The 56,886-nt window shown below is 61.0% G+C and carries 53 protein-coding genes and 4 tRNA genes (2 of these 57 running past the window's edge); 25 read left to right on the plus strand and 32 right to left on the minus strand.

Features of this window, described 5'->3' with window-relative positions:
* The 7 genes from minC to M1D68_RS18465 all read left to right on the plus strand — a co-directional run.
* A protein-coding gene (minC, locus tag M1D68_RS18435) for a septum site-determining protein MinC (protein ID WP_420766980.1) crosses the window boundary here: on the plus strand, positions 1-198 show its 3' end. The gene continues 537 nt to the left of window position 1, outside the view; 198 of the gene's 735 nt are visible here — the last part of the coding sequence; the start codon falls outside the window, past its left edge; the stop codon is at positions 196-198.
* Positions 199-398: 200 nt separating this feature from the next.
* A complete protein-coding gene (gene minD, locus M1D68_RS18440) occupies positions 399-1,211 on the plus strand; it encodes a septum site-determining protein MinD (protein ID WP_025214989.1) in 813 nt (270 codons plus the stop codon).
* Positions 1,211-1,465 carry a cell division topological specificity factor MinE gene (gene minE / locus M1D68_RS18445; RefSeq protein ID WP_039594520.1) on the plus strand — a complete coding sequence of 85 codons (255 nt, stop codon included), beginning with the start codon at positions 1,211-1,213 and terminating at the stop codon, positions 1,463-1,465. The genes minD and minE overlap by 1 nt, the downstream gene beginning before the upstream one ends.
* Positions 1,466-1,565: 100 nt before the next feature.
* The gene (locus M1D68_RS18450) at positions 1,566-2,201 is read left to right on the plus strand and encodes an RluA family pseudouridine synthase (protein ID WP_420766981.1); all 636 of its coding nucleotides are present in this window, start codon (positions 1,566-1,568) and stop codon (positions 2,199-2,201) included.
* Positions 2,202-2,337: 136 nt separating this feature from the next.
* Positions 2,338-3,180, plus strand: coding sequence for a lipopolysaccharide kinase InaA family protein (locus tag M1D68_RS18455; protein WP_434607221.1), 843 nt, complete (start codon positions 2,338-2,340; stop codon positions 3,178-3,180).
* Positions 3,181-3,260: 80 nt separating this feature from the next.
* On the plus strand, positions 3,261-4,550 hold the full coding sequence (locus M1D68_RS18460; protein ID WP_420766983.1) for a M18 family aminopeptidase: 1,290 nt from the start codon (positions 3,261-3,263) through the stop codon (positions 4,548-4,550).
* 205 nt (positions 4,551-4,755) lie between these two features.
* A complete protein-coding gene (locus tag M1D68_RS18465; protein ID WP_420766984.1) occupies positions 4,756-4,938 on the plus strand; it encodes a hypothetical protein in 183 nt (60 codons plus the stop codon).
* A gap of 7 nt (positions 4,939-4,945) precedes the next feature.
* Here M1D68_RS18465 and M1D68_RS18470 read toward each other — a convergent pair whose 3' ends face one another.
* On the minus strand, positions 4,946-5,671 hold the full coding sequence (locus M1D68_RS18470; RefSeq protein ID WP_420766985.1) for a UTRA domain-containing protein: 726 nt from the start codon (positions 5,669-5,671) through the stop codon (positions 4,946-4,948).
* Between the two features lie 349 nt (positions 5,672-6,020).
* Between M1D68_RS18470 and M1D68_RS18475 the strand changes: the two genes are divergently transcribed.
* From M1D68_RS18475 to M1D68_RS18500, 6 genes are all read left to right on the plus strand, one after another.
* Entirely contained in the window at positions 6,021-7,088 is a 1,068-nt protein-coding gene (locus M1D68_RS18475; protein WP_420766986.1) for an ABC transporter substrate-binding protein, read from the plus strand.
* 180 nt (positions 7,089-7,268) lie between these two features.
* A complete protein-coding gene (locus M1D68_RS18480) occupies positions 7,269-8,075 on the plus strand; it encodes an alkaline phosphatase family protein (RefSeq protein ID WP_434648630.1) in 807 nt (268 codons plus the stop codon).
* Positions 8,076-8,080: 5 nt separating this feature from the next.
* Positions 8,081-8,917 (plus strand): ABC transporter permease, encoded by an 837-nt coding sequence (locus M1D68_RS18485; protein WP_420766999.1) that lies wholly within the window; start codon positions 8,081-8,083, stop codon positions 8,915-8,917.
* Positions 8,904-9,704, plus strand: a complete 801-nt coding sequence (locus tag M1D68_RS18490; protein WP_420766988.1) for an ABC transporter permease — start codon at positions 8,904-8,906, stop codon at positions 9,702-9,704. Before M1D68_RS18485 ends, M1D68_RS18490 begins: the two co-directional genes overlap by 14 nt.
* Entirely contained in the window at positions 9,701-10,690 is a 990-nt protein-coding gene (locus M1D68_RS18495) for an ABC transporter ATP-binding protein (RefSeq protein ID WP_457968002.1), read from the plus strand. The genes M1D68_RS18490 and M1D68_RS18495 overlap by 4 nt, the downstream gene beginning before the upstream one ends.
* Before the next feature lie 47 nt (positions 10,691-10,737).
* Positions 10,738-11,391 carry an HAD family hydrolase gene (locus M1D68_RS18500; RefSeq protein ID WP_457968003.1) on the plus strand — a complete coding sequence of 218 codons (654 nt, stop codon included), beginning with the start codon at positions 10,738-10,740 and terminating at the stop codon, positions 11,389-11,391.
* Between the two features lie 104 nt (positions 11,392-11,495).
* Here M1D68_RS18500 and M1D68_RS18505 read toward each other — a convergent pair whose 3' ends face one another.
* The 3 genes from M1D68_RS18505 to M1D68_RS18515 form a co-directional block, all read right to left on the minus strand.
* Positions 11,496-12,290, minus strand: a complete 795-nt coding sequence (locus M1D68_RS18505) for a DUF2182 domain-containing protein (RefSeq protein ID WP_457968004.1) — start codon at positions 12,288-12,290, stop codon at positions 11,496-11,498.
* A 2-nt stretch (positions 12,291-12,292) separates the two neighbouring features.
* Positions 12,293-12,928 carry a DUF1326 domain-containing protein gene (locus tag M1D68_RS18510; RefSeq protein ID WP_457968005.1) on the minus strand — a complete coding sequence of 212 codons (636 nt, stop codon included), beginning with the start codon at positions 12,926-12,928 and terminating at the stop codon, positions 12,293-12,295.
* 279 nt (positions 12,929-13,207) lie between these two features.
* Positions 13,208-14,170: a zinc-binding dehydrogenase gene (locus M1D68_RS18515; RefSeq protein ID WP_457968006.1), complete on the minus strand. Its 963-nt coding sequence runs from the start codon at positions 14,168-14,170 to the stop codon at positions 13,208-13,210.
* A gap of 139 nt (positions 14,171-14,309) precedes the next feature.
* Between M1D68_RS18515 and M1D68_RS18520 the strand changes: the two genes are divergently transcribed.
* Positions 14,310-16,388, plus strand: a complete 2,079-nt coding sequence (locus M1D68_RS18520; RefSeq protein WP_434564134.1) for a carboxy terminal-processing peptidase — start codon at positions 14,310-14,312, stop codon at positions 16,386-16,388.
* Between the two features lie 130 nt (positions 16,389-16,518).
* Positions 16,519-18,306, plus strand: coding sequence for a bifunctional diguanylate cyclase/phosphodiesterase (locus M1D68_RS18525; protein WP_434648632.1), 1,788 nt, complete (start codon positions 16,519-16,521; stop codon positions 18,304-18,306).
* Between the two features lie 207 nt (positions 18,307-18,513).
* Here the strand turns inward: M1D68_RS18525 and M1D68_RS18530 are convergent, their stop codons facing one another.
* The 7 genes from M1D68_RS18530 to M1D68_RS18560 form a co-directional block, all read right to left on the minus strand.
* Positions 18,514-18,819, minus strand: coding sequence for a hypothetical protein (locus tag M1D68_RS18530; RefSeq protein ID WP_457968007.1), 306 nt, complete (start codon positions 18,817-18,819; stop codon positions 18,514-18,516).
* Between the two features lie 3 nt (positions 18,820-18,822).
* Entirely contained in the window at positions 18,823-23,469 is a 4,647-nt protein-coding gene (locus M1D68_RS18535) for an RHS repeat-associated core domain-containing protein (protein WP_457968008.1), read from the minus strand.
* A gap of 199 nt (positions 23,470-23,668) precedes the next feature.
* Positions 23,669-24,070 carry an SEL1-like repeat protein gene (locus tag M1D68_RS18540; RefSeq protein ID WP_434560141.1) on the minus strand — a complete coding sequence of 134 codons (402 nt, stop codon included), beginning with the start codon at positions 24,068-24,070 and terminating at the stop codon, positions 23,669-23,671.
* Positions 24,070-24,441 (minus strand): hypothetical protein, encoded by a 372-nt coding sequence (locus M1D68_RS18545; RefSeq protein ID WP_003179080.1) that lies wholly within the window; start codon positions 24,439-24,441, stop codon positions 24,070-24,072. Before M1D68_RS18545 ends, M1D68_RS18540 begins: the two co-directional genes overlap by 1 nt.
* On the minus strand, positions 24,438-24,779 hold the full coding sequence (locus M1D68_RS18550) for a helix-turn-helix domain-containing protein (RefSeq protein WP_434560143.1): 342 nt from the start codon (positions 24,777-24,779) through the stop codon (positions 24,438-24,440). Before M1D68_RS18550 ends, M1D68_RS18545 begins: the two co-directional genes overlap by 4 nt.
* Positions 24,780-24,893: 114 nt before the next feature.
* Positions 24,894-25,349: a YkvA family protein gene (locus tag M1D68_RS18555; RefSeq protein ID WP_420767871.1), complete on the minus strand. Its 456-nt coding sequence runs from the start codon at positions 25,347-25,349 to the stop codon at positions 24,894-24,896.
* 294 nt (positions 25,350-25,643) lie between these two features.
* Complete coding sequence (locus M1D68_RS18560) at positions 25,644-26,357, minus strand: FKBP-type peptidyl-prolyl cis-trans isomerase (RefSeq protein WP_030142016.1); 714 nt, start codon at positions 26,355-26,357, stop codon at positions 25,644-25,646.
* Between the two features lie 270 nt (positions 26,358-26,627).
* On the opposite strand from M1D68_RS18560, the gene M1D68_RS18565 reads away from it, so the two are divergent.
* A complete protein-coding gene (locus M1D68_RS18565; protein WP_457968009.1) occupies positions 26,628-28,433 on the plus strand; it encodes a di-heme-cytochrome C peroxidase in 1,806 nt (601 codons plus the stop codon).
* Positions 28,434-28,464: 31 nt separating this feature from the next.
* Positions 28,465-29,601, plus strand: a complete 1,137-nt coding sequence (locus M1D68_RS18570; RefSeq protein ID WP_457968010.1) for a catalase family protein — start codon at positions 28,465-28,467, stop codon at positions 29,599-29,601.
* A 90-nt stretch (positions 29,602-29,691) separates the two neighbouring features.
* Here the strand turns inward: M1D68_RS18570 and M1D68_RS18575 are convergent.
* The 4 genes from M1D68_RS18575 to M1D68_RS18590 all read right to left on the minus strand — a co-directional run bounded on the left by M1D68_RS18575 (position 29,692) and on the right by M1D68_RS18590 (position 30,210).
* Positions 29,692-29,768, minus strand: a tRNA-Asp gene (locus M1D68_RS18575).
* Positions 29,769-29,785: 17 nt separating this feature from the next.
* Positions 29,786-29,861, minus strand: a tRNA-Val gene (locus tag M1D68_RS18580).
* A gap of 177 nt (positions 29,862-30,038) precedes the next feature.
* Positions 30,039-30,115: transfer RNA gene (locus tag M1D68_RS18585), tRNA-Asp, on the minus strand.
* Positions 30,116-30,134: 19 nt separating this feature from the next.
* Positions 30,135-30,210 (minus strand) — tRNA-Val (locus M1D68_RS18590).
* 160 nt (positions 30,211-30,370) lie between these two features.
* On the opposite strand from M1D68_RS18590, the gene rdgC reads away from it, so the two are divergent.
* The 3 genes from rdgC to sugE all read left to right on the plus strand — a co-directional run bounded on the left by rdgC (position 30,371) and on the right by sugE (position 32,829).
* The gene (gene rdgC / locus M1D68_RS18595; protein ID WP_434560149.1) at positions 30,371-31,291 is read left to right on the plus strand and encodes a recombination-associated protein RdgC; all 921 of its coding nucleotides are present in this window, start codon (positions 30,371-30,373) and stop codon (positions 31,289-31,291) included.
* Positions 31,292-31,432: 141 nt separating this feature from the next.
* Complete coding sequence (locus tag M1D68_RS18600; RefSeq protein ID WP_420767875.1) at positions 31,433-32,398, plus strand: bile acid:sodium symporter family protein; 966 nt, start codon at positions 31,433-31,435, stop codon at positions 32,396-32,398.
* Positions 32,399-32,514: 116 nt separating this feature from the next.
* Positions 32,515-32,829 carry a quaternary ammonium compound efflux SMR transporter SugE gene (gene sugE, locus M1D68_RS18605; RefSeq protein ID WP_420767876.1) on the plus strand — a complete coding sequence of 105 codons (315 nt, stop codon included), beginning with the start codon at positions 32,515-32,517 and terminating at the stop codon, positions 32,827-32,829.
* A gap of 106 nt (positions 32,830-32,935) precedes the next feature.
* On the opposite strand, the gene M1D68_RS18610 is transcribed toward sugE, so the two are convergent.
* The 3 genes from M1D68_RS18610 to M1D68_RS18620 all read right to left on the minus strand — a co-directional run bounded on the left by M1D68_RS18610 (position 32,936) and on the right by M1D68_RS18620 (position 37,493).
* Positions 32,936-34,810: an MFS transporter gene (locus tag M1D68_RS18610; RefSeq protein WP_457968011.1), complete on the minus strand. Its 1,875-nt coding sequence runs from the start codon at positions 34,808-34,810 to the stop codon at positions 32,936-32,938.
* 225 nt (positions 34,811-35,035) lie between these two features.
* A complete protein-coding gene (locus tag M1D68_RS18615; RefSeq protein ID WP_434560155.1) occupies positions 35,036-36,196 on the minus strand; it encodes a TDT family transporter in 1,161 nt (386 codons plus the stop codon).
* 103 nt (positions 36,197-36,299) lie between these two features.
* Positions 36,300-37,493 carry an MFS transporter gene (locus tag M1D68_RS18620; protein ID WP_457968012.1) on the minus strand — a complete coding sequence of 398 codons (1,194 nt, stop codon included), beginning with the start codon at positions 37,491-37,493 and terminating at the stop codon, positions 36,300-36,302.
* A gap of 103 nt (positions 37,494-37,596) precedes the next feature.
* Here M1D68_RS18620 and M1D68_RS18625 point away from each other — a divergent pair, with 103 nt between their 5' ends.
* Both M1D68_RS18625 and M1D68_RS18630 read left to right on the plus strand, forming a co-directional pair.
* Positions 37,597-38,136, plus strand: a complete 540-nt coding sequence (locus M1D68_RS18625; RefSeq protein WP_457968013.1) for a TetR/AcrR family transcriptional regulator — start codon at positions 37,597-37,599, stop codon at positions 38,134-38,136.
* A 244-nt stretch (positions 38,137-38,380) separates the two neighbouring features.
* Positions 38,381-41,851, plus strand: a complete 3,471-nt coding sequence (locus M1D68_RS18630) for a hybrid sensor histidine kinase/response regulator (protein WP_420767881.1) — start codon at positions 38,381-38,383, stop codon at positions 41,849-41,851.
* Positions 41,852-41,925: 74 nt separating this feature from the next.
* Here M1D68_RS18630 and rmuC read toward each other — a convergent pair whose 3' ends face one another.
* Both rmuC and M1D68_RS18640 read right to left on the minus strand, forming a co-directional pair.
* Positions 41,926-43,308 (minus strand): DNA recombination protein RmuC, encoded by a 1,383-nt coding sequence (gene rmuC / locus M1D68_RS18635; protein WP_445572173.1) that lies wholly within the window; start codon positions 43,306-43,308, stop codon positions 41,926-41,928.
* Between the two features lie 175 nt (positions 43,309-43,483).
* Positions 43,484-43,807, minus strand: a complete 324-nt coding sequence (locus M1D68_RS18640) for an SEL1-like repeat protein (RefSeq protein WP_080942569.1) — start codon at positions 43,805-43,807, stop codon at positions 43,484-43,486.
* A gap of 901 nt (positions 43,808-44,708) precedes the next feature.
* Between M1D68_RS18640 and M1D68_RS18645 the strand changes: the two genes are divergently transcribed.
* From M1D68_RS18645 to M1D68_RS18655, 3 genes are all read left to right on the plus strand, one after another.
* Complete coding sequence (locus M1D68_RS18645) at positions 44,709-44,933, plus strand: hypothetical protein (RefSeq protein ID WP_249875763.1); 225 nt, start codon at positions 44,709-44,711, stop codon at positions 44,931-44,933.
* Between the two features lie 274 nt (positions 44,934-45,207).
* Positions 45,208-45,690: a hypothetical protein gene (locus M1D68_RS18650; RefSeq protein ID WP_457968014.1), complete on the plus strand. Its 483-nt coding sequence runs from the start codon at positions 45,208-45,210 to the stop codon at positions 45,688-45,690.
* A gap of 144 nt (positions 45,691-45,834) precedes the next feature.
* Positions 45,835-47,112, plus strand: a complete 1,278-nt coding sequence (locus tag M1D68_RS18655) for an OmpP1/FadL family transporter (protein ID WP_434607261.1) — start codon at positions 45,835-45,837, stop codon at positions 47,110-47,112.
* Positions 47,113-47,210: 98 nt separating this feature from the next.
* Here M1D68_RS18655 and M1D68_RS18660 read toward each other — a convergent pair whose 3' ends face one another.
* From M1D68_RS18660 to M1D68_RS18715, 12 genes are all read right to left on the minus strand, one after another.
* Positions 47,211-47,759: a glutathione peroxidase gene (locus M1D68_RS18660; RefSeq protein WP_420767432.1), complete on the minus strand. Its 549-nt coding sequence runs from the start codon at positions 47,757-47,759 to the stop codon at positions 47,211-47,213.
* Between the two features lie 182 nt (positions 47,760-47,941).
* On the minus strand, positions 47,942-49,150 hold the full coding sequence (locus tag M1D68_RS18665; RefSeq protein WP_457968015.1) for an MFS transporter: 1,209 nt from the start codon (positions 49,148-49,150) through the stop codon (positions 47,942-47,944).
* A 52-nt stretch (positions 49,151-49,202) separates the two neighbouring features.
* Positions 49,203-49,607: a MarR family winged helix-turn-helix transcriptional regulator gene (locus tag M1D68_RS18670; RefSeq protein ID WP_030142382.1), complete on the minus strand. Its 405-nt coding sequence runs from the start codon at positions 49,605-49,607 to the stop codon at positions 49,203-49,205.
* A gap of 71 nt (positions 49,608-49,678) precedes the next feature.
* A complete protein-coding gene (locus M1D68_RS18675; RefSeq protein ID WP_457968016.1) occupies positions 49,679-50,410 on the minus strand; it encodes an adenosylcobinamide-GDP ribazoletransferase in 732 nt (243 codons plus the stop codon).
* Positions 50,411-50,412: 2 nt separating this feature from the next.
* Positions 50,413-50,988, minus strand: coding sequence for an alpha-ribazole phosphatase family protein (cobC, locus tag M1D68_RS18680; protein ID WP_434676001.1), 576 nt, complete (start codon positions 50,986-50,988; stop codon positions 50,413-50,415).
* Positions 50,985-52,040, minus strand: coding sequence for a nicotinate-nucleotide--dimethylbenzimidazole phosphoribosyltransferase (gene cobT / locus M1D68_RS18685; protein WP_457968017.1), 1,056 nt, complete (start codon positions 52,038-52,040; stop codon positions 50,985-50,987). Before cobT ends, cobC begins: the two co-directional genes overlap by 4 nt.
* Positions 52,037-52,558 carry a bifunctional adenosylcobinamide kinase/adenosylcobinamide-phosphate guanylyltransferase gene (cobU, locus tag M1D68_RS18690; protein WP_457970763.1) on the minus strand — a complete coding sequence of 174 codons (522 nt, stop codon included), beginning with the start codon at positions 52,556-52,558 and terminating at the stop codon, positions 52,037-52,039. Before cobU ends, cobT begins: the two co-directional genes overlap by 4 nt.
* Before the next feature lie 132 nt (positions 52,559-52,690).
* Positions 52,691-54,142 (minus strand): cobyric acid synthase, encoded by a 1,452-nt coding sequence (locus M1D68_RS18695; RefSeq protein ID WP_434560177.1) that lies wholly within the window; start codon positions 54,140-54,142, stop codon positions 52,691-52,693.
* Entirely contained in the window at positions 54,139-55,131 is a 993-nt protein-coding gene (gene cobD, locus M1D68_RS18700) for a threonine-phosphate decarboxylase CobD (RefSeq protein WP_434607273.1), read from the minus strand. The genes M1D68_RS18695 and cobD overlap by 4 nt, the downstream gene beginning before the upstream one ends.
* On the minus strand, positions 55,124-56,032 hold the full coding sequence (gene cbiB / locus M1D68_RS18705) for an adenosylcobinamide-phosphate synthase CbiB (RefSeq protein WP_434675999.1): 909 nt from the start codon (positions 56,030-56,032) through the stop codon (positions 55,124-55,126). The genes cobD and cbiB overlap by 8 nt, the downstream gene beginning before the upstream one ends.
* Positions 56,029-56,679, minus strand: coding sequence for a 5,6-dimethylbenzimidazole synthase (gene bluB / locus M1D68_RS18710; protein WP_434675998.1), 651 nt, complete (start codon positions 56,677-56,679; stop codon positions 56,029-56,031). Before bluB ends, cbiB begins: the two co-directional genes overlap by 4 nt.
* On the minus strand, positions 56,676-56,886 hold the final stretch of the coding sequence (locus M1D68_RS18715; RefSeq protein ID WP_457968018.1) for a cobyrinate a,c-diamide synthase. Its footprint extends 1,202 nt past the window's final position; only the last 211 of its 1,413 coding nucleotides appear in the window; the start codon falls outside the window, past its right edge; it ends in the stop codon at positions 56,676-56,678. The genes bluB and M1D68_RS18715 overlap by 4 nt, the downstream gene beginning before the upstream one ends.

Consider the following 56,886-nt stretch of genomic DNA (forward strand, 5'->3'; position numbering starts at 1 on the left):
GGCCCGATGCGCGGCCGTGCGCTGGCCGGTGTCAAGGGCGACACCAAGGCAAGGATCTTCTGTCAGCAGTTGAGCGCCGAACTGGTCTCCATCGCCGGGCATTACAAGGTTTCCGAGGATTTGCGTCGCGACCCGTTGTGGGGGGCTGGCGTCCAGGTCAGCCTGTCGGGCGACGTGTTGAACATCATTCGGCTTTAACGGATACTGCCGCATTTTCCAAGCATCTCTAAAACGTAGCGAAAACAGCTTAACGACGTAGGAAAAAGGATCAGGCAGTGTTTACCAGAAGTAGACCCGGCCCAATGTCCTATTCCAGCCAAGCCTGTGCAGTTGCAGCAGTTTTCCAGAGATGTTTTTCAGGGGCTGACAAAGTCCTTTTTCCTTAGGGGTGAAACACCTTGGCCAAGATTCTCGTGGTTACATCCGGCAAGGGTGGTGTGGGTAAGACCACCACCAGCGCCGCTATCGGTACCGGCCTCGCCTTGCGCGGCCACAAAACAGTCATCGTCGACTTCGACGTCGGCCTGCGTAACCTCGACCTGATCATGGGTTGCGAGCGTCGCGTGGTCTATGACTTCGTCAACGTGGTCAATGGCGAAGCGAACCTGCAACAAGCCCTGATCAAGGACAAGCGCCTTGAGAACCTGTACGTGCTGGCCGCGAGCCAGACCCGCGACAAAGACGCGCTGACCCAGGAAGGCGTGGAAAAGGTGCTGATGCAGCTCAAGGAAGACTTCGAATTCGTGGTCTGCGACTCCCCGGCCGGTATCGAAAAAGGTGCCCACCTGGCCATGTACTTCGCTGACGAAGCGATCGTCGTGACCAACCCGGAAGTGTCGTCGGTGCGTGACTCCGACCGCATGCTGGGCCTTCTGGCGAGCAAGTCCCGTCGCGCCGAGCAGGGCGAAGAGCCGATCAAGGAACACTTGCTTCTGACCCGCTACAACCCTCAGCGCGTCAGCGACGGCGAAATGCTCGGCGTCGAGGACGTCAAGGAAATCCTGGCGGTCACCCTGCTGGGCGTGATTCCAGAATCCCAAGCGGTACTCAAGGCCTCGAACTCCGGCGTGCCGGTCATTCTTGACGACCAGAGCGACGCTGGCCAGGCGTACAGCGATGCAGTCGATCGTCTACTGGGCAAAACCGTCGAACATCGATTCCTCGACGTCACGAAGAAAGGTTTCTTCGAGCGCCTGTTTGGAGGTAGGTAATGAACCTTTTTGACTTCTTTCGTGCCAACAAAAAGCCAAGTACCGCCTCGGTCGCGAAAGAGCGTCTACAGATCATCGTGGCGCACGAACGCGGCCAACGCAGCACCCCTGACTACCTGCCGGCCTTGCAGAAGGAACTGGTGGAAGTGATCCGCAAATACGTCAACATCGGCAACGATGACGTGCATGTGGCGCTCGAAAGCCAGGGCAGCTGCTCGATTCTGGAACTCAATATCACCCTGCCGGATCGCTGATCGACCCTGCGGGGAGCCACGGCGGCTCGGGCCCTCTCCTCTCCCCCTGGGACTGGAGAAGGGCCCGAGCCGCCGTTGCCGTTTGTTACGAGACTGTTTAATGCCCCTGTCCAACATCCGCATCCTCCACCAGGACGCCGCCGTACTTGTGGTCGACAAGCCGACCCTGCTCCTGTCCGTGCCTGGCCGGGCGGACGACAATAAAGATTGCCTGATCACTCGCCTGCAGGAAAACGGCTATCCGGAAGCGCGAATCGTGCACCGGCTCGACTGGGAAACCTCCGGCATCATCCTGCTGGCCCGCGATCCGGATACCCATCGCGAACTGTCCCGCCAGTTTCATGACCGCGAAACCGAAAAAGCCTACACCGCGTTGTGCTGGGGCCAGCCCGAGCTGGACAGTGGCAGCATCGATCTGCCCTTGCGCTACGACCCACCGACCAAGCCCCGTCACGTCGTGGACCATGAGCACGGCAAGCATGCCCTGACGTTCTGGCGTGTACTCGAACGTTGCGGCGACTGGTGTCGGGTCGAACTGACGCCTATCACCGGACGCTCACATCAGTTGCGCGTGCACATGCTGTCCATCGGTCATCCGTTGCTGGGCGACGGACTCTATGCCCATCCGCAGGCATTGGCGGCCTGGCCGCGCCTGTGCCTGCACGCCAGCATGCTCAGCTTTACCCATCCGCAAAGCGGCGAGCGCTTGCGCTTCGAGTGCCCGGCACCGTTCTGAACAAGGGATCAAACGAAGTCAAGCCTTCTGGCGATACGCGCCAGAGGCCTCGACCGGGACACCGTGTGTAGGAAAAGTCTTCACATTCAATGGAATATGCCTAAGATGGTGGCATTTAGCCAAGGCCAGGACGCCCGTGCCAGATTCTCCACCGCTTCAGCAAGACTACCGTTATACCTTCCGCTTCTTGAATACGGATTTACATCTACGGGACGAACCTTGTCATCGCACCGAGCAAGCGCTGCGCCAGCTCATCATCAATCGCCGCAAGCGCGCGGTGACCAGGGCGACGGCAATCATTGCGGGCAGCAAACAGGCTTTGTTTGCCAAGGTCCAGCGCCTGGGCAGTTGGCGAAGCAAAGTACGCGTCACATTGGGCACCCCCCAGCGCAACGGGCGCTTTGACTGGCCACTGGAAGAGCTGCAGAACACGCTGCTGGCCCAGCATCGCGGCGTCCGGATGCCGACGCTCCAGGGGTTTGGCTACACCAGGAGTGGATTAGGCCTGGCCCAGGACTACTTCCTGATCACCGAGTTGCTGGAGGATTACACCGACGGCGCAAAATGGCTGGCGGAACATCCCGGACAGATCGAAACATTCACCCACAAAGCCTTCGAACTGCTGGATTCCCTGACAAGCAGGAACATAAGCCACATGGATTTCTGGGCTGGCAATCTCATGCACCCGGCTGATCCACAACGTCCGCTGATGGCGATCGATTTCGAGAACTGTTTTTCCCGGCCGACGCCGTTTCACAGCGAAACACTCGGCTTCCAGCTCGGGTTCCTGTACCACCGTGAAATCTACCGGTACATCACCGAAGCACGGTACGACAGCCTGGTCGAGGAATACCTCGATCGCAAGCCAACGGTCTCGATGGAAAACTTCAACAAGGTGTATCAGGTCAGCAAGCACTGCCACCTGGGCCGCAAGGAGCGCCGAGAAGTGTTCCTGCAAGGCCGGCTCCTGCTTGACTGAGCCATTCGGGGTGCGGCATTGGCCCTGCTATGTCGCTGCCCGATGGGGTAAACTCGCGCCATTGCTGTCTGGAGTTATTTATGCGCGCAGAGTTGAACCAGGGCCTGATCGACTTCCTCAAGGCCTCCCCTACCCCGTTCCATGCTACCGCCAGCCTTGCCCAGCGCCTGGAGGCGGCGGGTTACCAGCGTCTCGATGAGCGCGAAACCTGGGCCACCGAGGCCAACGGTCGCTATTACGTCACGCGCAACGATTCCTCGATCATCGCTTTCAAACTGGGCCGCAACTCTGCGCTACACGACGGCATCCGCCTGGTCGGCGCCCACACCGACAGCCCTTGCCTGCGGGTCAAGCCCCAGCCGGAACTGCAACGTCAGGGGTTCTGGCAACTGGGCGTGGAAGTGTACGGCGGCGCACTGCTGGCGCCGTGGTTCGACCGCGACTTGTCGCTGGCCGGCCGCGTGACCTTCCGCCGTGACGGCAAGGTCGAGAGTCAGCTGATCGATTTCAAGGCGCCGATCGCCACGATTCCAAACCTGGCCATTCATCTCAACCGTGAAGCCAACCAAGGCTGGGCGATCAATCCGCAGAACGAGCTGCCGCCGATCCTCGCCCAGTTTGCTGGCGACGAACGCGTCGACTTCCGCGCCGTGCTCACTGACCAGTTGGCCCGGGAACACGGCTTGAACGCCGACGTGGTGCTCGATTACGAGCTGAGCTTCTATGACACCCAAAGCGCAGCGGTCATCGGTTTGCATGGTGATTTCATCACCGGCGCGCGACTGGACAACCTGCTCTCCTGCTATGCCGGCCTGCAAGCCTTGCTGACCGCCGACACCGAAGAAACCTGCGTGCTGGTGTGCAACGACCACGAAGAGGTCGGTTCTACTTCGGCGTGTGGCGCGGACGGCCCGATGCTCGAACAGACCCTGCGCCGTCTGCTGCCCGACGGTGAAGATTTCGTACGCACCATTCAGAAATCCCTGCTGGTCTCCGCAGACAACGCCCACGGCGTACACCCCAACTATGCCGACAAGCACGACGCCAATCATGGCCCCAAGCTAAACGCCGGCCCGGTGATCAAGGTCAACACCAACCAGCGCTACGCCACCAACAGCGAAACCGCCGGCTTCTTCCGCCACCTGTGCATGGCCGAAGAAGTACCGGTGCAGAGTTTCGTGGTGCGCAGCGACATGGGTTGCGGCTCGACCATCGGCCCGATCACCGCCAGTCAACTGGGTGTGCGCACCGTGGACATTGGCCTGCCGACCTTTGCCATGCATTCGATCCGCGAACTGTGCGGTAGCCAAGACCTGGCGCACCTGGTGAAAGTGCTGAGCGCGTTCTACGCTTCTCGCGAGTTGCCATAAAACCTTCGTGGCGAGGGAGCTTGCTCCCGCTGGGTGGCGCAGCCACCCCAAACCGGTTTTGCCAGTGCTGCGCACTGGAGCGGGAGCAAGCTCCCTCGCCACAAGGGTATCCAGCGAAAGGTCTGGATAACTCATGACACACCTCACCACACCCCAAGCAAACCCGAACTAGACTGACCTTATCCCTCCCGACAAGGCCGTCGCAATGATCTCCATGTCCTCGTTCAACGCCATGCTCGTGCCCATCATCGCCGGCATGATCCTGCTGGCCATTGGCTTCAACTTCCGAGACAAAAATGTCGGGGTGTTCGCCATGTGGATCGGCATGTTGCTGATCCTTATCACAGTGCTGTTCAGGATTATGGCGAAGCTCAACGAGTCCTCCTGAATACGCCTTAGGCGGGTTGTTCCGGCACGTCCACGCCAACGTGGATCGCGTCGTGCCGCCAGAACTCCAAGTCACAATCGATCAGCCGTTGGTGCTGGTCATAATTGACCCGGGCAATCCGCAGCCCGGGGCTGCCGACCGACACTTTCAGCGCCGCCGCGGCCTCGGGTTGCAGCGAGGTAGGCACGATGTCGAATTTCACCCGGCCGTAATGCAAGTCGTAATGGCGGGCGTACAGCTCGGTCATGGACTGGTTGAGATCGAACGCGAGAATGTCCGGAAAGTACGACGGGTTCAGATAATGCTCCACATAAAGCACCAGTCTTTCATCGATACGCCGGGTGCGACAGATCTGGATGACGCTGGACAGCGCCGGCAGTTGAAGCCAGGCGCAGATTGCCGCCGAGGCGGGTTGCAAGCGGGCCGATATGACTTCGGTGCGCGGCACCCGGCCTTGAGCGGCAACCATCGCGTGGAAATGGCTGCGCTGCATCAGGTTGTAGGCCAGCCGCGGTGGCGAAACGAACCAGCCCCGACGTTCCTCGCGGTAAATCTGCCCTTGGGCTTCCAACTGCAACAATGCCTCGCGCACGGTAATCCGAGTGGTGCCGAACAATTCGCTGAGTTTGCGCTCGGCTGGCAATTTGTTGCCGGCCGCCAGCAAGCCGTGGTCGATCTGCTCTTGCAGAACTTGTCCGATGGATGTCACCGCTTTGGTTGCCTCAACGCGCATCAACGTTACCTATCTGGACTAGACCAGCACTGTTTCGGGGCGGGATCTTTGCCGCTTCGATCCGTATCGCATGCCTGCAAGCCTAGGCGCTGAGCATGACTGAGAGATGACACAACCGCTGAACGGTCTATTTGCTGGCTTGCAATTAAACGGCCAAGTCCTTGCAGATCAGTTGTTTACTCATGGTCTACGCTTATGACGCAGCGACCCTCCGTGAGCCCGACGATTGCTGGCGCGCTTGCAGTCGACATCAAAATGTCATGGGAGACACCTACATTGGCTCAGGTATTGCTGACCTAGACCAACACAACCGCAATCGCAGCGTTGAAAACGCCCATAGGAGCTTCGGATGAAACAGCTTTTCCTGGCATCACTGTTAGGCTCGACCATTGCCATGTGCACCGCCGCCATGGCCGCTGATACCGATCTGAAAACACTGGAAGCCGCTGCGAAAGCGGAAGGCGCCGTAAACAGCGTCGGCATGCCCGATGACTGGGCGAACTGGAAAGGCACCTGGGACGACCTGGCCAAGCTCTATGGCTTGAAGCACATCGACACCGACATGAGCTCCGCCCAGGAAATCGCCAAATTCGCGGCCGAGAAAGACAACGCCAGCGCCGACATCGGCGACGTCGGTGCCGCTTTCGGCCCGATTGCGGTCAAGCAGGGCGTGGTCCAGCCCTACAAGCCAAGCACCTGGGAGCAAGTGCCGGACTGGGCCAAGGATAAGGACGGCAACTGGGCCCTGGCCTACACCGGCACCATTGCCTTCATCGTCAACAAGAAGCTGCTGCATGGCTCCGACGTCCCGACCAAATGGGCCGACCTGAAAACCGGTAAATACAAAGTCTCGATTGGTGACGTGAGCACCGCCGCCCAGGCGGCGAACGGTGTGCTGGCCGCGGCCCTGGCAAACGGTGGCGACGAGAAAAACATCAAGCCCGCGCTGTTGATGTTCGCCGAGATTGCCAAGCAAGGGCGCCTGTCCATGGCCAACCCGACCATTGCCACTATGGAAAAAGGTGAGGTCGAAGTCGGCGTGGTCTGGGATTTCAACGGCCTGAGCTACAAGGCCAAGATGGCCAACCCGGATGACTACGTCGTGTTGATCCCGTCCGACGGCTCGGTGATCTCCGGCTACACCACCATCATCAACAAATACGCCAAGCACCCGAACGCCGCCAAGCTGACCCGCGAATACATCTTCAGCGACGCCGGCCAGATCAACCTCGCCAAGGGCAACGCCCGCCCGATTCGCGCCGAGCACCTGAAACTGCCGGAAGAGGTCCAGGCCAAGCTGCTGCCGAACGAGCAGTACAAAGGCGTGACCCCGATCAAGGATGCGGATGCGTGGGAGAAGACCTCCAAGGCACTGCCGCAGCAGTGGAACGAAGAAGTCATCGTCGAGATGAAGTGAGGCGCTAGCTTCCACTCCCGGATCACCGCTGATCCATTGTGGGAGCGAGCTTGCTCGCGATGAGGGAGTGTCAGTCGACATGAATATTGGCTGACACACCGCAATCGCGAGCAGGCTCGCTCCCACATTGGACGCTTGGTGAACCCGGTTTTTTGGTTCTTGCCCGGAGTCCCGGTCCCCATGAAGCACAACGTCATCCTGGTGGTGCTCGACGGTCTCAACTACGAGGTCGCCCGGCATGCCATGGGACATTTGCAGGCGTATGTCGGCGCAGGACGCGCGGCGCTCTACAAACTGGAATGTGAATTGCCCGCACTGTCCCGCCCGCTCTATGAATGCATACTCACCGGCGTCGTGCCTATCGACAGCGGGATCGTGCACAACAACGTCTCGCGCCTGTCGAACCAGCGCAGCATTTTCCATTACGCCACCGAGGCCGGCCTGAGCACGGCGGCCGCTGCCTACCATTGGGTCAGCGAGCTCTATAACGTTTCGCCCTTCGTTGCCGGTCGCGACCGCCATACACATAACCCCGACCTGCCGATCCAATACGGCCATTTCTACTGGAACGACCACTACCCCGATTCCCACCTGTTCGCTGATGCCGAACACCTGCGGCAGCGCTACTTGCCGAATTTTCTGTTGGTGCATCCGATGAACATCGACGATGCCGGCCACAAGCACGGCCTCGACACTGCGCAATACCGCAACAGTGCCCGCTCGGCCGACATCAACATGGCCGTCTACCTGCAAGCCTGGCTCGACGCCGGTTACCAAGTGCTGGTGACGTCCGACCATGGCATGAACAACGATCGCTCCCACAACGGGCTGCTGGCGGAAGAACGGGAAGTGCCGCTGTTTGTCCTCGGGGATGGTTTCAGCCTGAACGCCGACGCGGCTCCCCTGCAAACCGAACTGTGCGGCACGATTTGCCAATTGCTTGGCATCGCCCACGACAAACCCTTTTGCCAGGAGTTGCTCAAGTGAACGCCATGACGCGCGGCAAATGGCTGGCAGCGTTGTGCCTGGTGCCCTTCGCGATATTCTTCATCGTCTTCCAGATCGCCCCGCTGCTCTGGGTGCTGGTCAACAGCCTGGAATCGGAAGAGTTCGGCTGGGGCCTGGCCAACTTCAGCAAGATCTTCAGTTCGAAGTTTTATCGGCAAGCGATCCAGCACAGCCTGGAAATCAGCTTCTGGTCCAGCGTGTTCGGCATCGTTATCGCCGTGCTCGGCAGCTACTCCCTGCGTCGGGTGGATTCGCGGCTGCGCAACTTCGTCAACGCATTCGCCAACATGACCAGCAACTTCGCCGGCGTGCCCCTGGCATTCGCCTTCATCATCTTGCTGGGGTTCAACGGCAGTATCACGATCATGCTCAAGCAGGCGGGCATCATCGAGGATTTCAACCTGTACTCGAAAACCGGGTTGATCATTCTCTATACCTATTTCCAGATTCCCCTGGGCGTACTGCTGCTTTACCCGGCGTTCGACGCGCTGCGTGAAGACTGGCGTGAGTCCGCCGCCCTGTTGGGCGCCAGCGGCTGGCAGTTCTGGCGGCACATCGGCTTGCCGGTGCTGACCCCGGCGCTGCTGGGCACGTTCGTGATCCTGCTGGCGAACGCTCTCGGCGCCTACGCGACGGTCTATGCATTGACCACCGGCAACTTCAACGTCCTGCCGATTCGCATCGCCGCCATGGTCTCCGGCGACATTTCCCTCGACCCGAACATGGCCAGTGCATTGGCCGTGGTGCTGGTGGCGCTGATGACTCTGGTAACCATCGTCCATCAATTGCTGCTCAAGAGGAGCTACCATGTCTCGCGCTGAATCGGGCTCCGTCGGGCTCTATCATCGAGCGGTGGTGTACCTGCTGTTCGCCATTCTGTTGCTGCCCCTGGTCGGGACACTGGTCTACTCCATCGCTAGCAGCTGGTCGGCCACCGTGTTACCCAGCGGCTTTACCTTCAAATGGTACGTGCAGTTGTGGAGCGATCCGCGCTTTCTCCATGCTTTCGGCCAATCGCTGGTCGTCTGTGTGGGGGCGCTGGTGCTCTCGGTGGTGCTGATCCTGCCGCTGCTGTTCGTGGTGCATTACCACTTTCCCAAGCTCGATGCGCTGATGAACATCCTCATCCTGCTCCCCTTCGCGGTGCCGCCGGTGGTGTCGTCGGTGGGGCTGTTGCAACTCTATGGTTCCGGGCCTCTGGCGATGGTTGGCACGCCGTGGATCCTGATCGGTTGCTATTTCACCGTCGCCCTGCCGTTCATGTACCGAGCAATCACCAACAACCTGCAAGCCATCAACCTGCGTGACCTGATGGACGCTGCCCAACTGCTCGGCGCCAGTACTTTCCAGGCCGCCCTGCTGGTGGTGCTGCCGAACCTGCGCAAGGGCCTGATGGTGGCGCTGTTGCTGTCCTTCTCGTTCCTGTTCGGCGAGTTCGTGTTCGCCAACATCCTCGTCGGCACCCGCTATGAAACCCTGCAGGTGTACCTGAACAACATGCGCAACAGCAGCGGCCACTTCACCAGTGCGCTGGTGATTTCCTACTTTTTCTTCGTACTGGTCCTGACCTGGGCGGCCAACATCTTGAACAAGGACAAAAGCCAATGAGCTACGTCAGCGTCCAACACTTGCAGAAAAGCTACGCCGGCACGTCGGTGTTCAGCGACATCAATTGCGAAATCCAGAAGGGCGAATTCGTCACCCTTCTCGGCCCCTCGGGCTGCGGCAAGTCCACATTGTTGCGCTGCATTGCCGGCCTGACGGCGGTGGATGACGGCAAGATCCTGCTGGACGGCCAGGACATCGTCCCGTTGAGCCCGCAGAAGCGTGGGATCGGCATGGTCTTCCAGAGCTACGCCTTGTTCCCGAACATGACCGTGGAACAGAACGTCGCCTTCGGCCTGCGCATGCAAAAGGTTGATGCCTCGGACAGCCGTCAGCGTGTACTGGAGATCCTGCGTCTGGTGGAGTTGCATGATTTTGCAGCGCGCTATCCCCACCAGCTTTCAGGAGGCCAATGCCAGCGTGTCGCCCTTGCCCGCTCCCTGGTGACCCGGCCGCGCCTGTTGCTGCTGGACGAACCCCTCTCGGCCCTCGACGCACGGATTCGCAAACACCTGCGTGAACAGATCCGACAGATCCAGCGCGAACTGGGCTTGACCACGATCTTCGTCACACACGATCAGGAAGAAGCCCTGACCATGTCTGACCGGATTTTCCTAATGAACCAGGGAAAGATCGTACAGAGCGGCGATGCCGAGACCCTTTACACTGCGCCAGTCGACGTCTTTGCCGCCGGCTTCATCGGCAACTACAACCTGCTGGACGCCGACAGCGCCACGAAGCTGCTGCAACGCCCAGTGAACGGTCGCATCGCCATTCGCCCGGAAGCCATCGAACTGAGTCGCAATGGAGAGCCCGATGCACTGATCCGCAACCACAGCCTGCTGGGCAATGTCATCCGCTACCGGGTCGAGGCCCGTGGCGTGGAGCTGGTGGTCGATGTGCTCAACCGTTCGGCCGCCGACCTGCATCCTGACGGTGCGCGGTTGGCACTTTCCATCGATCCGTCGGCGCTGTGTGAGGTAGCCTGACGGCCTTGTTGATTTTTGAAGCTGATCTTGAGAAGGAAAACGCGCTGATGGCCCTGGCAATTTTTGATCTGGACGAAACCCTGATCCACGGCGACTGCGCCACCCTCTGGAGCGAACAGATGGGGCGCCTGGGTTGGGTCGATCCCGAGTCGTTCATGCGTCGCAACAACGAGCTGATGGATGCCTACAGCCACGGCAAATTGCGCATGGAAGAGTACATGGACTTCAGCCTGGAACCGATGATCGGCCGCACGCCCGAAGAGATCGAGCACCTGGTGACACCGTGGGTGGAAGATTTCATCGAGCCGATCATCTTCAGCGACGCCACCAAGGCCATCGCCGAACACCGCAAGGCCGGCGACCGGATCCTGGTGATCTCGGCTTCGGGCACGCACCTGGTCAAGCCGATTGCCGACCGCCTTGGCATCGATGAGATCCTGGCGATCGACCTCGAAGTGGCCCATGGGGTGTACAGCGGCAAGACCGTGGGCACCCTGTCCTACCGTGAGGGCAAGATTTCCCGCTTGCTGGATTGGCTGGATGCCGAGGAAGAGAACCTCGAAGGCGCCAGTTTTTACTCCGATTCGCGCAATGACCTGCCGTTGCTGTTGCGGGTGGATTACCCGCATGTGGTGAATCCGGACCCGGTATTGAAAGCTCACGCTGAGTTGGCTGGTTGGCCAATCCATACCTGGAAGTAACCCCTCTTACTTGTGGGGGCGAGCTTGCTCGCGAAGATGGCGGCACAGCCAGCATCTGTACCAGCTGACACACCGCCATCGCGAGCAAGATCGCTCCCACGGGTTCAGCCCTGGCCCAGCAGCAGCCACAGGCCCCAGCCGAGCAACAACAGACCGCAGATGCGACTGAGCCAGAGTCCTTGGGGCAGGTTTTTCTCCAGCAGGATGAAGGCACCCATCATTGCCATCCAGAACAGGTTCATCACGCCAACGACGAACAGCAGGCCCATCAGCGCCCAGCAGCAGCCCAGGCAGTACGCCCCGTGGGCCAGGCCCATGCGCCAGCCGCCGAGCACGTTGGGGCGCCAGTAGCTGAGAAGAAAATGCAACGGCCCGCGACAATGCTCAAGGCAGGCCGCCTTGCCGGGCAGCCACTGGTAGACGCCCGCGACCAGCAGCAGGCCAGCCGCCAGCGAGGTGCTGCTGCTGCGCATCGCAGGACTGAGCAAGGCCAATTGTTCGAGCGCCCACTGCAACGCCGTGGCGCCCAGGGCGAAACCGACCCAGACCAGAACATACGCGCTACAGAACAGCAGCAGGGCGAAGTGTCGTTGCGGCGACGGCATGCGCTTGCGCAGCATCTGCTGGTAGATCAGCAGCATGGGCAACGCGCTGGGCAGCATCATGCCGAGCATCATCACCACCCACATCGTGAACATCACCAGAGCATCGGCCAGGCTCCAGGGCATGACCATGCCTGCCATGGCCACATCCGCCATCGCGCCCGGCGCGCCCATGTCGCGGGACATGCGCAGCAGCATCAGCCAGGCCAGGGCGATCAGCACAAGCAGGCAGAACAGGAACAGCAGCTGCTCGCCGGACAGTCGCTTACCGGGCGTTACGGCTTGGGGTTCTGCCATCGCTACGGCTCTATGCCGTGGCCGGTGAAATGCACATGGGCGAGGTGGCTATGGCTGCCTCGGGATTGCAGCTTGAGGGCTGTATGCGTCTGGTAGCTGCCGCTGGCGACTTCAGCTTCATGGAACTCGAAGCCGTCGGGCAGGGACAGGCGGACGCGATGGGGGGAGCCGTCGATCGGGCTGCGGATCGGCTCGCCGCTGGCCTGGAGCACGCCTGGAATGTCCAGGTGCGCCAAGCGCTGATCGACATCGATGGACAGGGTGATGGGCACGAACTGCGGTTCGAACGCTTCAGTCATGGTGCTGCTGAACACTTGGAACACGTTGGCCCCGGGGTCACTCTCCAGGCCAGAGAGGATGGTCAACAGGGCCTGGCGTTGCGCCTCATCGGCGCGTTCATCGATGAACACCTGGCAACTACCGTTGCCCTCATGGATAGCGCCTGGCCAAGCGAAGGTGGCGGCCCAGCACAAGCCGTCCAGCGTGACTTGATTGAAATCCCCGCGCTCCACTCGCATCGATGCCACTGCCTGGCAGTGGCCATGGGTCGGTGGCGCATTGAACTGACAAGGGCAGCCCCAGTTGCAGTTGCAGGCTATGAACTCGACGCCCTGCATGCGCCATTCGGCGATGGCCATGATCACCCTCTTCACCTGCTGGTGAAATGAAAGCCGCGGTTACCCCATCCCCTCATTGACTAACGCTAGCAGGGCGCGGGCATCGGATACGAATCACCGACCAAAGGTCTGCTTGAATTGTTCGTCGATCAAAAGTGATAAGTGAGTACCGGCCTGTGTATTACGGCAAAAAAACAAACCTGTGGGAGCGAGCTTGCTCGCGATGGCCGTCGAGCATTCAATAGCTTTGTTGACTGTCACACCGCTATCGCGAGCAAGTTCGCTCCCACAAGGTCTGTATCAGCTCAAGCTTTCATCGACCACCAGCACCAGTTTTCCGGACACCTGGTTGGTCGCTAGTTCCGCAAACGCCGCTTCGGCATCGGTGACCGCAAACGTCCGGGCCAACTGGGGGTTCAAGCGTTTATCAGCGAACAACGGCCATACTTGCTGCCCCAATTCGCTGATCAAGTCAGCCTTGAACTGATCGTTGCGACTGCGCAGGGTCGAACCCAGCAGTTGGATGCGCTTGCCCAGCACCTGGGCCAGGTCGAGTTCGGTCGTGCGGCCGCCCATGAGGCCGATCAGCACCCAGCGGCCGTCAACTGACAAAAGTTTCACGTTGAGGCCGGCGTAGTTCGCGCCGACCGGATCGAGAATGACGTCGAAGGGCGCGAAGTCGTTCAGGCTGTTGATATCGTCGGTACGAACCACGCCGCCCTGGGCCCCCAATGCTTCGCAATAGGCCAGGCGATCCGCCGAACCGACGCTGACCCAGCACGGGTTGCCAAACGCCTTGCAGAGCTGGATCGCCGCCGAACCGACGCCACTGGCGCCGGCATGCAGCAACACTTTTTCGCCTGGCCGCAGGCCGGCAAGCTGGAACAGATTCAGCCACGCGGTGCCGTAGACCTCAGGCAGCGCGGCCGCTTCGGCCATCGACAGGCCTTCCGGCACGGGCAAGACATGGCGGCCATCGACCACTACCTCTTCGGCCATTCCCCCGCCAGCCAGCAACGCGCAGACGCGGTCACCGACCTGCCAGGAAGAGCCCGGCCCGACTTCACTGATCACTCCCGAACATTCCAGCCCCAACACCTGGCTCGCGCCGGATGGCGGTGGATAATGCCCGGCTTTTTGCAGCAAATCGGCCCGATTCAGGCCGGCGGCAGCCACGCGGATGCGAACTTGGCCCGCATCGCAGGCCGGACTTGGCTCATCTGCCCATACCACTTGGCCTTCAACGCCTTGCAATGCTTTCACGGTGCCTCCATAGTGAGTCTCGACTGGGCCCGCTGCTATAACGCCGGGCTTTCTTGCATTATGCGCCCGGGCCACATGGAACCGGCGACTTCAAAGACGGCCTAATATGCGTTATCAATTGTCCCTGCGTCGAATCAGCATGAAGCACTTGTTCCCCAGTACTGCACTTGCCCTCTTCATTGGCCTCGGCGTTTCGACGCTTTCGAGCACTGCGCTCGCGGCCAACAGCTGGGACAAGCTTCAGCCCGATCGCGACGAGGTGATCGCCAGCCTTAACGTCGTTGAGTTGCTCAAGCGTCATCACTACAGCAAGCCGCCGCTCGATGACGCGCGCTCTGTCATCATCTATGACAGCTACCTGAAGCTGCTTGATCCGTCGCGCAGCTATTTCCTGGCCAGTGACATTGCCGAATTCGACAAGTGGAAGACTCAATTCGACGACTTCCTCAAAAGCGGCGACCTGAACGCCGGGTTCATTATCTACAAGCGCTACCTGGACCGCGTCAAGGCACGCCTGGATTACGCCCTTGCCGAATTGAACAAGGGTGTCGACAAAATCGATTTCAATGCCAAGGAAACCTTGCTGGTCGACCGCAAGGACGCGCCTTGGCTCAAAAGTACGGCCGAACTCGACGACCTGTGGCGCAAACGCGTCAAGGACGAAGTGCTGCGCATGAAGATCGCCGGAAAGGATCCCAAGCAGATCCAGGAAACCCTGACCAAGCGCTACAAGAACCAATTGGCGCGTCTGGATCAGACCCGGGCCGAGGATATCTTCCAGGCCTACATCAATACCTTTGCAATGTCCTACGACCCGCATACCAATTATCTGTCGCCGGATAACGCGGAGAACTTCGACATCAACATGAGCCTGTCCCTGGAAGGCATCGGTGCGGTCCTGCAAAGCGACAACGACCAGGTCAAAATCGTGCGCCTGGTGCCCGCGGGCCCGGCGGACAAGACCAAGCAGGTCGGTCCGGCGGACAAGATCATTGGTGTCGCCCAAGGCAACAAGGAAATGGTCGACGTGGTCGGCTGGCGCCTGGATGAAGTGGTCAAGCTGATCCGTGGCCCGAAAGGCTCGGTGGTCCGCCTGGAGGTCATTCCGGCCAGCAATGCGCCAAATGACCAGACCAGCAAAGTCGTGTCCATCACCCGTGAAGCAGTGAAGCTGGAAGAACAGGCCGCGAAGAAATCGGTCCTGAAACTCAAGCAGGACGGCAAGGACTACAAGCTCGGCATCATCGAGATCCCGGCGTTCTACCTGGACTTCAAGGCTTTCCGCGCCGGAGATCCGGACTACAAGAGCACCACGCGCGACGTCAAGAAGCTGCTGACCGAACTGCAAAAGGAAAAGGTCGACGGCGTCGTCATCGATTTGCGCAACAACGGCGGCGGCTCGCTGCAGGAAGCCACCGAATTGACCAGCCTGTTCATCGACAAAGGCCCGACCGTGCTCGTGCGCAATGCCGATGGCCGGGTCGATGTGCTGGAAGATGAGAATCCGGGCGCATTCTACAAAGGCCCGATGGCCTTGCTGGTCAATCGACTGTCCGCTTCGGCCTCGGAGATTTTCGCCGGTGCCATGCAGGACTACCACCGCGCCTTGATCATCGGCGGCCAGACTTTCGGCAAGGGCACCGTGCAGACCATCCAGCCGTTGAACCACGGCGAACTGAAACTGACCCTGGCGAAGTTCTACCGTGTTTCCGGCCAGAGCACTCAGCATCAGGGCGTGCTGCCTGATATCGATTACCCGTCGATCATCGACACCAAGGAAATCGGTGAAAGCGCCCTGCCCGAAGCCATGCCGTGGGACACCATCCGTCCCGCGATCAAGCCGGCCGTGGACCCATTCAAGCCATTCCTGGCCCAGCTCAAGTCCGAACATGACACCCGCACCGCCCAGGACGCTGAATTCGTGTTCATTCGCGACAAGCTGGCCTTGGCGCAAAAATTGATGACCGAAAAAACCGTCACGCTCAATGAAGCCGACCGCCGCGCACAGCATGCCGACATCGAGGCCAAGCAACTGGCGATGGAAAACCTGCGTCGCAAGGCCAAGGGCGAAGAGCCGCTCAAAGAGCTGAAGAAAGAAGACGAAGACCTGATCACCGAGCCGGAAAAGACCAAGCCGGAAGATGATGCCTACCTGAGTGAAACCGGGCGAATCCTTTTAGATTACCTGAAACTCAACACGGCGGTCGCCAAGCACTGAGATGATGGCCATTTAATGGTGATGCTCGTCGGAGTGTCATCAAACTGACATCAGTCTGTCGTGAAATACAGGACCGGGCGCGCCCCAGCAGGGGTTGCGCCCCGTCCTTTTTTTATCGCCAGAGACTGCCATGACCACGATAGAACAGCTGGGTGCCTTGAGCTCGATCCTGAGTCAAAGCGGTTTGCACAGTCTGTTCCAACCCATCGTATGCCTCTCCGAACGACGCATCCTGGGTTACGAAGCGTTGACTCGCGGCCCGTCCAACAGCCCCTTGCACTCCCCTGTCGCATTACTGTCGGTGGCTCGCCAGGCCGGGCGACTCAGCGAACTGGAGCTGGCCTGCCGTCGCAGCGCCTGCCAGCGCTTCAATGAGCAAAAACTGCCGGGCAAGCTGTTTCTCAACGTCTCGCCCGAATCCCTGCTTGAATCGGCACACCAGACCGGTCGTACGTTGCAGTTGTTGCAGGACTTCGGCATCCCGCCCAGCCAGGTCGTCATCGAACTGACCGAACAAACCCCGATCGATGATTTCCAGCTCCTGCAAACCGCTCTGCATCATTATCGGGCGATGGGTTTTTCCATTGCGCTGGACGACCTTGGCGCCGGTTATTCAAGCCTGCGGCTCTGGTCGGAACTGCGCCCCGATTACGTGAAGATCGACCGGCACTTCATCGATGGCATTCACCAGGACGCGCTTAAGCGAGAATTCGTGGGTTCCATCCTGAAAATCGCCCAGGCATCACGGGCCCAAGTGATCGCCGAAGGAATAGAACTGCCGGAAGAACTGGCCGTGCTGATCGAGATGGGCGTCGATCTGGTCCAGGGTTATCTGCTTGCCCGGCCCCAGGAACACCCGTGCCAGGATGCCAAAGCGCTGATGCCCCGGCAGGACAGCGGGGTGGTGCCCCTGGGCGATGAAGTGAGCGACCTCGGCGCCCTGCTCAACGAACAACCGGCGGTGGCCCACGACACCCCGACGGCGGCAGTCCTGGATGCGTTCCGCCGCCAGGCCAACCTCAACTCCCTGGCAGTGTTGGATGACCGTGGCCAGCCGTGCGGCATCGTCCATCGTCATTCGCTCTCGGACGCGCTGCTCAAACCCTTCGCCACCGACCTCTTCGCGCGCAAGCCCATCAGCCGCCTGATGAGCGACGACTTCCTCGCGGTGGAACTCAACCAATCGTTGCAACAAGTCAGCCGCCTGATCACCAGCCGCGCCCGACAACGCATCGAAGAAGATTTCATCATCACCCTCAATGGCAGCTACATGGGATTGGGGCGCGTGATCGACGTGCTCAAGCTCATCACCGAACTGAAGATCCAACAGGCCCGCTACGCCAACCCGCTGACCTTGCTGCCCGGCAACGTGCCGATCCAACAATGCCTTACCCGCTTGCTGCAGCAGCGTCAGGAGTCGGTAATCTGCTACGTCGACATCGACAGCTTCAAACCCTTCAACGACATCTACGGCTACGGTCGCGGGGACGAAGTCCTACTGTGCCTGGCGCAATGCCTGAACGAACGCATCGACCCCAGCCGCGACTTCGTCGGCCACATCGGCGGTGACGACTTCCTACTGGTCCTCGGCCCGGATGATTGGCGCAAACGCCTGACCCAATTATTGAAAGACTTCCAGAACCACTGCCGCCGCTTCTACCGGCCCGAGCACTTGGAGGCTGGTTGTTTTACTGCGCTGAACCGACAGGGGGTGCGGCAGGAATTTGCGTTGCTGTCGCTGTCGATTGGGGTGGTGCACCTGCGCTCGGAGGCTTGTGCGGGGCTGGATGCCAGTCAGCTGGCCGAACTCGCTTCCCAGGCTAAGCACCATGCCAAGGAGATTGTTGGGGGGAGTTTGTATTTGATAGATGGCGGGGTTGAACGGGTGACCGAGGTGGAGTTGGGGTTGTTGGTTTGATGGCCGCGCGAGGTAGTTAAACCCACCCCGTGGCGAGGGAGCTTGCTCCCGCTGGGCTGCACAGCAGCCCCGTTGGCCAAGGGATGACTGGGGCGAAGCACGGCTCCGGCCTTTAGCTGATCTCTTGCGGGAGCGAGCCTGCTCGCGATAGCGGTTTATCGGTCAGAATCAACTCAATTCGATTCACCTGATCCTATTGCAAATGTCCTAAATTTTAATTTTATTTAGCGTGTTTGCTAATACTTCTTCCAGCTCCTCCCAGTTCTTAGCGTTTTCACAACTTACTGGAGCGTCCCAGTCAGATTTTGATATCAGAAGGACTCTAAAATGACCATCCTGACAAAACTCCGGGTACCAACCGATATCTAAAATTTGATCCAAAGGGAAGCTGGCTTGAAACAGGTCCTCTTTCAGGTCATCTATAAGCAGCGATGGTTCCATGGCTTGATTTAAATGCGAAATATCATCAAATGTTATTTTTCCGCCAAGCTCGCTTATTTTCTGAGTGTTCATCGATTACTTCTTCTTGGTGTATTTTTTAAACGATTCTTCGGATATGGGGTGACCATGAATTGTGCGAGCGCTCAATTCGACTCTCATATAGGGAGTTTCTTTGCCGTCGTTTGCTCCGACCGTTCGTCCCAGATCCATAACTTTCCATGGCTTCCCATTATTAACACTTTGTCCGTTTGCAAAAACATAACGCTCCAGTGCTTCAATATCAGTACCCGGTAAATATCTGGCTGCACCACCGTTGGCAGTAGATTTCACGACGGCGGGCCAAGGCGCTTTTGGAGAAACATGCTTGTTACCGTGATTTGTCCATTCGACATCTGGAAGCTTGGGTGCACCTTCGTTGACACTCGTTGTGTGTCCAGGAGCTTGATCGCCCTGTCCAGGAGTGCACTTACCTTTTCCCGGGCAATCCACCAACCCCAACGGATCCACCCACCCCGTCGGGTTCAGGGTGTACCGGTACCCATTCAACCCACCCGCCAGCTTGCTCGGGTCGAGCGTCAAATACCGCCCCGTCTCCGGATTGTAGTACCGGTGCCGGTTGTAATGCAGGCCGCTTTCCCGGTCGTGGTATTGCCCCTGAAAGCGCAGCGGTTGTTCCAGGCGCTTGCCGTCGCCGTGGCGCAGTTCGGTGAGTTTGCCGTAGCCGTTGTAGCGCGCGGCCCAGACGACTTCGCCTTGGTGGCTGGTCAGTTCCTGAGGGGTGCCGAGGTGGTCGAGGTGGTAGTAGAACGGCGTGGCTTTTTCCGGGCCTGCGCCTTCCAGCAGGGCCAGGGGGCGGAAGGTGCCGGGCTCATAGACGTAGCTCTGGTAGTGACGGTCGCTGCTTTCAGCGATGACCTGGTCGCCCTGCCAGATGAATTCCGTGGTAAGGCCGTCCACGGTCTTTTCGATGCGTCGGCCGAAGGCGTCGTAGCGGTAGGAGGTTTCGCTTTCGTCGGGGGTGGTGACGCCGATGAGCCGATGTTGGCTGTCGTAGCGGTATTGCGTGACGAGGCACTGGGCATGGCCGCGGCGTTCGCGGACCAGGTTGCCGTAGGCGTCGTAGTCATAGTGACGATCACCCTCCATCAGCAGGCGGTTGCCCTTGAGGGTGGTCGGGCCGGGACGGTCGTTGAACAACACATTGCCGGCCGGGTCGTGGGAAAAGTGTTCCGGGGGTTGGCTGTGGGCGTAGTCGATGCGCACCAGGCGATCCAGCGCGTCGTACTGGTAGCCGCGTCGGTTTCGCGTGTCGGAAAGCGCGGCGAGGTTGCCGTTGGCGCTGTAGGAATAGTCACGCCAGAACAGTTGTTTTTGCTGGCTTTGCCACACGGTCTGGGCCTTGAGGCGACCCTGTTCGTCGTAGCTGTAGTCGCTGAGCAACTGGCCCTGCTGGCGCTGGCGTTCGCGGCCGCCCTTGAAGCGGTGTTCGGTCAGGCACGTGCCGTTGAGGTCGATGGCGATCAGCGCCCCGCCTCGCAGGTGGCGGTAATCCAGGGTGCTGCGATCGGGCAGGCGGCAATGGACCAGCCGGCCGACATCGTCGTAGCGATAATGCAGGCTCGCCCAACCCTGGTGTTCGGCGACGAGGCGGTCCTGGTTGTCGTATTCGTAGGCCAGCGGCCAATGGCCGTCTTCAACGCTGATCAGTCGCCCGAGGGCGTCGTAGCCGTACTCGACCGTGGCACCGTCGGGCAAGGTCTTGCGCAGCAGGCGGCCGGCGGTGTCGCGTTGGTAGGCGGTGATCCGCTGGCTGCCGTCGGCGCCGAATTCGGTCTTTTCCAGCAGGTGGCCGTTGAGGTCGTAGGCGTAGCCGGTGCGCTGGCCGTCGAAGCCGGTTTCCTGTCGGATCAGTCCGTTGGGCGTGTAGTCCAGCTGATACTTTTCGCCGGATTCGTTCTCGATTTCGGTCAGCAACAGCCGCGCCGAGTCGTAGCGGTACTTCAGTTCGCTGCCGTCGGGGTTGAGGCGGCGGCTGACCAGGTGCAGATCGTCGGCGTATTCGTAGCGGGTGATGCGCCCCAGTTCGTCCCGTTCCGCGGTGACCTTGCCGTAGGCGTTGTAGGTCCATGCACGGGTCGCGCCGGTGGGCAGGGTGGTCTGTAGCAAGCGGCCCACGGCGTCCCATTGGTAATGGGTGATGGCGCCGCGTTCGTCTTGACGGGTCAGCAGGCGGCCCAGGGCGTCGTAGGTAAAAACTCGCTGGCCGTCGTCCGGCAGGATTTCTTCCGTCAGTTGGCCCAACGGGTTTCGCACAAAATGATGGGCACCGCCGTCCGGGTAGCTGATGGTGTTCAGTTGCCCCTGGTCGTCGTAGTGATACCAAGTGCTTTGGCGAGCCGGGTCGACGACTTCGATGATGTCGCCCTGGGCATTGCGCCAGTAGGTCCACACGGCCTTGCCGCGGGTCCGGGCGTGCAGGAAACCGTTTCGGTATTCGTAGGACGTGGGCTCGCCTTCCGGCGGAATCAGCGCCACCAGCCGTCCGACTTCGTCGTAGCGGTATTCGGTGACGGCGCCCAGCGGGTCTTGCTCGGCGATCAGCCGGCCCTGTTCGTCATAAGCCTTGAGGTGTTCGCCGCCGGCGGGATCGACCTGGCGCACCAGCCGCGCGTGGTCGTCGTGGACATACACGTCCTGGCTGCCATCGATATGCCGGACCGTGACGCTGCCGTCGTCGCCCCAGGTGTAGCGGCTGTCCATCTGCGCGAACGAGGCCCAATGCCGGACACAGCGCGCCGCCGGGCCGAGGCCTTGCCACTCCCAGTAGAAACTCGCGCCCCCGGCCAGTTGCCGCTGGAGGATGACGTGCTGGTCGTCGTAGTCGTAGCGCTCGCTCTCGCCGGCGGCGTTGGTCGCTTCGATGAGGCGCGAACGCGCATCGTAGCGGTAGGTCACCAGGGTCTGTTCGGTGCGCCAGGCTTCGTCGAGGGTCAGCGCCGGGTGGAAGCTCTGATACTCGATGGCGACCAGATGCCGATGCTCATAGCGCAAACGCAAACAGCGGCCGGCACCGTTGTCCAGGCGGCTGATGTCGCCGTAGATGTTGCGTTGGACGGTCAGGCGGTTGTCGTACCGATCGCTCAGGGCCGTCAGATGGCCGTCGCGAAAATGTAGGAAAGGAGCGTCTTCGCCGGGCTGGGCGACGATCAATTCGTCCGGCTCGTTGCTCAGGTAAATCGCCGCGCGGGCCAGGCTGTTGTGGATGGCGGGGCGTTGCAGGCTGGGCCGGGGAAACGTGGTGCGGCGGTTTTCCTGGTCGATCCAGGTCACCTGCTCGCCGTCGATCAACAGGCGATGGGCCAGGGCATGGGTCCATCCGCGGCCGAGCCCGATGTCCAGGTCGGCGGCGCTGGTGCGGTAGAGGCGGGTGAAGACGAAGGGCAAGCGGCCGTCGAGGGTGCCGTCTTCGAGGGTGAGCAGCTCTTCGCCGGTGACCATGGACACCGGGCAACCGTCGGTGCGGGTCTGGGCGGCGCTGTCGGCGGGGTCGCCGTTGGGGTTTTTCGATTGGGCGGGGGCGTCGTCGTGGTGTTCTTGCTTTTTAAGCGTGGTGTTGCGCTGCGCATCCCAGCGCAACTGCATGCGTCCCTTCTTTACGCCGGCGGCAATGCCCCGCGCGGCCACAGCCTTGTAGCGGTCAACGTAGCCCATGAAGCCGTTCACCAGCTCGAAAATGGCACTGATAAAACGTTTCACGGCATCCAGCAGACGAGCACCGTGCCGGCCCAGGCGCATCGAGAGATAAGCAATGCCCGCGCCTGCCCCGACGAAGGTCAGCACCACGCCGATCAACAGGTCAATGACCAACTGCACGACCACTGTGGATAACACCGTCGCCGTGTCGCCCACCAGTTCACTGGGGGGCAGCATGTCCAGCCAGAGACTGGCGGTGCGCACCAACAAGCACAGCGCCGCTTCGTCGCTGGCGAGCAATTGCAGCCTCGCCATGACCAGCGGCGCCGACTCGGCAAGCTGGGCCAGCTCGGCTGCGCTGCTGCCCAACCGTTCGCCGAACCGGGAGGGATCCTTGAGGATGTCCGACAGCAAACTGATGCTGTCCCACACGCCTTCGATCGCCGCCCAACCGCCGGCGAGCAAGCCATTGCCCACCGCTGCCGCCGAAGTCGCCAATGACTGCTGGGCCCACAGCGGCTTGAAGCCCTGCCACTCGCCGCGAAGCCAGTCCGTCAGATCATTCGTCAGGCCGTCGTAGGAAGAAAACAGCTCATCGATTCGCTTGGGGGACACTTCGCCCTGGACACGCACCCGGTAAGACCGCCCCGCCTCGCCCTTGAAGCGACCCACGCCCTGAGCATCCAGCGTGACCGGCGTGGCCTCGCCCGTGTCCACCGCCACCACATCCACCACGATATCGCCCAGCGGGATGTCGTACACGGACTCGAGCTTGCTCTCGATCGTCATGATCCCGCCTTGCGGGCACTGGGCGACGACGGATAGAAAGTCCCTGTCCCGGACGTCGACTGCCGTGGTGCTTTGGCCGAAACGAATCAGTCGTTCCATGCCCATCAGCGAAGGCAGGTCGGCCGCTTGGCTGACGCGATCCGCAGCCCGGCTATACCAACGTTCAAGCTGCTCGCGATAAAGCGAAAGGGTGTCCTGGAAGCTGTCGAGTTCAGCCTCGATGCGGCGCGCCTGATCCATCAGCGCATGGCTCGATCAAGAACCGGCAGGAGAAAACGATCGGGCATGGGCAAGCGTCTCGCAAGAAATCGGAGCGCGAGACTTTGCCGGGGACGGCTTGGGAAATAAGTCAGATAAGGAGGCGGAGCGCGTAGGACAATTCTTTGATTAGCCCCGCAGGGCAATCCCCCTCAGAACGGGGGAATAAAGACTGAGGAAACTAAGGTTCCTGGCCCTTGAGCGACTTGAGCTTTATTTCAGCCAGTGGGTGCCCAGCCTTTGCGGCCAAGGTCCACCAGCGAGCCGCTTCCACCGGATCCGGCGCGCCAGTGGTGCTGCCGGCAAGGCTGATGACACCGAGCTGGTATGCGGCTTTGCCATCGCCGGCAAGTGCGGCGAGGCGCAGCAAGCGAATGCCCTCTTCCCGGGCGCCCAGCCCTTGGCCACGAAATGTCAGGATGTGCCCGTAGAAACTCTGGGCGCCAACGTCGCCCAGGTTCGCCATGCGTGCGAACTGACCTTCGAGCCAGGCCCAGCCACGCGGCTGTCGAACGAACCATGGCCAATGAAACAACCGGCGCGCGAGCCAATAACCAGCCCGGGCCTTGATACGCCAGAGCACTAGGCTTCCGCCGATTCGGGATATTCGTACTCGAACACCCGGACCACTTCCGAAGCATGCCAGGACGCGGCGGCTACGCCGTCGGAAGGACCGGAAAAGCGCCCAAGACGCTCGACGCATTCGAAAAATCCAGTACGCGGCAGCCGGCTGGCGCCTTGGCTGATGACCAGCGAACTGCGCAGCGGTTGTTCGGCGCGGGCGTCCAGCGCGGCCAGGTGTTCAAGCGCTGCGGTCAAGGTCTGCATGGCCGGGCTGGGGAGTTGCAAGCGTTCCAGCAAGGCGCGATAGGTCAACAAATGGCGCTGGCGCCGCGCCTGGTCCAACTCACCCAACAACCCGTCCCAATGTTGCCGACTGATGCGTACACTCACGATTCATCCCTCCAACCCGGCACCGTCAGTTCCCAGGCCAGACTGCGCTTGATAGCGGCGTCGGGCTGACGCTCACCACTCTCGATCATGGCCAGATAAGACGGGCTGATGCCTACCGTGCGGGCCAACGCCTCGATGGCGATGCCCTTCCCTTCGCGCAGACTGCGCAATTGATCCAGACCAGGGAGAACCTGGCCGGGTGCCGCCGCAGGCTGGACGTCTGCCTCGCGCGGCGGAGCTTGTTTAATGCCTGCTGCCTTCAATAACGACTGGTACTGATCCCACGGTAAAACCGCGTACTCGGGCTCTCCGTCGCGTGTGATTACTTGAATATCCATGACTACCCCGTAGGACAACAACACTTAGCGAGTCAGCTTTTTTCCTAGGAAGTGTAATCCTAAATAGCGGCTAAGGTCGCGGGGGCGATGATCTTCTGAAGGGATAGGGCTGGATCAGATCTTTTTCGGGCGTTGGAGCTGAAGTTGTTCCGGGGTATCGGGAAGTCTTTCCACCAACGCGAGCTTCTCGGGTGACTGCCGGTCTCGCCAGGCACGGAAGGCGCTCAGTTCGTCGTCGAGTGTCTTCATGATCCACGCCAGCACGGCGATGTCGTCGAACATGCCGAGCATGGGCAGCAAGTCCGGAATCGCGTCCAAGGGACTCAGGAAGTACATGAGCCCGGCCACTATCGAAAGCAACGACTTGGCGCTGACTGCCCGGTATTCACCACGCCAGTAAGCCAGGCACAACGCCTGAAGCAAGCGCAGGTCGTCCTTGAGCTTGCCTAGCCGCCCTCCTTCACGCGCGCCCTTGCTGGCGACGGCAAACAGTAATGTCGGCAATCGGCCGCGGGCCAAAAGCCGTCCCGCCAGGGGCAGAAATCTCGTGAAATTCCACGGCGCCTTCATTTCTTCTCCCACTGAAATGTTATCCACACAAATTGTGGATAACCTTGTGAACAGAGCTGCATTTCACCGCTGAAGCCCACGGTTCATAAGGGCTCGGCTTAGATCGGGCGTTTTTTACTCACATAAAAAAACCCAATATTTCATTGACTTGATTGGCCGACTGGGTCTAGCACGACGCCTGTATTGCCTATGACTGTGGTCGCTGCCGGGCGTTCGGTTTTTTTGCTCATTTGCCGAAAGCCGAATGCAACAACGCCCCGCATGAGCGAGGCGTTGTCTTTATAGCAGACGCGATTACTTGGCTGCGTCTTCTTTTGCCGGGTCCTTGATGGCCAGCAGCTCCAGGTCGAACACCAGGACCGAGTTGGCAGGGATCGCCGGGCTCGGGCTCTGGGCGCCGTACGCCAGGTCACTTGGGATGTACAGCTTGTACTTCTCACCGACGTGCATTAATTGCAGGCCTTCGACCCAACCTGGGATCACACCGCTGACCGGCAGGTCAATCGGGCTACCACGCTCCACGGAACTGTCGAAGACAGTACCGTTGGTCAGCTTGCCGGTGTAGTGAACGGTCACCACGTCGGTCGGCTTGGGCTGCGCGCCGTCGGCTTTCTTGACGACTTCATATTGCAGGCCCGAAGCGGTGGTGGTCACGCCGGCCTTCTTGCCATTTTCTTCGAGGAATTTCTTGCCAGCCGCAGCCGACTCTTCGCTCATCTTGGCCATGCGCTCTTCGGCACGTTTTTGCAGTGCGGCAAAGGCCTCGACCAACTCTTCGTCTTTCAGCTTCTGTTCTTTCTTGCCGACGGCATCTTCGATGCCCTGGGCCACTGCTTTGGAGTCCAGGTCATCCATACCTTCCTGAGCCAGGCTCTTGCCCATGTTCAGGCCGATACCGTAGGAAGCTTTCTGCGCCGGGGTTTTCAGCTCTACGCTGGTCTGCGAGTCGCAACCCGCCAGTACCAGGCCAACCAGGGCAACCGCCGCCGCCAACCGATGCTGTTTCATGCTATTTCCTTGTTCATGCGCCTAAAGGGCAATCGAGTAAAGCCGCGAGCTTATCAGGCGGCCACGACCAATGGCTACCGGCATGTGAGCCGCAAAGTGATGATAAGTTCAGGCCGGCAAACGCTTTTTAATCCTGGGCAGATGAAGCATCTGTCATCTATTACGAACCGGGACAAATAGCCGCCCCGCCGCCAGCCCAGGGTAATGGCCACTTGCCGGCCAAGCGGCACTGAGGCATAAGGGCATATCAAAAAAAACAAGGACGTTACCGTGCGCCTCCTCTCTCGCATTCTTTTGCTGATCCTCACACTGCTGGTCGTCGCCGCGGCCGTGGTGCTTTATTACGTCGCCAACCCGCGCCTGCCCGCCTATACACCTGTCGAACAGGTGCATTACCTGGAGCAATGGAGCCCCGCCGAGCGCCAAACCTACTACTTCACGCCCCAGGGCACCCAGGTCAAAGGCCTGCGCTATGACTGGTTCACCGCCTTGGAACTTCCTTTTTCGCAACAGCGCTTCGCTTCGCCGGAGTACTTGGCGCGCTTCGGTTTCCTCGTCGATCCGGCGCAGAAGGCCACGCCGGAAAACCCCGGCAACCTGCCGGTAGGCTTCACGCGGCACCAAAATGCCAGCAACAGCGAGCAATATCTGGACATCACCTGCGCGGCCTGCCACACCGGCGAATTGCGCTTCAAGGGCCAAGCGATACGGATCGACGGCGGTTCAGCCCAGCACGTGTTGCCATCGACTGTTCCGACACTGCGCGGAGGTAGTTTCGGACAGGCATTGGTCGCGAGTCTCGCCTCGACTTACTACAACCCATGGAAATTCGAACGCTTCGCCCGCCAGGTGTTGGGCAACGACTACGACGCCCGCCATGAAGAGTTGCGCAAGGCGTTCAAGGTGTCCCTGAACACTTTTCTGCGCACGGCCTGGAACGACACCCACCGCGGCCTCTACCCTACCGAGGAAGGCCCTGGCCGTACCGACGCCTTCGGCCGTATCGCCAATGCAAGCTTTGGCGATGCCATCTCGGCAGAAAACTACCGGGTCGCCAACGCGCCGGTGGATTACCCGCAATTATGGGAAATGTGGACATTCGACTGGGTGCAATGGAACGGCTCGGCCCAGCAACCGATGGCCCGCAATGTCGGCGAAGCGTTGGGCGTCGGTGCCACGTTGAGCTTCTTCGACGCCCAGGGCAAACCGTTACAGGGCGACGCACGCTATCCATCCAGCGTACGCGTGCGCGACCTGAACAAGATCGAAGAAACCCTGCAACTGCTCAAGCCCCCAGCGTGGCCGGAAGCATTGCTGGGCTCGATCGACAAGCCGTTGGCCGCAAAAGGCCGGGCGCTGTTTACCGAAAACTGTGCCGGCTGCCATGTGCCCAAGGTTATCCAGGGCCCCGACAGACCGGTCCAGCAATTGCACATGCTGCCGGTGAAAGTGATCGGCACCGACCCCGGCACTGCGAACAATATCGCCGACCACCGTTTCAATCTGACCAGTCTGCAATGGGATCCGGCCGAACTGGCGAAGCTGGATGTACAACTGCACCCGACCCCGACAGAGCCACTGGACCTTAGCCGGGTCTCGGTCGCCAAGGGCCTGGCCTATGTCACGGCATTCGTCGAAAACCGCGCCTATCGCGACGCCGGCGTCACGCCAGCCGAGCGCCCGGCCCTGGATGGTTTTGGCCTGCCCATCGGCGTGCGTGAACTGCGCGCCTACAAAGCGCGACCGCTGGCGGGCGTCTGGGCCACCCCGCCCTTCCTGCACAACGGCTCCGTGCCAACCCTCTATCAATTGTTGTCGCCCCAGGCTGAGCGGGCCACCACCTTCTATAAAGGCAGCTTCGAGTACGATCCGCGACACCTGGGCTATCGCACGGAGGCCTTTGCCAATGGATTTCTCTTCGATACGCGGGTCACTGGCAATCACAACAGCGGCCATGAGTTCCGCGCGGGCGAGCGAGGCAATGGCGTTATCGGTCGCTTGCTGCAACCGCAAGAGCGCTGGGCCTTGCTGGAGTATTTAAAGGTGCTCGGCGGGCCACTGGAGTCGCAACTGTAATGACGAACCCCACAGGTAAAAGGATGTTTGCATGCTGATCACGCTCTGGCTGCGCCTCGGCGCCTTTTTGGGCAAGACGCTTCTATGGCTGCTGGGCATCGGGCTGCTCGGCTGGGCCCTGGCTGCCGCTTGGTTCGCCTGGCAACACAGCGGACCGGTCCCGGACAAGGAACAGATACCGCCCGACGAAAGCGCCATGACCCAGGACATCATCCAGACCGCCATCCGCATCGTCGACCAGCACCGCGAAGGTACCCGCTACCTGCGCGATGCCCATGCCAAAGCCCACGGTTGCGTCATGGCCGAAGTCCAGGTGCCCAGTGACCTGCCTGCGCCATTGCGCCAGGGTGTGTTCGCTGAACCGGGCAGGACCTGGCAGGCAACGATCCGCCTCTCCAATGGCAACGCTTATCCCCAGTTCGATAGCCTGCGCGATGCGCGGGGGATGGCGATCAAACTGCGGGACGTGCCCGGCAAGCAACTGCTGGCTGATCGGCAATCACAGGGCGAGCAGGATTTCGTGATGTTCAATCATCCGAATTTCTTCGTCAGTGATGTCGCCGAGTACCGTCAGAACGTGGCCGCGCAAGCCGATGGAAAAAAGGCAATGGCGTTCTTTCCAAGCCTGGACCCACGCACTTGGCAGATCCGCCATCTGTTTATCGCCCTGGCGACACTTTCGCCGCCTCCGGCAAGCCCGACCCAGACCACCTATTTTTCGGTTTCGCCTTACAAGTTCGGCGAAGTCAATGCCAAGTTTCGCGTCACGCCGGATGCAGACAGTTGCCCAGGCTACACCTTGCCGCCCCAAAACCAGGATCTGCCGAATTTCTTGCGTAGCGCGCTGAATCAGCAGTTATCCACCGATCGCGTGCCGGCCTGTTTTGTCTTGCAGATCCAGCACCAGGACCCGAGCAAATACATGCCGATCGAAGACACCAGTATTGAATGGAAGGAAAGCGATGCGCCGTTCGAAACGGTGGCGCGGATCAAGGTTCCGGCACAGGATTTCGATACGCCCAAGCTGAACCTGGCGTGTGACAACCAGTCTTTCAACCCGTGGTTTGGCATCGAGGCCCATCGACCCATTGGTGGGATCAACCGTTTGCGCAAGGCGGTGTACGAGGCGGTCAGCGATTACCGCCACAGCCGGAACGCTGAGCAGTAGCAAGGGGCCAAATGACAGGCAACAAAAAGCCCGCTCAATGAGCGGGCTTTTTGGTTAGCACTTGGCGTTCAGTGTTCCAAGTGCCGAATATGGCGCAGCGGACGGGACTCGAACCCGCGACCCCCGGCGTGACAGGCCGGTATTCTAACCGACTGAACTACCGCTGCGCGTAACATTGAAAGTTTGGTGGGTGATGACGGGATCGAACCGCCGACATTCTGCTTGTAAGGCAGACGCTCTCCCAGCTGAGCTAATCACCCTTCACTTTCGATGCGGGGCGCATTCTCTCACAGTTTTTTATAACGTGCTGATTTAATTGGTAAATTCAGCAAAAAAAATGTGATTCACACGCACCGCGGGAACTGCAAACAGCAAAAAGCCCGCGTTAGCGGGCTTTCTGTGGTGACCTGGCGTTCAGTGTTCCAGGTAACCGAATATGGCGCAGCGGACGGGACTCGAACCCGCGACCCCCGGCGTGACAGGCCGGTATTCTAACCGACTGAACTACCGCTGCGCGTAACACTGGAAGCGAATGGTGGGTGATGACGGGATCGAACCGCCGACATTCTGCTTGTAAGGCAGACGCTCTCCCGGCTGAGCTAATCACCCTTCACTTTCGGTGTGGCGCGCATTCTACGGAGCACTCCCCGACCTGGCAAGCACTTTTTAAATTAATTTTTTCAGGTCTTCCAAAGGCTTAGCGAAGGGTTGGCCTATGACGCCGCGAAGAGAATAATGCCCCCCTTTGTATAAAGGAGAGACTCACCCCATGTGGTTCAAGAACCTGCTTATCTATCGCCTGACCCAAGATCTGCCTTTTGATGCCGAGGCGTTGGAAACTGCACTGGCGAGCAAACTGGCGCGCCCCTGTGCAAGCCAGGAGTTGACCACTTACGGTTTCGTCGCGCCATTTGGCAAAGGCGAAGACGCCCCCCTGGTGCACGTCAGCCAGGACTTCCTGTTGATCGCCGCACGCAAGGAAGAACGCATCCTGCCGGGCAGCGTCGTGCGCGACGCGGTCAAGGAAAAGGTCGAAGAGATCGAAGCCGAGCAAATGCGCAAGGTCTATAAAAAGGAACGGGACCAGATCAAGGATGAAATCATCCAGGCGTTCCTGCCTCGTGCGTTTATCCGACGCTCGTCTACCTTTGCCGCCATCGCGCCGAAACAGGGCCTGATTCTGGTCAACTCCGCCAGCCCGAAACGTGCCGAAGACCTGCTCTCCACCCTGCGCGAAGTCATCGGCTCACTGCCGGTACGCCCACTCACAGTGAAGACAGCGCCTACCGCGATCATGACCGACTGGGTCAAGACGCAGAAAGCCGCGGACGATTTCTACGTGCTGGACGAATGTGAGCTGCGCGATACCCATGAAGACGGTGGCATCGTCCGTTGCAAGCGCCAGGACCTGACCAGTGACGAGATCCAACTGCACTTGAACACCGGCAAGGTGGTGACGCAGCTGTCGCTGGCCTGGCAGGACAAGCTGTCCTTCGTGCTCGACGACAAGATGGTGGTCAAGCGCCTCAAGTTCGAAGACCTGTTGCAGGACCAGGCGGAGCAGGATGGCGGCGATGAAGCCCTCGGCCAACTGGATGCCAGCTTTACCCTCATGATGCTGACGTTCGGCGAATTCCTGCCGGCGTTGGTTGAAGCGCTGGGTGGGGAAGAGATTCCGCAGGGGATCTAAGAAGTAACGATTGCCCTGTGGGAGCGAGCCTGCTCGCGATAGCGGTATGACAGCCACCGAGGTGTTGACTGACACGCCGCTATCGCGAGCAGGCTCGCTCCCACATTAGTATTTGGTGTTCTTAATAATAAGGATCAGGTCATGCGTGCGTTGGCTGCGTTAAGCCGCTTTGTCGGCAATACATTCGCTTATTGGGTGCTGTTCTTTGCGGTGCTGGCGTTCATGCAACCGCAATGGTTCGTCGATTTGAAAGTCGCCATCGTGCCACTGCTGGGACTGGTGATGTTCGGCATGGGCCTGGCACTCAAGCTGGAAGACTTCGCCGAAGTGGCTCGTCGTCCAGGACGCGTGGCCCTGGGCGTGATTGCCCAGTTCGTGATCATGCCGGGCACCGCGTGGCTGCTCTGCCAAGCGTTCAGCCTGCCGCCGGAAATCGCCGTTGGGGTCATTCTGGTGGGTTGCTGCCCGAGTGGAACCTCGTCCAACGTCATGACCTGGCTCGCACGCGGTGACCTGGCGCTGGCCGTGGCGATTTCCGCCATCACCACCCTGCTTGCCCCTTTGCTGACCCCGGCGCTGATCTGGCTGCTGGCGTCGGCCTGGTTGCCGGTGTCGTTCTCCGCCTTGTTCTGGTCGATCCTGCAAATCGTGTTGCTACCCATTGCCTTGGGCATCGTTGCCCAGCGCTTGTTGGGTGCGCGGGTACGTCACGCCGTAGAAGTCCTGCCGCTGGTATCGGTGGTCAGTATCGTGATCATCGTCGCCGCCGTGGTGGCGGCCAGCCAGGCGAAAATCGCCGAATCCGGCCTGTTGATCATGGCTATCGTCATCCTGCATAACAGCTTCGGTTATCTGCTGGGGTATTTCACCGGTCGGCTGTTTGGATTGCCACTGGCCCAGCGCAAAACCTTGTCCCTGGAAGTAGGCATGCAGAACTCCGGCCTAGGCGCGGCATTGGCCAGTGCGCACTTCTCGCCGCTGGCGGCGGTGCCCAGCGCTTTGTTCAGCGTCTGGCACAACATCTCCGGCGCCCTGCTCTCGACCTGGTTCCGTCGCATGAGCGAAAAGCAGGACAGAGAAGAGCTCTCCCGGCAGACGGCGGACTGATAGGCGGACTTGACCGAACAGTCAGCATTGGGCATTCTGGCGCCCGATGCGGGGACGACCCTGCGCGCCATAGCGTTTTTGTCCGGGGACGACCCCATCCATCGATGAGGTGTGTGATGTCCTGGATCATTCTGTTTTTTGCCGGCCTGTTCGAAGTCGGCTGGGCTGTCGGCCTTAAGTACACCGACGGTTTCAGCCGCCCGCTTCCTACCGCATTGACCATCGCGGCCATGGCGATCAGCCTTGGCCTGCTGGGCCTTGCCATGAAGGAACTGCCGCTGGGTACGGCCTACGCAATCTGGACCGGGGTCGGTGCAGTAGGCACGGTGATCGCCGGGATCATTCTGTTTGGTGAATCGATGGCACTGATCCGATTGGCCAGCGTCGCGTTGATCATTGCCGGGCTGATCGGACTCAAGGCCAGCGCTTAAGCCTCCACCGCCTTCGCGAGCAGGCTCGCTCCCACAGTCGACCGAGTGAATGCGGTCCATTGTGGGAGCGAGCCTGCTCGCGAAGAAGCCCGCAAAATCACAGCTATTACCTGACAGCCCCACGCAACTCGCCCACCAACGCCTGCAACTTCGCAGGCTCAGCCGACTCGACCGCTACCGCCGTCCCCGCCACCAAGGTCACGCGCGACCAGAACCGACGGAACATCCCTTTACCCGGGTCGCGACTGAAGAAACTCCCCCACAACCCCTGCAACGCCAGCGGAATCACCGGCACCGGCGTTTCCTGAAGGATGCGCGTCAAGCCGCTCCTGAATTCATTGATCTCACCGTCGGCGGTCAACTTTCCTTCAGGGAAGATGCACACCAGCTCGCCGTTTTCCAAATATTGGGCGATGCGGCTGAAGGCCTTTTCGTAGATATGAATATCTTCCTGGCGTCCGGCAATCGGAATCGTCCCAGCGGTTCGAAAGATAAAGTTCAGGACCGGCAGGTTGTAGATCTTGTAGTACATCACGAAGCGAATCGGCCGACGCACCGCACCGCCAATCAGCAAGGCATCGACAAACGACACGTGATTGCACACCAGCAGCGCGGCACCCTCATCGGGAATCGCCTCCAGGTTGCGATGCTCCACACGGTACATGGAATGGCTGAGCAGCCAGATCATGAAGCGCATGCTGAACTCGGGGACGATCTTGAAGATGTAGGCGTTGACGCCAATGTTCAGCAGCGACACCACTAAAAACAGCTGGGGGATCGACAGCTTGGCCAGGCTCAGCAGGACGATGGAAACGATCGCCGAGACCACCATGAACAAGGCGTTGAGAATATTGTTGGCGGCGATCACCCGCGCCCGCTCGTTCTCAACGGTACGCGACTGGATCAGCGCATACAGCGGCACGATGTAGAAGCCGCCAAAGATACCCAGGCCGAGGATATCGATCAGGACCAGCCAGGCGTGGCCAAACCCGAGAATCTGCAGCCAGCCATGGCCGTCGGCGTTGTCGGGGATTCCACCGGAGTGCCACCACAGCAGCAGGCCGAACACCGTCAGCCCGAACGAACCGAACGGCACCAGGCCGATTTCCACTTTGCGCCCTGACAGTCTTTCGCAGAGCATCGAACCCAGGGCAATCCCTACTGAAAAAACCGTGAGAATCAGGGTCACCACGGTTTCGTCGCCGTGCATCCATTCCTTGGCGTACGCGGGAATCTGCGTCAGGTAGATCGCCCCGACGAACCAGAACCAAGAGTTGCCGACAATGGAGCGGGACACCGCCGGAGTCTGCCCGAGGCCCAGCTTCAAGGTCGCCCACGATTGGCTGAAAATATTCCAGTTCAAGCGCATCTGCGGCGAGGCCGCCGCCGCCCGTGGGATGCCGCGACTGGCGAGGTAACCGGCCACGGCAATGCCGACAATGGCCACCGACACCACCGGCGCGTAGTGCGCCGAAGACATCATGATCCCCGCACCGATGGTCCCCGCCAGGATGGCCAGGAACGTACCCATTTCCACCAGGCCATTGCCACCGACCAGTTCGTCTTCGCGCAGGGCTTGCGGCAGGATCGAATATTTCACCGGCCCGAACAACGCCGAGTGGGTGCCCATGGCGAACAGCGCCACCAGCATCAGCCACAGGTGATCGAACAGGAAACCCACCGCGCCGACCGCCATGATCGCGATTTCGCCCAGCTTGATCAGGCGGATCAAGGCGTCCTTGGCGAACTTCTCCCCAAACTGCCCCGCCAGCGCCGAGAACAGGAAGAACGGCAGAATGAACAGCAGCGCGCAAAGGTTGACCCAGATCGAGCGGTCGCCCTCGATGGCCAGTTTGTAGAGGATGGCGAGGATCAATGATTGCTTGAAGACGTTGTCGTTGAACGCGCCAAGGGACTGCGTAACGAAGAACGGCAGGAAGCGCCGCGTGCGAAGCAAGGTGAACTGTGAAGGGTGACTCATCTTCCATGTTCCTGAGTGGCGTGGACGCTTATTGGAATGACGCTTTTTCGATCCAGGCCACACATTACCTGTCTTTGGCGATTATTTCCCCAGCACTTCCTGTGTCCTGTTTCGCAAATACGTTTCTTTTTGGCGAGTGGCTGTTGTCGTCAGGCAGGGCGTAGCAAAGAGTCATAGCCCGTTATGGCGAGGAGCGGCAACGCTGCATGACGACAACAGACGCAGTCAAGAAGGAGCAGTATTTGAGGTACAGGACACTAGGCACGGCGACACAAACAACTCGCCATGCCAGGCGCCGACCAGCGTGCGCCAGCTGACGATCATCCACATCACCACCAGCAGCGCCACCAGCCCGCAGCCGAACACGCTGAAGAAATCCAGGTCCAGAAGGCTTGCCAGCTTCAGCGTCGTCAGCGCATACACGCCCAAGGGAAAGGTGAAGCCCCACCAGCCGAGGTTGAACGGGATGCCTTCACGCAAATAGCGCGCGGTGATCAATAGCGCCATCAACATCCACCAGAATCCGAAGCCCCACAGGGTGATACCGGCGACCAACCCCAGGCCCGATGCAACCTCGCCCACGCCCGGCAGGCCATTGGCGGCAAGAATCACCGGCGCATCGCCGCCCAGCACCAACATGCCCAGTGCGCCGGTGCCGATGGGGCCGAGGGCCAGCCAGCTCGAAGCGGCCATGTTCTCGTGGGGCAGTTTGTGCAAGGCCATGCGCAACAGCAGGATGGTCAGAATGCTGAACGCCACCGGTAGGGAAAATGCCCAGAGTATGTAGCTGGTGACCAATATGATCAGTTGCGAATGCACGTCAGCCAAGTGCGGCGCCAGCAGGCCACCGCTGACGGCGGCGACTTCGGCGGCCACCACGGGCAACAGCCACACGGCGGTCATCTGGTCGATGCGGTGTTCCTGGCGGGTGAACATCAGGAACGGAATCAGCACACCGCAGGCCAGCGACATCGCCACGTCAGTCCACCACAACGCCTCGACCAGCGACAACACGCCCTCGCCCCAGCGCGGTACGCCGAACACCAGGAAACCGTTGATGATCGTTGCCAGCCCCATCGGGATCGTGCCGAAGAACATCGACACGGTTGAATGCCCGAAAATCCGCCGGGCCTCGTCGAAGAACAGCACCCAGCGAGCAGTGTAGAGCCCGGTGAACAGGGCAAACAGGACGATATTGAACAGCCACAATCCTTGCGCAATCGCATATACGCCAGGGTTGGCCCCAGGCAGTTGTGCCAGGGCCAACGCCAGCACACCGGTGCCCATGGTCGCGGCAAACCAGTTCGGCGTGAATTGGCGGACGACTTCCAATGGCCCCGGCAAATGGCTCAGCGGTCGAAAACGGTTTTCAGCAAAGCAGGTCATGATCACTCCTCTCCTCGGATGAGGTGGAGCTATGCTAGAACCGGATCGAATATCTATATAACGGGTAATTTCTCTATATCTATTCTGTTCTATAGATAAGCAATCATGGCCGAATCCCGTCCGCCAGCGGCCGTGCGGGTTCACGCAACAAACCCACCAGCGCGCCGGCGGCCATGACAATCAACACCGCGCCGTAGCCGTCCGTGGTCGGAATCAGGCCGAAAATACGGGTCAGATTCCCCGCCAGCAACGATGGCAGGCTGAAGGCCAGATAGCTGAGCACATAGAACGCCGACATCAAGCCAGCCCGCTCGTGGGGCAAGGCCAAGGGCATGATGCTGCGCAGCGCGCCGATGAATCCCGCGCCGAAACCGCTGCCGGTCACCAGCGTGCCGATGAAAAACAACGGCAGGCTGGCCGCGTGTACGGCCATCAACACCAGGGCCAGGCCAAGCACCAGCAGCGTCGCGCCAAGACGCAGCATCATTTGCGCGGCGCGGTTACGCAACATGTAGATCGACAATGCGCCGCTGAGTGTCAGCACGGCCACCAGCGAGCCGCCGATCAGGTTCGATGTCGAACCGGTGGCGGCTCGAACCAGGGACGGCGCCAGGGACAGATAGAAACCACCGACCGCCCAGGCCGCCAGGTCCAGCGGCAGGATCAGCCACAACGCGCGCCGGGCCTGGACCGGCACATGCAAGGTGGGGCGCAACGACCGCCAGGCCCCGGGCTGCGGGCTAACGCTTTCGGCCAGGCGCCAGAGATAAACCGCCTGGACCAGAAACAACGCCAGCAGCAGCCAATAAGTCAGTTGCAGCGGCATCGGCGCAAATTCTGCCAGCAGGCCACACCCCATCGCGCCACACGCCATGCCCAGCAGGGGCGCAACGCTGGTGACCAGGGGGCCTTGCTGGCGATCGAAGTCCAGCAACGCGGCGCCCAGCACACTGGTGGCCATGCCGGTGGCGAAGCCTTGTATCAGTCGCGCGCCCATCAACCAGCCCACACTGTCGGCATTGATGAATAGCAGCATCGCCAGCATGTTGAGCAATAATGCCGCGAAGATCACCGGTCTGCGACCGAGGTAATCGGACAACGAGCCGACGACCAGCAAGGCCGCCAACAGACTGAACGCATACACACCGAAGATCAGCGTGAGGATCGCCGGGGAGAACTGCAGATGTTCCTGGTAGAGGTGATACAACGGCGTCGGCGCGCTGGAGGCCGCCAGAAAACCGAGCAAGGTGATCGCCAGGAAGATGAGACTGGCGCGGGTCGAAGCTGGACGAGACATGGGCACGCTCCACGAGGAGATTCATAAAAGCTAATTTTTTGCTTTTGCGGAGTGTGCTACCGGCATGCGCTTAAAGCAAATTCTTTGTGTTAAGGTCCGATGCATGGCTATTAAAGAAGGTTTACGCCCCGGCGGCAGAAGTGCCCGGGTTCAGGAGTCGATTCACTCGGCGGTACGCGCCCTGCTCCAGGAGCAGGACCGCGCCACCTTGACCGTGCCGCAAATCGCCGCGCGCGCCGGGGTCACGCCGTCCACCATCTACCGGCGCTGGGGCGATCTGCCGGCGCTGTTGGCCGACGTTGCCATCGCGCGCATGCGCCCGGACAGCGAGCCGGCCAACACCGGCAGCCTGCGCGGCGACCTGCGCGCCTGGGCCGAGCAATACCTCGACGAGATGAGTTCAGAACCTGGCCGCAATATGATGCGTGACATCCAGGCTTGCGCCACGCCGGGGTATTGCGTGGGCATTATCAGCGGCCAGTTGCAGATCATCCTGGATCGTTATCCCGACGAGCCGAACCCGGGTATCGAGCGACTGGTGAATGTGATCGTGGCGCCGACGGTATTTCGAATCCTCTTCGCCACTGCGCCGCTGGAGGTCGAGGAGCTGTATCGGTTGGTGGATATGGCGATGGATCAGTGAAAATGCCATCGCGAGCAAGCTCGCTCCCACATTGGACTTCGGTGTGCCACAAATCTTGTATTCGATAAATAGCCATTGTGGGAGCGAGCTTGCTCGCGATGAGGCCGGCAACATCGCTGCATAAAAAAATCCCACCCGCGACACCCCGCCACGCCTCGACCTTGGTCGACACTGACGAACCCGAGCTGGCGTGCGAGACTGTCTTGCCGGGCCCAAGCCCGGGGGTATTTGTCTGGGAGTTTCCATGTCGCTGTCCAGCGGGCTGATCGCCGTTGTCGCCCTGGCCTATATGGCCATCATGTTTGCCATCGCCTTTTACGGCGACCGACGCAGCACACCGCTGCCACCACGTGTGCGCGCGTGGGTCTACAGCCTGTCGCTGGCGGTGTATTGCACCAGCTGGACGTTTTTCGGCGCCGTGGGCCAGGCCGCCGAACAGCTCTGGTCATTCCTGCCGATCTACCTCGGGCCGATCCTGCTGCTGGTACTGGCGCCGTGGGTCTTGCAGAAGATGGTGATGATCAGCAAGCAGGAGAACATCACCTCCATCGCCGACTTCATCGCCGCCCGCTACGGCAAATCCCAATCACTGGCAGTGGTGGTCGCCCTGATCTGCCTGGTCGGCGTGCTGCCTTACATTGCCTTGCAGCTCAAGGGTATCGTGCTCGGCGTGAACCTGTTGATCGGCGCCGGTGCCGACGCCATGGGCACCCGAGCGCAGGATACTGCGTTGATCGTCTCGCTGATCCTGGCGCTGTTCACCATCGTCTTCGGCACTCGCAACCTCGACGCCACCGAGCACCACCGCGGCATGGTGCTGGCGATTGCCTTTGAATCGCTGGTCAAGCTGTTCGCCTTCCTGGCGGTTGGCGCGTTCGTCACGTTTGGCCTTTATGACGGCTTCGACGACCTGTTCAACCAGGCGATGCTCGCGCCACGGTTGGAGCAGTATTGGAAGGAGACCATCAACTGGCCGTCCATGGTGGTGCAAACCGGCGTGGCGATGATGGCGATCATCTGCCTGCCACGGCAGTTCCACGTCACCGTGGTGGAGAACATCGAACCCCAGGACCTGCGCCTGGCCAAATGGGTGTTCCCCGCCTACCTGGCCCTGGCCGCCCTGTTCGTGGTGCCGATCGCCCTCGCCGGGCAAATGATGCTGCCCAGCTCGGTACTGCCGGATTCGTTCGTCATCAGCCTGCCACTCGCCCAGGCCCATCCGGCGCTGGCGGTGCTGGCCTTCATCGGCGGCGCCTCGGCCGCCACCGGCATGGTCATCGTGGCGAGTGTCGCCCTGTCGACCATGGTCTCCAACGACATGCTGCTGCCATGGCTATTGCGCCGCAACAACGCCGAGCGGCCTTTCGAAGTGTTCCGCCAATGGATGCTGTCGGTACGCCGGGTGAGCATCGTTGCGATTCTCCTATTGGCTTATGTCAGCTACCGGCTGCTGGGTTCGACCGCGAGCCTGGCCACCATCGGCCAGATCGCCTTCGCCGCCGTGACGCAACTGGCACCCGCCATGATCGGCGCGCTGTACTGGAAACAGGCGAATCGACGCGGCGTGTTCGCCGGCCTCGCCATGGGCATATTCCTGTGGTTCTACACGCTGGTGCTGCCGATCGCCGCCCATAGCCTGGGCTGGTCACTGAGCAGCTTCCCCGGCCTGGCCTGGCTGCATGGCAATCCGCTGGATCTGCCGATCACGCCGCTGACCCAAGGTGTCGTCCTGTCCCTGGCGGGCAATTTCATATTGTTCGCCTGGGTTTCGGTCCTGTCGCGCACACGCGTGTCGGAGCATTGGCAGGCTGGACGCTTCATCGGTCAGGAGATCAGCGCCCGACCCAATCCTCGCTCGATGCTGGCGGTCCAGATCGAGGATCTGTTGCAGCTGGCGGCCCGCTTCGTCGGCGAAGAACGGGCGCGCCAGAGCTTCATTCGCTTTGCCTATCGCCAAGGCAAAGGCTTCAACCCGAGCCAGAACGCCGACAGCGAATGGATCGCCCATACCGAGCGGCTGCTGGCCGGTGTACTCGGCGCGTCGTCGACGCGAGCCGTGGTGAAAGCGGCCATCGAAGGCCGCGAGATGCAACTGGAAGACGTCGTGCGGATCGCCGACGAAGCGTCCGAAGTGCTGCAATTCAACCGAGCGCTGCTGCAAGGCGCCATCGAAAACATCACCCAGGGCATCAGCGTGGTCGACCAGTCCCTCAGGCTGGTGGCCTGGAACCGTCGATACCTGGAACTGTTCAACTACCCCGACGGCTTGATCAGCGTCGGTCGGCCGATCGCCGACATCATCCGCTACAACGCCGAGCGCGGCCTTTGTGGCCCGGGCGAGGCCGAAGTCCATGTCGCCCGGCGCCTGCACTGGATGCGCCAAGGCCGCGCGCACACCTCGGAACGCCTGTTCCCCAACGGCCGTGTGATCGAGCTGATCGGCAACCCGATGCCCGGCGGCGGTTTCGTCATGAGTTTCACGGACATCACTGCTTACCGCGAAGCCGAACAGGCCTTGACCGAAGCCAACGAAGGGCTGGAACAGCGGGTGGCCGAACGCACCCGCGAACTGTCGCAACTCAACCTCGCGCTGACCGAAGCCAAGAGCACGGCCGAAGCCGCGTACCAGTCCAAGACCCGCTTCCTGGCCGCCGTCAGCCATGACTTGATGCAGCCTCTCAACGCCGCGCGCCTGTTCTCCGCCGCGCTTTCCCATCAGCACGACGGCTTGCCGAGCGAAGCCCGGCAGTTGGTACAACATTTGGACAGCTCGTTGCGCTCGGCCGAGGACTTGATCACGGACCTGCTGGACATCTCCCGATTGGAAAACGGAAAGATCAACCCCGACCGCAAGCCGTTTGTCCTCAATGATCTATTCGATACCCTCGGCGCCGAGTTCACCGTGCTGGCTCGAGAGCAAGGCTTGAAATTCCGGGTTCGCGGTTCGCGGCTGCGGGTCGACAGCGACATCAAGCTGCTGCGCCGCGTGCTGCAGAACTTCCTCACCAATGCCTTCCGCTACGCCAAGGGCCCGGTGCTGCTAGGCGTGCGCCGGGGCAACGGCGAGCTGTGTCTGGAGGTCTGGGACCGCGGGCCGGGGATCGCCGAAGACAAGCTGCAAGTCATCTTCGAAGAATTCAAACGCCTGGACAGCCATCAGACCCGGGCCGAAAAAGGCCTCGGCCTCGGCCTGGCAATTGCCGATGGACTGTGTCGCGTGCTCGGCCATACCTTGCGCGTGCGTTCCTGGCCAGGGCGCGGCAGCGTGTTCAGCGTCAGCGTGCCATTGGCCAGTAGCCAAGCCGTCGAGCCCACTGTCGTGATCGAAGCCAACGGCCATTTGCCCAGCGGCGCACAGGTGCTGTGTGTCGATAACGAAGACAGCATCCTGATCGGCATGAACAGCCTGCTGACCCGCTGGGGGTGCCGCGTATGGACGGCGCGCAATCGTGAAGAATGCGAGCGCTGGCTCGCCCAGGGCGGCCGGCCGCAACTGGCGCTGGTGGATTTTCACCTGGACGACGGCGAAACCGGGACCGAACTGATGGCCTGGTTGCGCACGCGCATGGGCGAGCCGGTGCCCGGAGTGGTGATCAGTGCCGATGGCCGGCCCGAGACCGTGGCCCAGGTGCATGCGGCGGGATTGGATTACTTGGCCAAGCCGGTGAAGCCGGCGGCGTTGAGGGCGTTGTTGAGCCGGCACTTGCCGTTGTAATAGGGGAAAAAGTAAACCCCTGTGGCAAGGGAGCAAGCTCTCTCGCCACAGGGGTCCGGTGCAAACCTTGTAGGCTACTGACCCCGGCTTTCTTCGCCGGTCTCCTCTGGCAACCCATCCACGTCCGCCATCGCCCGTTCAAGCAACTCCGTAGGCAAGCTCTTGCTCGCCCTGGCGCCGAGCAGTTTCAACTGCTCGCTGCGGCTGACCAGGTTGCCGCGCCCTTCCGTCAGCTTATTGCGTGCGGCGCTGTAGGCTTTGTCCAACTGCTGCAAGCGACTACCGATTTCGTCCAGGTCCTGGATAAACAGGACGAACTTGTCATACAGCCACCCCGCGCGTTCGGCGATTTCCCGGGCGTTCTGGCTCTGGCGCTCTTGCTTCCACAAGCTGTCGATCACCCGCAGCGTCGCCAGCAGCGTGGTCGGGCTGACGATCACGATGTTGCGGTCGAAAGCTTCCTGGAACAGGTTCGGCTCGGCTTGCAAGGCTGCGGAAAATGCCGCTTCGATCGGCACGAACAGCAAGACGAAATCCAGGCTGTGCAGACCGTCCAGACGCTTGTAGTCCTTGCCGGCCAAGCCTTTGACGTGGGCTCGCAATGACACGACGTGCTGCTTGAGAGCCAACTGGCCGATGGCATTGTCTTCGGCCGCCACATATTGCTGGTAGGCCGTGAGGCTGACCTTCGAATCGACCACCACCTGCTTGTCGCCGGGCAGATAAATCAATACGTCCGGCTGGAACCGTTCGCCATCCGGCCCCTTGAGACTGACCTGGGTCTGGTATTCGCGGCCCTTCTCCAAGCCGGCATGTTCCAGGACCCGCTCGAGGATCAACTCGCCCCAGTTGCCCTGGGTCTTCTGGCCCTTGAGCGCACGAGTCAGGTTGGTGGCTTCATCGCTCAGGCGCAGGTTCAGCTGTTGCAGGCGCTCCAGTTCCTTGCCCAGGGAAAATCGCTCCCGGGCCTCGGCCTGGTAGCTTTCCTCGACGCGTTTTTCAAAGGACTGGATGCGTTCCTTCAGTGGGTCGAGCAACTGACCCAGGCGCTGCTGGCTGGTTTCGGCGAAACGCTGTTCACGCTCGTCGAAGATTTTTCCCGCGAGCTCGGCGAACTGGGCCCGCAATGCGTCCCGCGAGCCTTGAAGATCGTCCAGGCGCTGCTGATGGCTCTCCTGCTGTTCGCGCAATTCGGCCTGCAACGAAGCAGCCTGGGCATCCAGGCGTCGCAATTCAGCTTCCTTATTGGCACGCTCCAGGTTCCAGGCATGCGCCGCGTCCCTTGCGTTGTCACGCTCGATCTGCAGCAGTTCGACCTCGCGACACGCAGCCGCAAGCTCGGCTTGCCTGGCGGCATTGGCCTGGCCCAAGTCACTGATTTCGTCGCGGCAGGCATCTAGCTGGGCATTCAACCCATCGTGTGCCATGTGGGCGGTCGCCAGGCGTTCTTCCATCAACGCCAGCTCGGTCTGTGCCGCGCTTGCCTGGCGTTGCAGGTGCCAGGCCAATGCCAACAGCGGCACCGCAGCGCCTGCCAGGCCAAGCAACAGGCTGGTCAAATCCATCGCCATGACAATTCCCGCGCAAGAGATAAAGCCCGAAGGTTAACCAAGCAACCCGGCGTTGCCCAGCTCAGTCTTCGATCTCGCCCAATGCCTGGCGGGCACGATGATCGCCGGCCCGCGCGGCCTGGCGCAGCAGGTCCTGGCCAATACGCCGGTCCCGTGCATTGCCGCATTCGCGGCACATCAGCTGACCGAGGCGACTCTGTGCGGCCACCACGCCTTCGCGCGCCGGTTGTTTGAGCAGGCGTCCAGCCAGGTGCTTGACGCTGGGACGCTCTCCCAGGCTCGGGCTGTCCAGCAGCCACTCGGCAACTCGCATCGATATGCGCTTGGGAGGGGTAACACCTGAGGGTACGGAGGTAACAGGATTTGATACTGAGCGAAACTTCATAACGCACTACGGGACAGATCGGAAGGCGCGCCACTCTACTCCTTTTTTCGTACGGGTAAAGTCGAAAAAAACCGGCACGCCCGTTCTAGAGCAAGCGCTTGGGACAATCCACAGAAGCTGTGGATAACTCAGTGGACAACCTACCCTGAACTCGCCGCAAGCCCTATGGAACGGGGCCTGCGCTCAAACTGTCGATTTTTTCACCAGTAAAAAAAAGCGATGTTTTTCATTGACTTAAATTTTGGATGCAGGCACCCGCCCCGGATTGTTCAAAGATGACAATACGGTGACAGCGGCCCATAGGAGTGTGTACAAGTAACAGCTGAAGTGGTTATATCGCTGCGCTTTTTTGACGCATCTGGCGCTCAAGACCCTGTGGAAAAGCCCCGATCCCAGACTTTTACACGCTACCCGCTTTCGCGCCCCAGCGGCAGCACCGGCATTTTTCTGACCAACGGCCTTCCCTAACGCGGCTTGATTCGATAGTATCCGCGGCGTTAGTACCAAGCTGAAAGTCAATTCCGGGTCGGAAACATCTCAGCGGTCAGCTATCCCCACGGGAAGCCTGCCGAAAAAGAGACCGCCCCCCTCGATGGTTTCCAGGTAATGCTCGCGCTGCGCACTTCGAACGAATCCGAAGCTGCCGCCAGGCTCATTATTCTGACCGAACCAACCTGCAAATTGATCAGGATCTTCACCCCGGGCCCAGAACCTTTGCCCTCGATGTGTTGCCTGCCCTCCTAAGTACCTACCTGCCAGCCCAAGCGCGCCCTTTTATAGCGCTCAAACTGGCTGCTTTGTTCCAGTCGGGTTCTTCGTTCGACCAATGGTGGTCGACGTTACTGGAACGTTTTAACGTTGCACGGTTCTTAATCGTGTCATTTGTAGGAACACCCATAACATGTCTAATCAAATCCAGACACAGGATGCCATCCGCACCCTAACCAACGCCTTTGCTCCAATGAACTGCCTGATCATGGCCGCTCGCAAAGGCTGCTTCAGCTTCACGCTGGTCAATGAACACGGCATCGCCCGTCACAGCGAACGCTTGTATCCCGACCAGTACTCCAGCGCAGAACCGCTGCAGGCGGTCATCGAGCGTACCCGTCAGGCACTCGTTGCCTGACACGCCAGGACACTGAAGCATCCAAGGCCCCGCCCAAAACGCGGGGCTTTTTATTGCCCGGCATTTCTCGATAAAGCGCAACGGTTTAAGTACAAACAGCTATAACGGTCATAACCGTTCGATGAACATGGTTTAAAAACAGGCCTTTACAGCGCAGATATGACACTACACTTCAACTCGAGCGGCATGATCCGCTTCGGCGGAGCCTGATCCGATCCACCCGCTGCCAAGCCCACACCGTCAGGCTCCGCCCATTTCCCGTTTCGAGGATTTTATGGGTATCGCTGCCAGCGAACTGTGTCGTTATGTGATCCGCCCGACGCTCCTTTACCTGGGGAGCCACAGCACAACGGCGGAAAACCTGTTGCTGGGGATCGCCGCCAGTCAATCAGGCCTGGGCGCCGCGTTGCACGATCGTCGTGGGCACGGCTTGTACCGCATCACTGAACCGCGCCATCAAGCCCTGTGGGACGATTACCTGGCGATGGGTCCGGAACGAGCCAGCCTGGTGCGAGGCCTGGCGAGCCAGCATGCTTTCCTGAGCGGCCCTCATCAGGAATTGACCGTCAATTTGCGCTACGCCACGGCCATCGCTTGGTTGCTGGTGGAGGAACACGCCACCCCGCTTCCCGATTCAAACGATTTGCTCGCCATGGCCCGCATCTGGCGCCAGGTTTTTCATCCCACTGGTCGCCTGCGGGACTTCACCTGCGCGTGGCAAAACTGTGTTTCACCCTTGAACCAGGTCGCTTGCTGAATGGAAAAAAGGAAACTTCCTACAACTGCGACGATTTTGGTCGGATTGTCCTACAAAACCCCTCTAAATCAAGCCATACAAGCTATAGCGCTTGGGCAAAAATGTTGGTAATTTTCGCCCCGGTGATCACCTGGAGTTCTAACAATGAAAAAAATGATGCTCAAAACCACCCTTGGCCTTGCCGTTACCTTGGCATCCACCCAAATTTTCGCCAGTGGCTTTGCCTTGAACGAACAAAGCATCAGTGGCATGGGTACTGGCTTCGCGGGTCGTTCTTCTTCTGCCGATGATGCGAGCACCGTGTTTGGCAACCCTGCTGGCATGTCGCGCCTCAAGCGCCAACAAGTCACCGGCGGCTTCGCCGTCATCGACGCATCCACCGACATCAACGATGCCAGCGGCACCCAGTCCGGTACGAACGATGGCGACATGGTCCCGTTCACCGGCGTTCCGATGGGCTACTACGTCAAGCCAATCGACGATCAATGGGCATTCGGCCTGGGCGTCTACGCCCCCTTCGGCCTGATCACCGACTACGAAAGCAGCTTCCAGGGCCGCAATTTCGGCAGCAAGAGCGAAGTGAAGGTCGTGACCTTCCAGCCAACCATCAGCTACGCCTTCAATGACAAGGTGTCGATCGGTTTTGGCCCGACTATCAACCGGATTTCGGGTTCATTAGAGTCGTCTCTGGACGTCACTGGGTTCTCTTCCAACGGCGACGTGAAGATCAAGGGCGATGACATCGGCTATGGCTATAACATCGGTTTGCTGGTCCAGGCCACCGATACCACCCGCGTCGGCCTCACCTACCACTCCAAGGTTAAATACAAGCTGGATGGTCATACAGAAGTGAGCCCAGGCGGCACCCCCGCGTTTCCTGGTGTTCTCATCGGTGCTCGTTATGACGCCTCCCTCGACATCACTACCCCAGAATCGGTCGATTTCTCGGTAACCCAGGAAATCAACGATGCCTGGACTGTCTATGCCGGTAGTACCTGGACTCGCTGGAGCCGCCTGAAAGACATCACCGTGAACAACGACATCACCGGCGGCGGCGCATTGAACCCAACCCTCTTCGGCACCATCACCGAAGAACAGAACTGGCACGACACCTGGGCCTACGCCATCGGTACCTCCTACCAGTTGAACAAGCAATGGGTACTGCGCACCGGCCTGTCCTTCGACCAGTCGCCGACCAACAACGCCGACCGTTCGCCTCGCATTCCTACCGGCGACCGGACCATCTTCAGCCTGGGTGCCGGCTGGAGCCCAACCGACGACCTGACCATCGACGTGGCCTATTCCTATCTCAAGGAAGAAAAAGTCAACGTCAACAGAGCCAACGCCCTGGGCCAGGCTTACAACGCTGAATACGAAAACAGCGCCAACGGCTTCGGCGTCGGCGCAACCTACCGCTTCTGATGATCCACGGCGAGCAGGCATAAACAGCCGGTCGCCACCTGAAGCAAAAAAAAGCCCCGCTCTCTGTAAAGAAAGCGGGGCTTTTTCGTGGTTGAGGATCAGGGTTTGGAAGCGATAGCCGTCTCCACCGCCTTGATGAAATCAGGATCGTCGGGTTTTATCCGACTGGAAAAGCTGCCAACCACCTTGCCCTGGCGATCCACGACGTATTTGTAGAAATTCCATTTCGGCGCGCTGGACTGTTCGGCCAGGTGCTTGAACAAGGGAATGGCATCCGCGCCCCGTACCGGTTGCGGTTCGGTCATGGTAAAGGTCACACCATAGTTGACGTAGCAAACCTTGGCGGTCTCCGCGCCGTCCTTGGATTCCTGCTTGAAGTCGTTGGACGGCACGCCCAGCACTTCCAACCCTTCACTTTTATAGCGCTGATTAAGCGCCTCGAGCCCTTTGAATTGTGGAGCGAACCCACAGAAGCTGGCCGTGTTGACCACCACCAAGGGTTTGCCAGCGAAACGCTGGCACAAATCGACGGTTTCCTTGGCCCGCAGCTTGGGCAGCGAACCCTCCAAGAGTGACGGGCATTCAGCCGCCCATACATGCCCGGTCATAGCCAGCAACAGGGTGGGAACAGCAAACCAACGCATCATGTCGGATTTTCCTTGTAAGCCTGTCAGACCACGACGTTACTCCGCGCGCCCGATGCCGTCCACACGTCAGCAGCTGCCCATGCCCAGCTGCATCAAAGCCAACCCGCCCTGGCGCCAGCCCCACCAGGCGACCGCCAGCAGCGCGGCGGCGCCGGCTGCGATCAACCATGGGCCGACGCGGCTCATGCCGCACCCGCCTGGGCTTGCAGGCGGGCAACCGGGCGCTCACGCACCGGCCAGTTCAACGCAGCCGCGAGCAGGCTGAGCAAAATCGACACCTGCCAGATCAAGTCGTAGCTGCCCGTGCGGTCGTACACGACGCCGCCCAGCCAACCACCGAGGAACGAGCCCAACTGGTGGAAAAGGAACACGATCCCACCCAGCATCGAGAGATTTCGTACACCGAACAACGTGGCGACCGTCCCGTTGGTCAATGGCACCGTCGATAACCAGAGAAAACCCATCGCCATGCCGAACAGATAAGCCGTGGTCGTCGTCACCGGCAACCACAGGAACACGCCGATCACCACCGCCCGCACCAGGTACAGGCCAGTCAGCAGGCGCGGCTTGGACATGCGCCCGCCCAACCAGCCGGCGGTGTAGGTGCCGAAGATATTGAACAGCCCGACCAGCGCCAACACGGTGGTGCCGACGCTGGCCGGCAGGTGCTGGTCCACCAGATAGGCCGGCAGATGCACGCCGATGAACACCACCTGGAAACCGCAGACAAAAAAACCGACCGCCAACAGCCAGAAACCGGAATGACTGCACGCCTCGCGCAACGCTTCGGACAAGGTCTGCTCGTTGCCGCTCAGGGGTGCCGGTGCATCCTTGAGCATACTGACCAAGGGCACGATCAGCGCCACCAGCAGGCCCAGCGCCAACAGCGCCGCGGACCAGCCGAGCCAACCAATCAGCCCCAGCGTGCCCGGCAACATCGCGAACTGGCCAAACGAGCCGGCCGCACTGGCGATACCCATGCCCAGGCTGCGTTTCTCTGGCGGCACGGCCCGCCCAACCACACCAAGGATTACCGAGAACGAAGTGCCGGACAGGCCGATGCCGATCAACAGGCCGGCGCTCAACGACAGCGACCAGGACGAGTCGGCCATGCCCATGAAGACCAGGCCGACCGCATACAGGACACCACCGATCAACACCACTTTTGCCGCACCGAAGCGATCCGCCAGGGCGCCCGTGAAAGGCTGCGCCAGGCCCCAGATCAGGTTCTGCAAAGCGATGGCGAAGGCAAACACCTCCCGGCCCCAGCCGAATTCGGCGCTCATCGGCGCCAGGAACAACCCGAAGCCATGCCGCACGCCCAGGGACAACGCCAGGATCAGCGCACTGCCCACCAGGACCCAACCACAGGTACGCCACATCGATGTCATTCTTATTCTCCGGTCGCGGGTATATACCCACTTATCATCGGACGAACCGGCGTCACGCCAACTCATCCAGCAAGGCCAGCAAGGTCGCGCGCTTTTCGGCACCGAGCTTGTCGATCAATTTCTGTTGTGCCGCTTCCCAGGCCGGCAATGCCGCCGCCAACCGGGCATTTCCCGCCTCGGTGAGCACAACGATGCGGTTGCGCAAATCGTCGCCCTCAGCCAACTTCACCAACCCCTCGCCTTCCAGCACCCGTAGGTTGCGCCCTAGGGTGCTGCGGTCCAGGCCCATGGCCTCGGCCAGGGACGAAATGCTCGGCTGGTCCAGGCGCGCCAGGTTATTGAGCAAAGAATACTGGGCAACGTTGATCCCGAAGCCATCGAGAGCGCCGTCGTAGTACCTGCTGACGCCACGCGCGGCGCGACGCAGGTTGATGCACAGACATTGGGAAGGAAGCATGATGCGTGTATATACCCGCGACTAAATGAATGCAAATTTAAATGAGGCCCTGACCGCCGACAAGCCGGAATTCAGCTCAAGGCCAACGCCACCAGAACCGCCATTTCAAGCAATTCCAGCAAGGCGCCCGCGGTGTCGCCGGTGCATCCCTGCAGCCTGCGCAGCATGATGTGACGCAAACCGATAAATACCAGCACGGCGACCGCCAACGTCCACAGCCCCGCCCATCCCATCACCAGCACGCACCCCAGCGCTCCGGCCGACAACACCTGCCAGCCCGAGCGGCGCGGCAAATGTTCGGCCAACGCTTGGCCCAGCCCACCGGCACGCACATACGGCGTGGTGAGGAACAACCCCAGCAAGGCGCTACGCCCCAGCACCGGCACAACGAGCAAGGCCAACGCATCCCCCTGCTCGATCAACGCCACCAGCGCGGTCCATTTGAGCAGCAACACCAGCACCAGCGTGACCACGGCGATCGGCCCGCTGCGTGGATCCTTCATTATCAGCAACGTACGCTCACGATCGCCGAAACCGCCGAGCCAGGCATCGGCGCTGTCGGCCAGGCCGTCCAGGTGCAGCCCGCCGCTGAGCAGCACCCACGCCATCAGTAGCAGCGCGGCATGCAGCATCACCGGCGCGCCCGCCAACAGCGCATCGAGCAACCACAGCAAACCGCCGAACAACAGCCCCACCACGGGATAGAACAACAGCGAACGCCCCAGCTCGCGGGGCTCAGGCATGCCCGGCAAGCGAATCGGCAAGCTGCTGAGAAATTGCAGGGCGATCCAGAAGGGCAACATGCTCAGCCAGCCTCTCTAAGCACGGGGCCGGAGGACACCGCCAGGGAAAACAGCGCACCATGGCCGACTTCGACATTCAGTAATTGCTCGCGTGGCAACCCCCGGGCCTGGGCCAGTAGCAAGCGCATCACGCCGCCATGACTGACCAGCAACACGCGCTGACCGGCATATGCGAGGTGCAAGCGCTCGACCGCCGCCAGCACCCGCGCCGAAAACGCTAATACCGGCTCACCTCCGGGAGGTGTGAAGGCGTAAGGATCGGCCCAAAAGCGACCGAGGGCCTCGGCGTCGGTCTCCATCAATGCCGCCGCGCTGCGACCTTCCCAGGCGCCGAAATGCAACTCTTGCAAGTCTTTGTCCGCCTGCACCGGAACGCCAAGCCGGGCGCCAAGTTGTTCGGCGAAACGGGCGCATCGCTGCAATGGCGAGCACACCAGGCGATCCCACGGCCCGCCTTGGGCGACCGCCTCGTGCATCTGCTCCCAGCCCCTGGCCGTCAGGGCGTCGTCGAGGCTGCCGCGCAAGCCGCCGCCCAGCTCGGTTTCACCGTGACGCAGCAGGTCCAGGCGCAAGGTCATGCCGGGCGATCCGCCACGGCCGCTTCGGCAAACGTCGCCATCTGCCCGTGAAGGTCACAGGCCAGGCGCAACAACGGCACCGCCAGCGCCGCGCCACTGCCCTCGCCCAGGCGCAAGCCCAAGTCCAGCAGCGGTTCGGCGCCGAGGGTTTCCAACACGTGCCGGTGACCCGGCTCGGCACCGCGATGACCGAACAGCAGCCATGGGCAACATCCGGGATTGAGCCGCACCGCCACCAGCGCCGCTACGCTGCAGATAAACCCATCCACCAGCACGGCGACGCCCTGCTGAGCGCAGGCCAGGTACGCACCGACCAACGCCGCGATTTCGAAACCGCCGAGGTTGAACAATGTCTGCAACGGGTCGCCGCTCGCACCACCGTGCAACGCCAGGGCCCGCTCGATCACCTGGGCCTTGCGGCTGATACCTGCCGCGTCCAAGCCCGTGCCCGGCCCGACCAGGTGCGTCACCGGGCAGTCGAGCAAGGCACAGGCCAGGGCACTGGCGGCAGTGGTATTACCGATGCCCATCTCGCCGCCGATGAACAATTGCGTTCCAGCCGCGACCGCGCGCGCCACGCTGTCGCGTCCGGCTTGCAGGGCCTGTTCGCCTTGCGCCAGGGTCATCGCCGGCCCCCGGACGAAATTCGCCGTGCCAGGACCCAGGTTCAAATGGCGCACGCCGTGCAAATTCAGCGAAGGCGTTACAGTGCCCAGGTCGATCACTTCCAGGGACGCGCCCAATTGCCGCGTCAGAACGCTGATGGCCGCGCCGCCGTTGACGAAGTTGAGCAACATCTGCCCGGTGACTTCCTGGGGATACGCCGAGACACCTTCGGCCACGACGCCATGATCACCGGCAAAAATCGCAACCCACAACCGGTCGAGGTTCGGTTTGACCTGCCCTTGCAGGCCCGCCATTTGCACCGCCACCGATTCCAGCCGCCCCAGGGAGCCGGCCGGTTTGGTCAGCTGTTGCTGACGGGCCGCGGCCTGTTCCAGCGCTTGGGTATCGACGGGCTTGCACGGGTCCAGCCACCAGCGGTGATTCATAACGCAGTTCCTTTAAGGGTCAGGGGCAAGCCGGCGACGGTGAACACGACGCGCTGACAACGTTCGGCCAGGGCTTGATGCAGCCAACCGGCTTCATCGACATAACGACGGGTCAACTCCCCCAGCGGCACGACGCCCATGCCGGTCTCGTTGCTGACGAATATGACCTCGCCGGGAAGCGCACTGATGCAGTCCAGCAGCGCTTCACGCTCGGCGACCAGCCGGTCGGCGTCATCAAGCATCAGCAGGTTGGTGAGCCAGAGCGTCAGGCAATCCACCAACAGGCATTGATCATGCGCGGCGTTTTCTTCCAGCACCCGCGCCAGCGCCAACGGTTCCTCCACCAGCGCCCATTCGGCCGGGCGCCGGGCGCGGTGCTGGGCGACACGCTCGTTCATTTCGCCGTCCAGGGGTTGGCTGGTGGCGATGTAAGTCACCGGCAAGCCTGTGCTCGCGGCGAGTTTTTCGGCCAGGCGACTCTTGCCCGAGCGGGCGCCGCCGAGGATCAGTTGGAGCATGTTCATACCCTTTCAAAATAGGCGGTGTGGGTGCCGGCCCCTTCGCGAGCAGGCCCGCTCCCACAGGATCTCTGTGCGCCGCAAGACCAATGCGGGAGCGAGCCTGCTCGCGACGACGCCAGCCCAGCCACCCTAGATCCCACAGAGCTCACGCAGCAGCCCGGTGTCCAGATGCCGCTCCACCAAATCCGCCAACCGTTCGATATCTCGCTCGCGCAAGCCGTGGTAATCCACCGTCTGTACGTCCTTCAGACCCGACCAACGCAGCAATGCACTGCTGGCTGCCGGCGACTCAAAGAGCCCATGCAGATAAGTACCAAAAATCTGTCCATCGCGGCTCTGGGCGCCATCGCAACGGCCATCGTCCAAGCGCACCGCCGCATGTTCCAGGGCCGCGCCGACGGTGACGCCCGCATGGATTTCGTAGCCGCTGACCTCGGCGTCTTCCAGGGTCAGTCGCCCGCGGACGTTGCGCAGTTGCTTTTCGCGCTCCAGGGTCGTTTCGAAATCCAACAAGCCCAACCCAGCGCTGGAACCTGCCACGCCTTCCAGCCCGAGCGGATCGTGGACCTGCTGGCCGAGCATCTGCAAACCGCCGCAGATACCCAATAACTTGCCGCCGTAGCGCAAGTGGCGCTGGATGGCCGTTTCCCAGCCATTAGCCCGCAGGTAGGCCAAATCGCTGCGCACGCTTTTGGACCCGGGCAGGATAATCAGGTCGGCAGGCGGGATGGCCTGGCCAGGGCCAATGAATTGCAGGTCGACCTGCGGATGCAGGCGCAGCGGGTCGAAATCGGTGTGGTTGCTGATGCGCGGCAGCACCGGCACCACCACCTTGAGCACCTGTTCAGCCTTGTCGGCCTGGCGCTGGTCGAGGCCATCCTCGGCCTCCAGGTGCAGGTCCATTACATACGGCAACACGCCGATCACCGGTTTGCCAGTGCGCGTTTCCAACCAATCCAGCCCCGGCTGCAGCAAGGCGATATCACCGCGAAAACGATTGATGATGAAACCCTTTACCCGCGCCTGCTCGCTGGGCGAAAGCAACTCCAGTGTGCCGACCAGATGGGCGAATACCCCGCCACGATTGATGTCGGCGATCAGCAGCACTGGGCAGTCCACCGCCTCGGCAAAGCCCATATTGGCGATGTCCCCGGCCCGCAGGTTGATCTCCGCCGGCGATCCCGCGCCTTCCACCATGACGACCGGGTATGTCGCGCTCAAGCGCGCGTGGGAGGCCAGTACCGCTTGCATCGCGATGGCTTTGTAATCGTGATAGGCCACCGCGTTCATGGTGGTCACGGCACGGCCATGGATGATGACCTGTGCGCCCGTATCGCTGTTGGGCTTGAGCAGCACCGGATTCATGTCGGTATGGGGCTCGAGGCCACTGGCCTGTGCCTGAACAGCCTGGGCCCGGCCGATTTCGCCACCGTCGGCAGTCACCGCGCTGTTGAGCGCCATGTTCTGCGGCTTGAACGGCACCACCCTCACACCCTGGCGCGTAACCCAACGGCAGAGCGCCGTGACCAAGGTACTTTTGCCGGCATCGGAGGTGGTGCCCTGCACCATCAAGGTTGTCATCGAATGTCCTTGGCGTAGGCCTCGAAAGCCTGCTCGAGGCGCAGGAACCCGGCATCATCGGCGGGCAACCCGAAACGCAGGCTGCTGGTGTGGGTGAACAGGCGCAGCAGAATGCCGCGATGGGCCATGAATTCATACAGGGCCTGGGCGTGCGGGGTGACCAGCCACTGGAACAATGCGCAGCCGCCCTGGGGCTTGAAGCCGAAGCGTTGCAGCGTCGATGCCAGGCGTTGGCTGGTTTCTTCGCAGCGCTGTCGTTGACGAACCTGGGCCTCGGTATCCAGAAGACACGCCTCGCCCAGGACCCGGGTCGGCCCGCTCACCGCCCAGGGTCCGACTTGCTCGGCGAGCAGCTTGAGCAAACGCCGCTCCGCCAGGACAAACCCCAGGCGAACCCCGGCCAGGCCAAAGAACTTGCCAAACGATCGCAATACAATCAGCCCGACCTGATGGGCGTGGGCGCTGAGGCTCAGATGCGGTGTCATGTCCATGAACGCTTCATCCACCACCAGCCAGCCACCGCGCTGGGCCAACCGTGCGTGCCAATTCAGCAAGCGTTCGGGGCTCAGGCTCAGGCCCGTGGGGTTGTTCGGATTGACCACCACCAGCACGTCGAGGCTGTCGAGGAAAAAATCGACTTCCGTCTCCAGCACTTCGCGCACGATGTACCCGCTGCGGCGCCAGGCTTCGGCGTGCTCGGCGTAACAGGGCGACAAAACACCCACCTTGCCGGCCCGGCGCAGGCGCGGCAACAGCTGGATGGCCATCTGCGAACCGGCCACCGGCAACACGTGCGTCGCTTCGTAATAATCGCAGGCGGCCTGCTCCAATCCATCTTCGGCCTCGGGCAGGCGCGCCCAGGCCCGCAGCGGGATCGGCGGAACGTCGAACGGCCAGGGCGCCAGGCCGCTGGACAGGTCGAGCCAGTCGGCCTCGGCAATGCCATATTGCCGGGAAGCCTTGCGCAGTCGTCCACCATGCTCAAGCATAAAACTCGGCTCCGAGGCAGAGAATCAGCAGCCACAACCATACGCCGCGTTGCACCAATTGCCAGCCGCGATCAATGGAATCGGCACTGGCCGGCACGCCTTCGCCCAAGGACGGACGTTGGTGCAGCTCGCCGTGGTAGATCGCCGCGCCGCCCAGTTCCACGCCCAGCGCTCCGGCGCCGGCGGCCATCACCGGCCCGGCATTGGGGCTGTCCCAGGTTGGCCCCTGGGTGCGCCAACATCTGAACGCCAGTCGGGTCTTGCCGAGCAACGCGTAGGTCAGGGCCACCAGGCGCGCGGGAATATAGTTGAGCATGTCGTCGATCTTTGCCGCCGCCCAGCCAAAACGTTCGAAGCGCTCGTTGCGATAACCCCACATGGCGTCGAGGGTATTGCTCAACCGATACAACACCACGCCAGGCGCGCCAGCCACCGCGAACCAGAACAAGGCGGCGAACACCGCGTCGCTGCCGTTTTCCAACACCGACTCGGTGGCGGCGCGGGCCACGGCGTTTTCATCCAACTCGGCGGTTTCGCGGCTGACCAGATAACTCACCCGCTGGCGTGCCTCGTCCAGATCGCCACTGCGCAACGCCCGGGCCACTGGCTCGACATGTTCACCAAGGCTGCGCAAGCCGAGGGCGCAATACAACGCGAGAATGTCCACCAGCCACCCTACCAGGGGCGCCCAGGACAAGGCTGTGGCCAGCAACGTCAAGGGCAGCACGGCGATGATCCACGCCGTGACACCGTGACTGCGCCAGCCCCGTCCACCGGAGTTGAAACGCTGTTCGATACGATTGGCAAGACGGCCGAACGCGACCAGAGGATGCCAGCGCCGGGGCTCGCCCAGCAACGCATCCAGCGCCACCGCGGCGGCACTGAGCAACGCTACGCTCATGGACGCACTCCCCAGCGATTTTCATAAATCAGTTCCTCGAGCGGCCGCGGTTTCGCCCAGCCTTCCAAGGCGAGCATGGGCGCTGGATAAAAGCCCTCGACCGGCCCCAGGCACAGGATCGCCAGGGGTTTTGCGCCTTCCGGCAGGCCCAACAGATCGGCCAGGGCCTGGGGCTCGAACAACGACACCCAGCCCATCCCCAGCCCTTCGACGCGGGCCGCCAGCCACAGATTCTGGATCGCGCAGGACAGCGAGGCCAAGTCCATTTCCGGCAAGGTCCGGCGACCGAAAATGTGCCGCTCGCGGTCGTCCATCAACGCGGCCACCAGCACTTCGGCGCAGTCGTGGATACCTTCCACCTTGAGCTTCATGAATTCATCACTACGCTCGCCCAGGGCTTCAGCGGTGCGAATGCGCTCTTCTTCCACCAGGTTCTGGATTTCACCGCGCAAGGCGCGATCGCTGATGCGCAGAAACCGCCACGGCTGCATCAGCCCGACGCTAGGCGCCTGGTGCGCGGCTTCGAGCAGGCGGCGCAGCAATTGCGGCTCGACGCTGCCGCCGATGAAATGACGCATGTCTCGGCGTTCGGCGATGGCGCGGTAGACGGCCTCGCGTTCTGCTTGGGAAAAAGTGCTGTCTGTCATGGCCGATTCGCGAGCAGGCTCGCTCCCACACTGGCAGGCATCGTACTGGAGGTCACACCATCCCCTGTGGGAGCGAGCCTGTTCGCGAAGGCTGCTTCTCGGTCCGGCGCAAACAAAGCGGCAATCGCCCTCGGATTGGACGGAAAATAAAAATGCACGTACGACGCCGTCATCCGCCCTTGTCGGAAAACCGCCTCCGCCCCTCGC

It is taken from the genome of Pseudomonas sp. R4-84 (genome assembly GCF_054130985.1).

What these genes read in the sequence shown, in the direction of transcription:
- M1D68_RS18670 (WP_030142382.1), bottom strand. Translation starts at nt 49,607, where the DNA reads ATGCTTCCTTCCCAATGTCTGTGCATCAACCTGCGTCGCGCCGCGCGT.
- M1D68_RS18465 (WP_420766984.1), top strand. Translation starts at nt 4,756, where the DNA reads ATGATCTCCATGTCCTCGTTCAACGCCATGCTCGTGCCCATCATCGCC.
- M1D68_RS18475 (WP_420766986.1), top strand. Translation starts at nt 6,021, where the DNA reads ATGAAACAGCTTTTCCTGGCATCACTGTTAGGCTCGACCATTGCCATG.
- rdgC (WP_434560149.1), top strand. Translation starts at nt 30,371, where the DNA reads ATGTGGTTCAAGAACCTGCTTATCTATCGCCTGACCCAAGATCTGCCT.
- M1D68_RS18525 (WP_434648632.1), top strand. Translation starts at nt 16,519, where the DNA reads ATGACCACGATAGAACAGCTGGGTGCCTTGAGCTCGATCCTGAGTCAA.
- cobD (WP_434607273.1), bottom strand. Translation starts at nt 55,131, where the DNA reads ATGCTTGAGCATGGTGGACGACTGCGCAAGGCTTCCCGGCAATATGGC.
- M1D68_RS18470 (WP_420766985.1), bottom strand. Translation starts at nt 5,671, where the DNA reads ATGCGCGTTGAGGCAACCAAAGCGGTGACATCCATCGGACAAGTTCTG.
- M1D68_RS18625 (WP_457968013.1), top strand. Translation starts at nt 37,597, where the DNA reads ATGGCTATTAAAGAAGGTTTACGCCCCGGCGGCAGAAGTGCCCGGGTT.
- M1D68_RS18535 (WP_457968008.1), bottom strand. Translation starts at nt 23,469, where the DNA reads ATGGATCAGGCGCGCCGCATCGAGGCTGAACTCGACAGCTTCCAGGAC.
- bluB (WP_434675998.1), bottom strand. Translation starts at nt 56,679, where the DNA reads ATGACAGACAGCACTTTTTCCCAAGCAGAACGCGAGGCCGTCTACCGC.
- M1D68_RS18640 (WP_080942569.1), bottom strand. Translation starts at nt 43,807, where the DNA reads ATGAAGTTTCGCTCAGTATCAAATCCTGTTACCTCCGTACCCTCAGGT.
- M1D68_RS18665 (WP_457968015.1), bottom strand. Translation starts at nt 49,150, where the DNA reads ATGACATCGATGTGGCGTACCTGTGGTTGGGTCCTGGTGGGCAGTGCG.
- M1D68_RS18695 (WP_434560177.1), bottom strand. Translation starts at nt 54,142, where the DNA reads ATGACAACCTTGATGGTGCAGGGCACCACCTCCGATGCCGGCAAAAGT.
- M1D68_RS18530 (WP_457968007.1), bottom strand. Translation starts at nt 18,819, where the DNA reads ATGAACACTCAGAAAATAAGCGAGCTTGGCGGAAAAATAACATTTGAT.
- M1D68_RS18675 (WP_457968016.1), bottom strand. Translation starts at nt 50,410, where the DNA reads ATGTTGCCCTTCTGGATCGCCCTGCAATTTCTCAGCAGCTTGCCGATT.
- M1D68_RS18495 (WP_457968002.1), top strand. Translation starts at nt 9,701, where the DNA reads ATGAGCTACGTCAGCGTCCAACACTTGCAGAAAAGCTACGCCGGCACG.
- M1D68_RS18660 (WP_420767432.1), bottom strand. Translation starts at nt 47,759, where the DNA reads ATGATGCGTTGGTTTGCTGTTCCCACCCTGTTGCTGGCTATGACCGGG.
- M1D68_RS18655 (WP_434607261.1), top strand. Translation starts at nt 45,835, where the DNA reads ATGAAAAAAATGATGCTCAAAACCACCCTTGGCCTTGCCGTTACCTTG.
- M1D68_RS18610 (WP_457968011.1), bottom strand. Translation starts at nt 34,810, where the DNA reads ATGAGTCACCCTTCACAGTTCACCTTGCTTCGCACGCGGCGCTTCCTG.
- minE (WP_039594520.1), top strand. Translation starts at nt 1,211, where the DNA reads ATGAACCTTTTTGACTTCTTTCGTGCCAACAAAAAGCCAAGTACCGCC.
- M1D68_RS18570 (WP_457968010.1), top strand. Translation starts at nt 28,465, where the DNA reads ATGCTGATCACGCTCTGGCTGCGCCTCGGCGCCTTTTTGGGCAAGACG.
- M1D68_RS18620 (WP_457968012.1), bottom strand. Translation starts at nt 37,493, where the DNA reads ATGTCTCGTCCAGCTTCGACCCGCGCCAGTCTCATCTTCCTGGCGATC.
- cobU (WP_457970763.1), bottom strand. Translation starts at nt 52,558, where the DNA reads ATGCTCCAACTGATCCTCGGCGGCGCCCGCTCGGGCAAGAGTCGCCTG.
- M1D68_RS18510 (WP_457968005.1), bottom strand. Translation starts at nt 12,928, where the DNA reads ATGGCCATCGCCGAATGGCGCATGCAGGGCGTCGAGTTCATAGCCTGC.
- M1D68_RS18615 (WP_434560155.1), bottom strand. Translation starts at nt 36,196, where the DNA reads ATGACCTGCTTTGCTGAAAACCGTTTTCGACCGCTGAGCCATTTGCCG.
- M1D68_RS18450 (WP_420766981.1), top strand. Translation starts at nt 1,566, where the DNA reads ATGCCCCTGTCCAACATCCGCATCCTCCACCAGGACGCCGCCGTACTT.
- cobC (WP_434676001.1), bottom strand. Translation starts at nt 50,988, where the DNA reads ATGACCTTGCGCCTGGACCTGCTGCGTCACGGTGAAACCGAGCTGGGC.
- M1D68_RS18650 (WP_457968014.1), top strand. Translation starts at nt 45,208, where the DNA reads ATGGGTATCGCTGCCAGCGAACTGTGTCGTTATGTGATCCGCCCGACG.
- M1D68_RS18505 (WP_457968004.1), bottom strand. Translation starts at nt 12,290, where the DNA reads ATGGCAGAACCCCAAGCCGTAACGCCCGGTAAGCGACTGTCCGGCGAG.
- M1D68_RS18550 (WP_434560143.1), bottom strand. Translation starts at nt 24,779, where the DNA reads ATGGATATTCAAGTAATCACACGCGACGGAGAGCCCGAGTACGCGGTT.
- M1D68_RS18485 (WP_420766999.1), top strand. Translation starts at nt 8,081, where the DNA reads ATGACGCGCGGCAAATGGCTGGCAGCGTTGTGCCTGGTGCCCTTCGCG.
- M1D68_RS18630 (WP_420767881.1), top strand. Translation starts at nt 38,381, where the DNA reads ATGTCGCTGTCCAGCGGGCTGATCGCCGTTGTCGCCCTGGCCTATATG.
- sugE (WP_420767876.1), top strand. Translation starts at nt 32,515, where the DNA reads ATGTCCTGGATCATTCTGTTTTTTGCCGGCCTGTTCGAAGTCGGCTGG.
- M1D68_RS18555 (WP_420767871.1), bottom strand. Translation starts at nt 25,349, where the DNA reads ATGAAGGCGCCGTGGAATTTCACGAGATTTCTGCCCCTGGCGGGACGG.
- M1D68_RS18600 (WP_420767875.1), top strand. Translation starts at nt 31,433, where the DNA reads ATGCGTGCGTTGGCTGCGTTAAGCCGCTTTGTCGGCAATACATTCGCT.
- M1D68_RS18460 (WP_420766983.1), top strand. Translation starts at nt 3,261, where the DNA reads ATGCGCGCAGAGTTGAACCAGGGCCTGATCGACTTCCTCAAGGCCTCC.
- M1D68_RS18520 (WP_434564134.1), top strand. Translation starts at nt 14,310, where the DNA reads ATGAAGCACTTGTTCCCCAGTACTGCACTTGCCCTCTTCATTGGCCTC.
- M1D68_RS18480 (WP_434648630.1), top strand. Translation starts at nt 7,269, where the DNA reads ATGAAGCACAACGTCATCCTGGTGGTGCTCGACGGTCTCAACTACGAG.
- M1D68_RS18500 (WP_457968003.1), top strand. Translation starts at nt 10,738, where the DNA reads ATGGCCCTGGCAATTTTTGATCTGGACGAAACCCTGATCCACGGCGAC.
- M1D68_RS18560 (WP_030142016.1), bottom strand. Translation starts at nt 26,357, where the DNA reads ATGAAACAGCATCGGTTGGCGGCGGCGGTTGCCCTGGTTGGCCTGGTA.
- cbiB (WP_434675999.1), bottom strand. Translation starts at nt 56,032, where the DNA reads ATGAGCGTAGCGTTGCTCAGTGCCGCCGCGGTGGCGCTGGATGCGTTG.
- M1D68_RS18645 (WP_249875763.1), top strand. Translation starts at nt 44,709, where the DNA reads ATGTCTAATCAAATCCAGACACAGGATGCCATCCGCACCCTAACCAAC.
- M1D68_RS18490 (WP_420766988.1), top strand. Translation starts at nt 8,904, where the DNA reads ATGTCTCGCGCTGAATCGGGCTCCGTCGGGCTCTATCATCGAGCGGTG.
- cobT (WP_457968017.1), bottom strand. Translation starts at nt 52,040, where the DNA reads ATGAATCACCGCTGGTGGCTGGACCCGTGCAAGCCCGTCGATACCCAA.